We start from the raw sequence: 57,108 nt of genomic DNA, 5'->3' as shown, positions 1-57,108 counted from the left end.
CTGATTTCACATATCTCTTTCTGGCAAATCATGATGTACGCTACAATTGCACAATCATAACGATAGCTGCATCCCTTAACGATAACTTTCCCTCATTAATACAATCATATATCTTCTGTAACTCAGAATCAGTAAGAACTGGAATTATCTTTTTGATTTGAGGGGCATGTATCCCAGCAATAGCATTGTATAAATCAGCCCGTTCTAAGTAACGAAAAATCCCCCTAAGTTCACACAACATTTCACGCTGACGAGATGTTTTAGTTGATTTTATGTATTCCATAATTAATGACGATGACAACTGCTTGATATCAGCTATTCCTTTACCATTATATTCAGTGTAAATCCTTTGATGTTCCTCATTATCTGGAATAATTCGACCTTTTTTCATAAGAGAAAAGTCAAACGTTCCAGTAGAAAAATAGGAATCAATCAAGCGATAAAATCGACCTTGTGTGTGATATCGATTCTTACTAAATTTGCCAGTTTTCTTGCTGATTACATCATCTGCATAAGCTTTACCAATTTCACTGCTATACACAGCGATATCGTATTCTTTGCAGTATTGTTTGAATCGTCGTATCACACCTTCATAATTAAATATGGTTGATTCATTGTAGCCCTCTGCACGTAATGCATTTATACACGCAGAACAAATCTCATCAATTGTCATACTTGAAGTACCTCCTTTATTCTTTGTACTTCAAGTATAACATTTGCACTCTTTTGCAGTTACTCCGATTCTGGCGTGATTGGAGTAAAGGTAGTTTGTTGCAAACATGGAAGATATTCTCAATATCAATGAAATGCCGTACAATCCAGCTGGCTGAACATTGCTGAAATAGAGCTGAATGTAATGACAAGACAATGCCTTGCCAGAAGATTGGACTCTATTGTGGCATTTTACAACGTCACAAGCCCGCACAAAACTGCTCTCACTTTATCCTAAATTTGAATCATCTGGGGATTAAAATCCCCAGATATAATTACCATAATTATCAGTTGGTCAGCACACAAGTTGCCGTTCTTATTACTGTCTAGCCATTTTCAGGCTTATAAAGCTGTATCTGGAAGGAAATGCTGAAGGGAGATTCCTCATTCGGGGACTGGGATGCTATACTGTTACTGCAATAAGCATGGGCAACCCTTGACTGGCCCCTTGGGTGCAGGCTTATACTTTTACCAAGATGTGACGGTTTTGGGATGAAAGCTTGTGGAACTTTTTGTTTTAGGGCAGCTTTTGTTCCGGAGCAACCCTTTTATTCGGGAACAACTCTTAGCATCTTAGAAAGGAGGAAATAATATGTTGATGAATGAAATCAAAGAAAAAACCGGTCTGACCAAAAAGGCCATTGAATATTATACGGAAAAAGGCCTGGTTGTGCCGGAGATTCTGGAAAATGGCTATAGGAACTACAGCAGGGAAGATGCAGAAATTTTAAAGAAAACTGCAGTTCTTAGAAAGCTGGACCTTGGTGTGGAGGAAATCAGGCGGATTCTTTCCGGTTCGTCTGATGCTGCTTTGCAGGCTGCAGAAGTTAAAAAGGAGTTAACCATACAGAGAGAGCAGATAAAAAGGGAAATTCTCAACGAGCTGGGCAAGGGAAAAAGCTATGAAGAGATTCGGCAGAAGCTTTCCGTGCTGGAACAAAGCAAGACGATTGCGGAAAGGCTGCTGGAAGCATTTCCGGGATATTACGGAAGATATATCTGCCTGCATTTTGCTAATTTTTTAAATGAGCCAATTGAGACTGAAAGCCAGCAGAACGCCTATGAAAGGATACTGGCATTTCTGGATAATGCACCAATGCCGGAACTTCCGGAGGATTTGAAGGAATATGTAGCTGAGAGCACGAAAAACATTGGAGTGGAGCAGATAAACGGGATTATTGCCAACAACCGGAAGGCAGTGGAAAATCCCGATGCATTTTTGGCAGAAAACAAAGAATTCCTTGGCTGGTATCTGGAATATAAGCAGTCGGAGGAATATAAAAACTCCCCGGCATACAGACTGACGGAGCTTATGAAGGAATGGAATCAGGAAAGCGGATATTATGATATCTTTATTCCGGCATTAAAAGAGCTCAGCAGCTCTTATGCGGAGTATTGTAGGAAGCTGGAAAATGCCAATGAGGCATTTTCAGAGAAATATCCTGAAATTTAGACCAATTTTAAGGAACATTCACTTTTTGATCTTGAGCTTCACTGTTTGATGGAATGAGAGGAAAAAGTGGATGTTTTTTCTGTCGGCCAATGATGCTTCGAAGCTGCCGGGGTTCTAAAGAAAAGGTGAATATTATCATGGGCGGGAACGCTACTGGGGAAACATCTCTTGGAAAGATGCTGATGCTTTTTGCCAACTACTTCAAGGACGGAGAGTATAAGCAGTTTACGGAGGTGATAAATGACAGCGCCCGGACTTCCTCCTTAGCCGTGGATTTTGTGGCAGATGAAAATATTCTTTACCGTTTTACCATGTCCATACTGCCAAAGACAGAAGAGGGCTATACAAGGGAAAATATTGATACAAAAATCATCTATACAGAAATCGGAAAAAGAGACAGCTGCGAGACTTGTAAAAAGCGCTTAGAGGAATCGGATTGTGAACAAATAGCCTATGATAAGATAAATACCAACGGATGGCATTTCTCCTATCCGGCAGATGCTGGAAAAAGAAAGACTTATTATTCCATAGAAGACAATAAAAATTATCTGTACATATTAGAACATATACTGAAAACCTTAGATCCATCGATCAAAGAAGTCATTTAGATGAAACAAAACAGCTATTTTTTACTACACATAACACAGATGTCCTTGATATGCAGCTGCCAAAGCACTCCTTTACATTTCTGAAAAAAGATGTAAATGATGAGAAAATGCCAATAAAATGTATCAATGCAGGGGAATTTTTAAAACGCAATACCGATTCTTTGAAGCATGCGGTAGAAAACGACCTTTTTTGCACTACACCGGAGCTGGACAAGCTGTATGAGATAGCGGACATCTAATCTGCCTTGGGAGGGAGCATAGATGAGGAGAAAACCCAACTATCAATATTATGTCGAAGGTGAAGATGAGAAGAAATTGCTCAATACCCTGAAAACAGATTTGCAGTGCATTGTACCTGGAAGAGTTGACAGGCTTAATGTGATTCAGGAGAAATTTCCAATTGCAAGAATCCGAACGCTGACGCAGGAAACTACGGTGATTCTATTGTTTGATACAGATGTAGAGAAAACGGATATATTAAAAAATAATGTTGAGTTTTTAAGAAAACAGAGTGCAATAAAAGTGGCTTTTCTGTGGATAAGCTTTGGAGCAGACCGGTTTCTTGGGCGTTCCGGGATATCATAAATGGTGCTGAAAAGATTAAAGTTAGAAGGGATTTTTGACATTAGAAAGAGGCGAGAGGGTTACAGAAAAGCTGCCCAGATATGCAGGAATAGAACCAAAAGTATAGAAAATGGGAGGTGATGAGGGGAGGCTTTTACTGCTGTCTGTCATAAAGTTGACGAAATATTGTTTTTGGTTTAAAATTGAGGTATGATAATAGGGAAAGATTCAGCAGAAGGGGCAGATTATGAATAGTAAAGAAATTTTTGAGATGAATTTGAAAAAGAGCTGGAGAGAATATGAGGTTTTCCTCATTCTTATTGCAATTCTGGAAATTACAATGATGGTATATGGCTATATGTATTTTAATTTTCAGGATTTGAGGAGAAGGCTGTATTTTTCTTCTTATGTTTTTTTGTTTTGCTGTACCGTTGCAGCAATGTTTTTGAACCGTTTTTGTATGAAAAATGAGAAAAATGTGGATATTGCCATGAAAAATGCCGGTGCCTATAATGTGCTGCTGATTTTCTGGTCTGCTTTCGTTTCTGCGTTGGACATCAGTAATGGAGGATTTGCAGTGACCTATATGACAATACTGGCAGCAGTCGGGAGCATGATTGTGCTGCAGCCTATCATATACATAGGCGTGTCAATACTCTCGTCTGCCTGCATGATTGCAGGTGTCATGGCAATAGGAAATACGGAATTGCGGTTTCCGTTTTTTCTGAATCATATCATTTTCCTTTTAGTTGTGGCTGCGGTGGAATTTAGAAATTACCGTTCGACAGGTGAGCAGTATATGCTGAACAAAAAGTTAGAAGAATGGGCGGAAATCGATGCGCTGACACAAGTTGCCAACCGGAGGGCATTGGATATTTATATTGAGCAGCTAAAACAGAACGGCGGCTGTTTTACCTTTGTGCTGCTTGATGTGGATAATTTTAAGTCCATCAATGATACATTCGGGCATGAGGAAGGTGACAAGTGCCTTGTGAGCCTTGCAGATATTCTGACCCAGATTTTTGGGAAGAATGTGTTCCGGTATGGTGGTGATGAATTTGCTATTATTTCCTTCGAAAGCGCTGAAGTTGTAGCAGAGAAGATGAGGCTGGTAAATCGTCAGTTGAAAGACAAGCATTCCAAATATGTGATGCAGATTTGTGGCGGCGTGTACCATACGGAGGGCGACCTGGATGAGCGCAAAGTGTTCGAGCTTGCCGATTCTGCGCTCTATGAGGCGAAGCATCAGGGAAAAGCCCGCGTGGTCATAAAGGTGTGATGAAAATTTGTACCTTGAAAACTTAACACATTAGCTTCAAAAATAATCCGTTCACTCCCTGGAGAGTGTTTTCCCCATACGGATATGCTGATTTTTGGCCTGACCTTCAGGCTATTTCAGGATAGGGGGCGATTTCCGGAAGCAAGGTCGTAAGGGTTTTCGTTATACTTCGCCAATTTCCATAGCCGTTTGGGTTTATTAATGCTTTTCCTTTTGGCATAAGACCACTTCCTTTCTTAAAAATGGGTATAAAAAATACACCTATTGCCAGAACAGGTGCAGGAGTGGTATAATATTACTTGTCGAAGGTGATATTATACGTCTGGCCTGTCCGGTATAGTATCTATGTAAAAGCCGTTTCTGTTGGTAGCAGAGGCGGTTTTATTTTATATTAATTCCATAACTCCAAGAGAAGGTTCAAAATAGATAAGGTAATTATCTATCTCGGTACATACTCCATATTTCTTCCGGTAATATTCTAAAGCTTCTGAAAGAAATTCCTCAGATACTTCCAAATGTTCTGCCATTTCATTGAGAGTAAGGCAATTAGCTTTATTTTGGTTTTCAGTTGATTCTAAGTCGGTGATATTGCCAAAGGTGGTATAGTGGTGTCCAAGTTCTTCTGCCAGTATTCCGGATTTTTCGGAATTTGTTTGTATGTTTGAGTTTATAGCGATAACACCATTGCAATATAAAACCTTAAATCTCGTTTGAGAAAAATCAAACTTTTCTGTCACGACAATTCCGTCATTATTTGCTATGTCTAATAGCTTTTCGCAATTGTTCAAATAATCACCTCTGTATCTTATAACCCCAATTCTTTCATTGCTTCTTCTGATGAAACAAACTCATGACAGTCTGGATTTTCTTTTATTTCTTTTAGCATTTGCAAGTCAATTTCATCTGGGGCTTCTTCTCCAACATTATCCCAAGATGCATCTGTAAAGTGATTTAGTATAATTTTCCAAAAAATTTCTGCATCGTAATCGCTCATAACGGTAACAGCACCTAAAATTCTTTCTTTTACATTACTCATAACACTGCCTCCTATTTATAAACCTGTCCACGGTTATCAATCTTTTCAATAAACAATATATTTCCGTTTTTATCAAATAGTATTCTAAAATCACCAACTCTGAGTCGATAAGCAGATTGCCCCTGAAGTTTCTTAACATCTCCATCTGGAAGAAGATTAATGGCATTTATAATTCTCTCTCTTGTTGGTTTGTCTTGTTTCTTTAAGAATTTAATTGCTTGTTTGGAATAATTAATTGTCAATGATAAGCCACCTCTGCTTACTTTCTGCTTGCTTTTACGAAAGCTGCAAATTCTTTAATCTTGTTGAGTTCCTCTTCTGTATATTCATCACCATCAAAGTGGGCGGCGATAGTTGTTGTATTAGAAATTTCATCACTGCAAAAATATTCTGCTGTAACACCAGTAGCACGTGCAATCTTAATTAAAGAATCAATATCAACTTTAGAAGCATCTCTTCTTATGAGTGAATAAATAGTTTGTGCAGGTACACCAGATTTTTGAGCCAATTCGTTGGCATTTGTGTTTTGCTCTTTTATTAATTTTGTTAATTTAGAACCTATTCCCATTATTCTCACCTCGCTTGATTTACTTTTAAAATACCACGGTTTTATTCAAATGTAAATAAAAAATATTCAATCAAATAAAAAAGAAGGGAAACATTTTCCCGACATTGAAAATTGATTACCTATTCAGCACAGATTAGAAGGGAGTTGGCTGAACATTGCTGAAATAGAGCTGAATGTCATGACAAGACAATGCCTTGCCAGAAGATTGGACTCTATTTACAAGGTACAGCAGGAATTAGCCGCATGGGAAAGTATGAGACACTAGTATGTGCTATTTCATTTCATGGTTAATAAATTGATTTTATAAATATCGAAACAGACTTGTGTTTTTAATGATAGCATGATATAATCATTGGTAGATTGGATGTGAAATGATGAAAAGAGAAACAGTATCCAAGATTGTAAAAGCAAGTGGCGTTTCCGCCGGAGAGATGGAGTGCAAGCAGTTTACACAAATTCGAGTCCCGACAGAGGCCAATGCAGCGGAGTCAAATCTTGATCCGCAGGAGTATGTTCAGCGAATGAACAAGGCTTATGATATTGACTGTGAAATGGTTGGAACATTCCATATTGCCGTCGGCGCAAACAATATGTTCGGCGGCGAAAATAAGGCATCTGACCACATTGATTTTGTGGGATGCGGAAAAATTGAGGTTATCCTATGATTGAACAGAAAGTGTCGAAGCTGAATAGCTATTTCGAGGAGCAGATCGCCATGTGCAACCAGCGCAACAAAGAATTGCTTGACGATGAGCGTACAGATGAGGCCACTTTTGAAAAGGTGAAAGCAAATGTCTATGACATTTTCCGCACTATTCTTTCCGTTGCGGTTAAAACCAGTAAAGGAGATCCCGATGCGGTGCGGCACTTCTTTGTCCAGAAAACCGAGCAAATTCCCTCAAGCTGGGTGACTGCATACGACAAAGCCAAACAACATAATGATGCGGTCAAGATACGCCTTGAGCAAATCAAGCTCGACACAATCGGTGAGATCAAGGAAAATTTCGCAAAGATTTGGGAGGGAGCAGAATGACAGAGACTGAGGCAATTCGCCTTTTTAAGTGCCTATCTGATAAGTCCCGATTGCAGATTTTGAAATCACTCGCAATCGAAGATATGTATGTTGAGCGGTTGGCCGAAAGACTTGGTATTACTGCACCCACGGTTTCTTTTCACCTTAAAAAGCTGGCAGATGCCGGTGCAGTTTCATCCTATAAAAGCCAGTATTATATGATGTACTCGCTTAAAAAGGATATTTTTGAAACGAGCATTTTGGAAATTCTGCAAGAGAAGTCTGACGAGGCTGAAGTTCAGGCTCAACGGGACGCTGAATATCGTCAAAAAGTGATTGATACATTTTTTGAATATGGCAAGCTGAAAGCTATCCCTACCCAACGAAAGAAAGAGCGTATCGTTCTGGAAGTTATCGCCCAGGCATTTGAATATGACCGTATTTATACCGAGCGGGAAGTAAATATCATTATTGCAGATTTCCATGATGATTTTTGTATAATCCGCCGTGATATGGTTGGCGAACAGCTTTTGGATCGAGATGCCAAGGGTTATTGGCGTATTAAGCCATAAGGAGAAAAATGGTTATTGGAATTATTGGCGAAAGCTGCACAGGAAAATCCACCCTTGCAGACAAGCTGAAATCTCTGCTGGGCGCAGAGGTCTATACTGGCAAGGATTATTTGCGGCTTGCAAAAAACGAGGCCATAGCAAAGAAATTATTTCAGAAAAAGCTGGAGGATGCTACATCTGGCCCACACATTGTCTATGTGATTTCCGAAAAGGAGCATTTGACGCTGCTGCCGGATGGCGCATTTAGAGTCCTTGTTACCGCAGATTTGGATGCAATTAAGGAACGGTTTGCCCAGTGCATGAGCGGCAATCTTCCTGCTCCCGTCGCAACTATGCTTGAAAGAGAGCACGGCTGCTTCGATGTGGAGATATGTGATATTCATGTGGTGTCTGGCCGGGATGATTTGGATGAGGTTTGTATCTCTATCCAGAACAGAGTAGATTCCCTGTAAGCGCAATTTTACTTTGGGACAAGTTGTCCCACCAACTCAGAAAAAGATACTCCAAACAGAATCATTAAACCCTATAAGGACACTCCGCATGGTAAGAGTGGACGGGTTGTTTATAATGAAGAAAAGTTTAAAATTTTAATTTAAGAAGGAACTTAAATGAAAAAAATTGAGATTAGAAAATTTTCAAAGGTATACGATGTAAGAAAACTTAATATAAATGATGTGGAAATGATTTACACGTTTTGTAAGAGCAATACTCAGTATTATGAATACTGTGGGAAAGACATTTCCACTGAATTGATTGAAAGTGATATTAAAATAACCCCACCTGGGATTCCAATGGAGCAAAAATATTATATTGGTTTTTTTGAGAATAATTTGTTGGTGGCAATAATGGATTTAATTGACGGATATCCGGATGATAATACTGCATTTATTGGTTTTTTTATGATGAATAGTCAATTACAAGGGACTGGCATTGGTAGTAAGATTATTTCGGAAGTACTAAATTACTTAAAAGGTAAAGGGTTTGAAATGTGTCGATTAGGAATTGATAAAGACAATCCACAGTCTAATCATTTTTGGAGAAAGAATGGATTTAAAGTAGTTAGAGAAGTGGTGCAAGAAGAGGGAACTATTCTAATTGCAGAGAGGCAATTATAATTGACAGAAACTTTAAAAAGTGATAATACTGTAATTGCTTCTGTTGAATGCTTCTCGTCTGAAGGGCAAGAAGATGGGGAAAGGAAGGAAAATGTATTTTGATTAGAATAGTACAATTAGAGGAACAAGAAGAAAAAAAGAAGGTAACAAGAGAAGTATTGGAATCTCTTGAAGATTGGTTCGGAATTCCAGAAGCAAGAGAAGAGTATATTACTAAGAGCGTTAATCAATTATTCTGGTGTGCTTATGATGACGATAAAATCGTTGGATTTTTGTACTTGCATGAGACTGGAAAAGATACAGTCGAGTTATATGTTATGGGGGTTCGAAAAGAATATCATCGCAGGGGAATTGGAAGAACTTTATTTAATGCGGCTTATGAAGCTGCCAAGATAAATGGATATTCCTTTATTCAAGTTAAAACAGTGCAAATGGGCAAGTATGAAGACTATGACAATACTAATATGTTTTATTTGTCATTAGGATTCAAGGAGTTCGAAATATTTCCAACTTTATGGGATGAGTGGAATCCTTGTCAGGTGTATGTGATGTCAATAAAATAAATCTCAATTTAAGGGAACGACAACCACGAATGAGCATGACGTGAGTCATGAGAAGTGGAAAGAATGGCATCCTTTTAAGACAGAATTCCCACCCTTGACATTTCCCCCTGTAACTGTTATAGTTGTCTCTGTTAATAGCATATAGTATTTTTTTGCTAGGGGCGCCATGGCTGAGAAGATGCTTTGAAAAGGCATCTGTCCCTCATAACTTGAACCGGGTAATACCGGCGTAAGGAAGCAACTCAATTTTTGGCACCCTCCTAAGCAAAATCCGTTTTACGGAAGAAAAGGAGGATTTTTTTATGTTAAGTTTCTTTTTAACCAGAGTCGAGGATGAGTGGGGAGTGTCCTATACTCCTACTATACCAGGTTATATTTCATTGGCAGTTATTATTGCTGTTCTTTTAATTCTGGCGGTTTCTCTTACTAAAAAAGGAGAAAAGAAGAAAAGCTTTGATGCGAAGCAGTTGGTATTTTGTGCAATGGCGATTGCGATTGCGACGGTTACTTCGATGATAAAGCTTTATGAATTCCCCTTTGGAGGCTCAGTTACTCTGATTAGCATGTTTTTTATCTGTTTTGTAGGTTATTTGTATGGGCCGGCAGCGGGGATTATGACGGGGCTGGCTCATGGTGTTCTGCAGCTTCTGATTGATCCGTATATTTTGTTTCCAATGCAGGTATTGGTAGATTATATATTGGCCTTTGGCGCCTTGGGCTTGTCAGGACTGTTCTGGAAGTCAAGGAATGGTCTGTATAAGGGATATATTCTGGGCATTTTAGGAAGATATGCATTTGTAGTATTGTCCGGATGGCTGTTCTTTGGTGAATATGCATGGGAAGGATGGGATCCACTTCCCTATTCTTTAGCATATAACGGTGCCTATATTTTTGCGGAAGCAGCGATTACTTTGATTCTTTTGATTGCAGTAAAGCCGTTAAGAAATGGTCTGGATTATGTAAAACGGATGACACAAAATTAACAGACAAAAACGAATTGCAAAGGTATTATGAAAGTGGTATAATAGCTTAATTCGAGTTGGGGACTCGGATGATACTATTAGGAATTAATTGAGAGTAGGGGACGAATTATGGAGGAAATACAGGGAAAAAGTTGCTTTTTTGAATATGAAAGCAGCAACGACAGCATTCGGTTTGCAAAGGGTGGAGCTTGGAAACAGCTGGATGGTGTATGGTTAGAGGGTTGCATTGAAGAAGAAACACGACCGGTATTTATTTACCCGGAGGACTTGAAAATCTGGAAAGATTTTCTGAAAAAGGAGCAGGGTGGCGAATGCAACCTGCGGCTGCTTGAAGAAGGAGGAAAGCCGTGCTGGTGTTGCTTTAAGGCTTTTTCTATGCCCACAGAGAGCGGCTATAAGCTGCTTGGATGTGTTTTTGACATTGATGAACAGGTGAAGGAAAAGGAGTATGAGGAGTATTTAAGCCGTCTGGATTTACTGACAGGAGTCTTTGATGCTGCCAATGCCAGAATGGAAATTGATACCTATTTGAAAACAAGTGGCAAGACCGGAAGTCATGCAATGATAGTTGTAGATATTGATGATTTAAAGAGCATCAATACAAATTTGGGCTATCTTTTTGGGGATGCGGTGATTGCTAATATGGCAGAGGCCTTTCAGGAAAGTATACCAGAAGACTCTGTTATTGGAAGAATTGGTGGAGATGAATTCATTATTTTTTTGAAAAATATTTCTGGTATGGAACAGGTTATGGAGAGTACCGAACGGATTAGGTCAGCTCTGCAGGAGGTTTATGTAGGTGAATATAAGGAACTTAAGATTACCTGCTGCATGGGAATTGTACGATATCCAATTTATGGGAAAACTTATCAGGAGCTTTTTGAAAATGCGGATAAGGCATTGTTTCAGGCAAAAGAAAATGGGAAAAATAGGATACAAATGTATGACCAGACATTGCTCCATTGCCTGCCGGAAAAGGAAAGCGGATATTATAATCAATACCGGATGCATGACAGTCAGAGCTTATTTAGAGGGGAAGGACAGAAAATTATTCATTTTGCCTTTGATATCATGGCGAAAACGAAGGATGTTAGTAGTGCAGTTAAGCTATTGATGGAAAAGATAGGAAGAGAATATCATGTTGACAGTGTCGGTATTATTGAAACAGAAAAGGGAAGAACCCGTTTAAATGTGACCTATGAGTGGCATGCTAAAAAAAGCGATGTTTTTGATATAGAAATTGAGGAGACAGTATTGCTTCGAGGTGACTGCTTTGACAGCCAGGGGCTGTACATGAAGGAGGACGCAGGGGGCTCTGTGCTAATGGCAGCTTTTTATGAGGAAGGGAAATTCCGTGGCTGTGTTGGTTTGAAGGATGCTTCCGAACATAGATTGTGGAGCAATGATGAAAAAGAAAAATTGATTGAAATTTCCAAAATTGTCTCTTTTTATCTTCTGAAGCTTCGGGTGTCGGAAAAAATTTCAGAGCGACTAGAGCATATGAAAAATTATGATACTATGACGGGACTCTCGACACTATATAAGTTTAAGAAGGATATGGCACAGATGGTGGCAGAAAGGCCACAGAGATATGCTGTTGTTTATTGGGATATTTCTAATTTTAAGTTTATTAATGAAACCTATGGGTATCAGGCAGGAGACAGGGTTTTATATGATTTAGCTGTATTTTTAAAAGGATATTTGAATCAGGAAGACTGCCTTTTAGCCAGAGATTCAGCAGATAAATTTGTAGGTCTTTGTCCCGTTACAGATATAGAGGAATTCAGAAGATGGCTGAATAAAATTGGTCAGGAATTTCATGAGTTACAGAAAGAAAAGAATATTTCCGTAAATCTCACGGTAGTTTCCGGCACTTATCTGATTGAGGAAGGAAACCAGGATATCAGCACAGCTATTGACAATGCCAATGTAGCCAGAAAGGCAGCAAAAGGCGGTATATCCAGTGCTTGCAGATTCTATGATGAGGATATGGAGGAAAGTATCCGTAGAGAAATAGAAATCCTCAATAATATGGAGGAGGCCTTAAAAAATAAGGAATTTATTGTTTATCTGCAGCCAAAGATTGATCTGGATGGAGAAAAACCAGCTGGAGCAGAGGCTTTGGTTCGTTGGAGACGTTTTGATGGAAGTATGGTAGCTCCGAGTGAATTTATTCCGTTATTTGAGAAAAATGGTTTTATTCTGGATTTGGACTTTTATGTGTATGAAGAGGTGTGTCAGACTATTCGCAGATGGCTGAATAATAACATGAAAATAGTGCCAATATCGATGAATGTCTCAAGAGTACATTTAAATGATGGACAGTTTATTTTTAAGCTGAAGAAGCTGGTAGATTTTTATCAGGTACCGCCGGAGCTTGTGGAGCTAGAGCTTACGGAGAGTATGTTCTTAGATAATACAAAGGTAGCTCTTGCAACAATGCAGGAGCTTAGAAAAATGGGTTTCAGCGTTTCTATTGATGATTTTGGTGCGGGCTATTCTTCTCTCAGCTTGTTAAAGGATATGGCCACGGATGTCATTAAGCTGGACAAGGAGTTCTTTGTTCATGATGAGTTGCTGAATGAGGAAAAAATTGTGGTGTCCAGTATCATCAATATGGCAAAGCAGTTAAATATGAAGGTTCTTTCTGAGGGAATTGAAACAAAAAAACAGACAGAATTTTTAAAAGAAATGGACTGCGATATGGTACAGGGATATTTTTATGCAAAACCAATGCCGATTCGTGAGTTTGAACGGTTTTTGAACAGTAATTAAAAAAGAAGGGAAAGTGCTTTTTTATAAAACACTTTCTCTTCTTTTTATGCATAGTGATAAACGGCTTTCTTTTTCCAGAAGAGAAAGAAGGTGACGAAAAGACCGAGAAGTTCAGCCATTGGAATAGAAAACCATACGCCATCCATACCAATGAATTTTGGGAGCAGAATAACCGCCAGGATTACAAAGACCAGTGTTCGAAGCAGGGATAAAACAGCGGAGGTAATTCCATCGGACAATGCTGTAAACATAGCAGAGCCATAGATGTTAAAGCCCATAAAGAGAAAGCTGGTGGAAAAGAGCCGGAAGCCGTAAACTGCTATTTCGTAAACCCTGCTTTCATGGGAGGAAAAAATTGCGACCAATGGACTCGCAAAAATAAGGCTGGTTGTAAAGGTCATAATGGAGGCTATCGTAATGATAATAAGGCTTAAACGAAACAACTTTTTTAGCCGATTAGTATCTCTGCGACCATAATTATAGCTGATGATAGGAGCAATTCCAACGGCATAACCCAGGTAGACACAGGACATCAGATACTGGGAATACAAAATAATTGTAACAGAGGCAACCCCGTCAGAACCGGCAAATTCCATCATAATCAGGTTAAAAAGAAGGGTAACTACACTCATAGAAAGATTTGTTACCATTTCCGAAGCACCGTTTAGGCAAGCCTTTTGTATTACATTCCAATGAAACTTTGGGCGGCAGATATGAATCTGGTTCTTTTTACAGAAAGCAAAATAGGCAAAACCAGCAAGAGATGGAATCGTATAGCTGATACCTGTTGCGACGGCAGCTCCTTTAATACCCCAGCTGTACATATGAATCAGAACATAATCCAGTACTATATTAGACAACCCACCGGCAATGGAAAAGCTTAGTCCCAGACCCGCATGTCCTGCGGTGATAAAGAATACCTGAAAAATCATGGCAAATACACAGGCTGGAACAAAAAGCAGGGTATAGAGGGCATAGTCATAGCAGTAGGTGTAAAGACTCTGGTCAGAGCCTAAAAAGAATACCAGCGGATTGATAAAAATAAGCCCGGCAACGGTAAAAATTAAACCTACGATAGCTGCTGTAATAAGAATCAGGGAAAAGTTTTCCCGGGCAGTCTGTTCCCTGCCTTCACCAAGACGTTTTGCCACGATGGCATTGCCGCCAGTTCCAAACATAGTGCCTACTGCAATGGCGGCATTGGCAACGGGCATGATAATATTGACCGAGGAAAGGGCGTCCGTTCCAATCAGCTGGGAAACGAAAACACCATCAATCGTCGTGTAAATTCCCATAAAAATCATGGATATGATGGTTGGGAGAGAAAATCTCAGCAAAGAAGCAGCTGTTATCGGTCGTTCCAATGAATACTTCATAAAGTAAAACCTCCTTTTATATGCATATAATTGACAGAACCGAAACAGTCGTATATATTATAATAGAGTATACCATTATGGGAGAGTCAAGCAGAAAGGAGAAGAACTTGAAAAACGCAGAATTACTTTCGATTGGAACTGTATCCAGATTGTCTGGAGTGCATATCAAATCTCTTCGTTATTATGACAGACTGGGAATTTTACGGCCGGCCTACACAGACCCGGACACGGGATACCGCTACTATACCTTTCCACAGCTGAGCGTGATTGATGCGATAAAAATGTGTGTAGAGCTTGATATTCCGTTGAAGAACTTTACAAATTTTATAGATGAGGATGGACGTCGGATTCGTTATGCAGAGCTTTTTAATTATGGAAGGCAGATTGCAGAGGAAAAGCAGCGGAGAATTGAAGAAGGACTGGCTTTTATTGATGAGGCTCAAAAAGAAATTTCCCGGACGGCTGCCTATCTGGGAAAAAGCGAAACGATGGAATGTGTACTGCCAGAGCGGGAATGGTTTATTGATGGCTGTAAGGAGCCAAAGGGAAGGGAAGACTATGCACGTCAGCTTACAAAACTAATGCTGGAGGCTGAAAAACAGGGATTTTCCATTGGATATGAGTTAGGAATTTTCCATCTGTATCGGGGAGGAGAGAAGAAAGCGTATCTTTTTGTGGATGTGCAGGGAGGATGTCCTACAGAGTGTGAAAACTTTTTCCGGGTTCCGGAAAGCACTTATCTTTGCCGGCAAACCAGCCGGGGAAGTATTGAACAGTCAAAGGAAGCCTTTCTAGAAATAGGCTGGGAGAACTATACGGGAATTGTAGTTGAAACAGAGTTATTTACAGGAGAGTTTGATTTTGAACAACCGGTGTATGAGCTTCAGTGCCTGAAAAATCGGATGGATTACCCTTTCTGTCGCAGATAAGAAAGGAATTCAAAAAAATGAAAGAAAAATAAAAAAAGAGTTGACATTTAATAATAAAGATGTTAAACTATCATAGTCCGAATGAGATATGCGGGAATGCTGGAATTGGCAGACAGGCATGATTCAGGTTCATGTGTATGTACGTACGTGAGGGTTCAAGTCCCTTTTCCCGCATGAAAATAAGGCAATCAGTTAAAGCTGGTTGCCTTATTTTAGTATATCTAAAATATCAATCCGGTCAGGAAAACCGTGAGAATGGCTCCGATGGCAATGGGAAAGCCCTGCTTTACTCCATGGAAAAACTGGTTTTTCTTAGTTGATTGCATGATTTTTTGTATCTCCTAAAAGCATATTTAAAAATTCTTCGGCAGCTCCGAACAAAGAGAACTGGCCATTGTAGGCAGCTACCAGTTTGCGGCTTGGAAGTCCTTCGGAAAGCTGTAGTGTAAAAAGTCCTTTTTTTTGCTCCTGAATGCAAAAATCGGGAACAAAGGCAATGCCGAGACCAATTTTAGCTAAATCAATCAACAGGTCATTGCTGCTTAGCTCTACAGCAGGAGCCAGATCTAGGTGGTTTTTTAAAAACAGCCGGTGCAGAAACTGGCTGGTAGTAGAGTGCTGCTCCAGCATAAGAAGTGGATAGGTCTGTAGCTCCTCCAGAGTAATTATACGGTTTAAAAGCTCTGAAAAGGCCTCCTGGCTGGCAATAAAAATATCAGAAAATTCCGTAATCGGAACGACATCACTGATATTATTCAGTCGGACATTTGGAAAATTGGTGATGATTAAATCCACCTGATTATTTTCCAGTAAATCGACGCATTGCAAAGAGGTGCCGTTCGTCACCTTGATGTGGACAGCTGGATATTTTTTATGAAACTCTTTCAGATAAGGAACTAAAAAATAACGGCAGATCGTATCGCTTGCACCAATTCTAAGCTGTCCGCCCTTTAAGGAGCCAGCGTCTAAAATTTGTGATTCACCGCGAATAATCAGATTAACAGCAGGTTCAATATGCTTAAAAAGCAGTTCGCCCTCTTTTGTAAGGCGGACCTTTTTTGTACTTCGAATGAAAAGAGTCTGGTTTAGCCGTTTCTCCAGTGTTTTGATAGATTGGCTGACAGCAGACTGGGAGATAAACAGCTCTTTAGAAGCGTCGGAGAAGCTCAATGTTTTGGCCACATAGTAGAAGACCTTATATAATTCAAAATTAATATCCATGGATACTTCATCTCCAATAAAAAATTTTTGCAATTAATTATAAGCTGTACTTATTAAAATAACTGTAGCATAAAAAAATAAGAAAAACAAGAAAAAACATGAAATAACTGTGAAATTTTAGTGTAATTTCTTGACTTATGAGGAATTTAAGATAGAATAAAGTAGTACCCTTGTATGGGAAAAATGTGAAAAGAAATGAGGAAAAAATGAAGGCGTGGAAAAAACATCTGGGAGCAGCGACTCTTCTGGCTGTTATTTTTCTTTTTACCGGCTGTGGGACAAGTCCCGTAGTCAAGGTGGGAAAGGAAAAGCTGTATCTGCCGGAGCTTATGTATTATGTGTATCAGGCGGAGAAGGATGGCCAGATCTATGAGGAGATGTATCAGAATTTCTTTTCTGAAAGCTATTGGGACACGGAGTACAAGGATGGCAAGACCTTTCGCGAGGTGGCGAAGGAGGATGCCTATGAAAATGCGGTTATGTATAGTGTTTTTGCGAGGAAGGCAGAGGAGGCAGGCTACAGTCTAAGTGAAGAGGAAGCGGCTGCCTGTGAAAAAGAGGCTACAGAGGAATATGCCGGACTTGGAGAAAAGCAAAGAGAGGTAATCGGTCTTGAAAGGAAGGAGTTTATTTCTCTGAAGAAAAAAATAACTCTGGGAAATAAGTATTATGATGCCCTGATGGAGAGTCTGGAGGTCAATGAAGAAAAAGCGGTCTCTATGATTTTAGAAGAGGAATATGTCCAGTATGATGTAGAATATCTGTATGCTTCGAGGAAAGAAGCTTTAGAGCCATACCTGGAGCGGGCTTTTGCCGGAGAGGATTTTACCAAAATGGCAGAGGAGCAGCCTGATGTGCTGGAGGCAGGAAGGATTGGCTTTAGGGAAGGGGATTATTCTCTGGGAGAGAGCTTTGAAAAAGAGGCACTACAGCTTTCCAACGGTGAGGTCTGTAAACAGATAGTAGCAGAAGAGGACGGCTATTACATTATACGGATGATAGATGATAGCTCCAAAGAAAGCTATGAGGCTGCCTGTGAAGAGGCAATTTTAAATGCAAGAAATGAGGCCTTTAAAGCGGCTTATGAGAAAATCAAAAAGGAATTTAAAATTAAAAAATATGACTCGGGATGGGATTCTCTTGTGATTGGAGAATTGACAAAAGAGTAGAAAAGAGGAGATTATGAATTCAACAAAAAAGGTAGTAAAAGGAAATACAAAGGCAAAAAAGCAGCCGAAGAAGCAGGACGCGGGAAGCAAGAAGGGAGTTTTTCTGGTAGCCATTTTTGGTGCCTTACTTGTGCTTATGAGTGGATATATTGCCTGGGAGAATCTGCACCCTAAGCTGATCCTTACGGTAAACGGTGAAAAAACTTATTTAGAGGATATGACCTATCGGATTATGCAAAGTGAACAGATGCATAATTCTATTGCATCTCTTTACCAGCAGATGGGCTATACCCAGAGCTATTGGGATATGGAGAATAATGGTGTAACCACCCAGCAAAGCGTAAGAGAAGAAATTGTTAATAATGAAATTGAGCAGCAGCTTTTGTATGCAGAAGCAGTAAAGAATGGCTACGAAGCTACAGAGGAGGAAAGGGAGGCGGCTAAAACCTCCGCAAAGGAAACCCTGGAGAATATGTCTGATGCACAGAAAAAGAAAACAGGTTTTACAGAAGATGAGCTGACAGAAATTCTGACAAAGGAGGCCGTTGCCCTTCGTTATAAACAGGATATAATTGATAGCTTTGATATCAATGATGAAGAAATTCGTGCTGGCATCGATAAGGAACAATATAGAGAATATAAGACCCAGTGCTTCTATGTATCTACAAAGGCCGATGAAGAAGGTAATGAACTGACAAGTGCACAGAAGGAAGAGTTAAAAGCTGCTTTAATAAAGGAAGCAGAGGCTGCAAAGAATACAGAGGACTGGAGTAAGGCCTTGGACAGCGAGGATGAGGAACAGGTTGTATCCTATAGGGCGATTAATTTTATTAAAGAAGATGAAAGCTATGATGCAGCTGTTATGAAAAAAGCTATGACTATGGGAAATGGTGAGATTTCTGATGTGGTAGAAGGCGAAGACGGTTATTACATCGTTAAGATGATAGATAATAATTCTACTGACCGTTATGAAGAAGAGGTAGCCGATGCCATCGAAGAAGTAGAGAACCAGAGATTTGATGAGGAATACCTTTCTATCTATGAAACCTATGAGGTAAAGATTAACTCTAAGGAGTGGGATAAGGTAGAGCTTGGAAATCTGACAATGTAAAAAAGCAGAGAATGCTTATAATGATAAAAAAGCTCTGGAAACAGGGCTTTTTTGTTATTTATTATCCTCCCTAATATGATTTGTTAAATTCATTAATTTTATTTATAAAAAAATATATGGTATGATAGGCTTATACAAGAGGAAAGGAAATTGCAGGCAGATGCCGCAGAAATGAGGTAAGTATGAGCAAGGTTAGAAGAATTTATGTAGAAAAAAAGGCACCTTACGCTGTACGGGCAAAGGAGCTTTTGGAGGAGTTTAAAAGCTATCTGGGAATAGAAACCTTAAGTGCTGTCCGGGTATTGGTTCGTTATGATATCGAAAATGTAAGTGATGGGACCTATGAGCGTGCAAAGAGGATTGTATTTTCTGAGCCTCCGGTGGATAATTTATATGAAGAGAGCTTTGCAACAAATCCAGATGATAAGGTATTTTCAGTAGAATATCTGCCGGGACAGTTTGACCAGAGAGCCGATTCTGCAGAACAGTGTGTCAAGCTTTTAAAGGAGACAGAGGATTCGATTATCCGCTCTGCCATGACCTATGTACTGTGCGGCGGCATCAGTGATGCAGAGCTTGAAAAGGTGAAAAAGTATCTGGTAAATCCAGTGGATTCCCGTGTGACAGATGAGATAAAGCCAGAGACTCTGGAGACAGAATTCGAGGAGCCTTCTGATGTAGCAATTTTTGATGGTTTCCAGTCTATGCCAGAGGAAGAGTTAAAGAGCCTGTATGATTCTTTAAATCTGGCGATGACCCTTCAGGATTTTCTGCATATTCAGAAATATTTTGCCGGTGAGGAAAAGAGAGACCCATCTATGACCGAAATTCGTGTGCTGGATACCTATTGGTCTGACCATTGCCGTCATACTACCTTTTTAACAGAATTAAAGAATATAACCTTTGAGGACGGCTACTGCCATGAGCCGATGGTAGAGACCTACAAGGCCTATTTAGAGGCCAGAGGCGAGCTTTTTAAGAACCGTCCGGATAAATATGTATCCCTGATGGATATTGCTCTGATGGCGATGCGGAAGCTTAAAGCAGAAGGCAAGCTTGAGGACATGGAGGCTTCTGACGAAATTAATGCCTGCTCTATTGTGGCACCGGTAGAAATGATAAGAGAAGACGGTACGGTAGAGACAGAGGAGTGGCTGGTATTCTTTAAAAATGAGACCCATAACCATCCGACGGAAATAGAGCCTTTTGGTGGTGCTGCTACCTGCCTTGGCGGTGCGATTCGTGATCCCCTGTCTGGCCGTGGCTATGTATACCAGGCAATGCGTGTTACCGGTGCAGCTGACCCGACAAAGGGAGCAGAGGCTACCTTAGAGGGCAAGCTCCCACAGAAGAAGATTGTAAAGGGTGCTGCGGATGGCTACAGCTCTTATGGTAATCAGATTGGCCTGGCTACCGGGCTGGTAAATGAAATTTATCATCCGAATTATGTAGCAAAGAGAATGGAAATCGGTGCTGTTATGGGTGCCGCTCCTAGAAAAAATGTAATCCGTGAAAATTCAGACCCGGGTGACAGGATTATTCTGCTGGGCGGAAGAACCGGACGTGATGGCTGCGGTGGTGCTACAGGCTCCTCTAAATCCCATACAACAGAGTCTATCCATACCTGCGGTGCTGAGGTTCAGAAAGGAAACGCACCTACAGAGAGAAAGCTTCAGAGACTGTTCCGCAGAGGTGAGGTAAGCTCTATTATTAAGAAATGTAATGACTTTGGTGCCGGTGGAGTGTCTGTTGCCATTGGTGAGCTGGCAGATGGCCTTCACATTTATCTGGACAGGGTGCCGAAGAAGTACGCCGGACTGGATGGAACAGAGCTTGCGATTTCTGAGTCTCAGGAAAGAATGGCTGTTGTTGTAGATAAAAAAGATGTGAATAAAATGCTTGCCTTTGCAGCAGAGGAAAATCTGGAGGCTGTTGTTGTTGCAGAGGTTACCGTGGAGCCTCGCTTGGTAATGCTGTGGAAGGGCAAGGAAATTGTAAATATTTCCAGAGCCTTCTTAGATACCAATGGTGCCCATCAGGAGACCGATGTGTGTGTAACGATGCCATCCCGGGAAGAAAATTATTTGACAAAAGAAAGAAAAGCAGCTCATTTTAGAAATGCCTTTTTGGATAACCTAAAAGACTTAAATGTATGCTCCCAGAAGGGACTGGTAGAGATGTTTGACAGCTCTATCGGAGCCGGTACGGTAACAATGCCTTACGGTGGAGCCTATCAGCTGACACCGACTCAGACCATGATTGGAAAGCTGCCGGTGCTTTCGGGAAGCTGTGACACTGTAACTATGATGAGCTACGGCTTTGACCCGTATTTATCCAGCTGGAGTCCATACCACGGAGCTGAATATGCGATACTTTCCTCTGTGGCAAAAATTGTGGCTTCTGGTGGAGATTATAAAAAGATTCGTTTTACCTTCCAGGAGTATTTCCGGCGTCTTGGAAACGATCCGAAGCGTTGGGGAGAGCCTATGGCAGCTCTGCTGGGTGCTTATGATGCTCAGATGAAGCTGGGCCTGCCTTCTATCGGTGGTAAGGATAGTATGTCCGGAACCTTCAATGATATTGATGTTCCACCAACACTCTGCTCCTTTGCAGTAAACGTGGCACGGCTTTCTGATGTAGTAACACCGGAATTAAAGCAGGCGGGAAATGTGTTGGTGCTATTTGAGGCAAAGGCAGATTCCTATGATTTGCCGAATTATCCATATATGATGGATTTATATGAAAAGATAACAGCCCTGATTCACGAAAAGAAGCTCTTATCTGCTTATGCAGTAGGCTTTGGTGGTGTAGCAGAGGCAGCAGCTAAGATGGCCTTTGGAAATAAATTAGGTATTGATTTTAATATAGAAGAAACCCTGTCAGATTACTTCATGCCGCTGTATGGTGCGATTGTGGCTGAGGTTCCAGAAAATGAGCTGGCAGGCTTAGGAGTGCCTTACAAGGTAGTAGGTAAGGTTACAGATAAGGGATGCTTTACTTATGGTGAGGAAAAGGTTTCTATGAAGGAGGCTTTAGTCTCCTGGACGAGTACTCTGGAAAAGGTATTCCCTACTCGCTCCGGTGTAGAGATGAAGCCAGTAGAAACCAGGCTTTTTGACGCAAAGACTGTATATACTGCAAAGAATAAAATTGCAAAGCCAAAGGTATTTATTCCTGTATTCCCGGGGACGAACTGCGAATATGATACGATGAAGGCCTTTATGGCAGCAGGAGCCGAGGTAGAGACAATAGTATTCCGCAATCAGAACAGCCAGGATATCATCGAATCTGTAGATGCTTATACAAAGGCAATTAGGGAAGCTCAGCTGATTATGTTCCCAGGCGGCTTCAGTGCCGGTGATGAACCAGATGGTTCTGCAAAATTTATTGCTTCTGTATTCCGTAATGAAAAGATAAAGGAAGCGGTAAATACCTTATTAAAGGAAAGGGATGGTCTTGTTCTTGGAATTTGTAATGGTTTTCAGGCTCTGATTAAGCTGGGACTGGTGCCTTATGGTGAAATTTGCGATGTGACAGAGGATACACCAACTCTGACCAGAAACAGCATCGGACGCCACATTTCCAAGTCTGTATATACAAAGGTTGTTACCAATAAATCTCCTTGGCTTGCAAAGGCAGAGCTTGGCGGTGTTTACAGCATTCCGGCTTCCCATGGTGAGGGACGCTTTGTTGCAAATGCTGAGTGGCTTGCAAAGCTGTTTGCGAACGGTCAGGTAGCGACCCAGTATGTAGATGTAGAGGGCAATCCTACAATGGATGAGGATTTCAATCCAAACGGTTCCTATTGTGCCATTGAAGGTATCCTAAGCCCGGATGGACGTGTGCTTGGTAAGATGGCACATTCCGAAAGAAGGGGAAAGGGTGTTGCCTTAAATATCGTGGGAGACCAGAACCAGCATATTTTTGAAGCCGGTGTAGAATATTACCGCTAGGGCAGGATAGACATTCTTACCAAAAACTGCTGTAAAAATTTTTAAAAATTGTGAAGTAAAATCGGGATATTTGTGATACACTAAACAGTAGGGTAGGTGGGTAATAAATGAACCTGTATGAAGGGATTTTTGAGCGGCAGTCCATTCGTCATTACCGGATGGAAGCATTAGATACAAAGATTATAAATAATATATTGAATTATGCCAGTCATCTGGAAAATCTGTCTGACGGTGTACGGACAGGTTTCCGGGTGCTGACCTGGCAGAATGTAAAAAAGCATCTGATGGGGACCTTACATATAAAGGCACCTTATTATCTGGTGCTTTTTTCTGATGTGGTAGAGGAAAGCATGCTGAATGCAGGTTATCTTTTAGGACAGATTGACCTCTATATGGTGAGCCGTGGGCTTGGCACCTGCTTTTTTAATGGAGCAAGGCTTTTGTGTGATGGTGAAAATGGACTGGTGCCTATTATGGCGATTGGCTTTGGCAGGCCGGAACGTCAGTATTATAGAAGCTCCAAAAGAACAAAGCGTCTTCCCCTTTCAGAAATATGCACAATTAAGGAAGAAGTAAGCGAAGAGGAGCGGTGTATTGTAGAAGCAGCAAGGCTGGCCCCTTCTTCCATGAATAACCAGCCGTGGCGTTTTGTATTATATAATGGAAGAATTCACCTGTTCTGTAAGAAAAACAGGCTGCCGGTACCAGGCATACAAAGGCTTCATTTTCTGGATACAGGAATAGCTCTGGCTTATCTGGCGGTCGGAGCAGAAGAATTCTGGTTTAACCCTGAGCTTATCAAAGTGGAAAATATTTCGGAGAAGCAGTTTAAAAGAAACGAATATGTAATAACAATGCGATGGAAATAGGATGTTTTTTAGGGGATTGAATTGACTTTAGCAGGAAGTCAGACTATAATCAAAACAGCTGGAGAAGACATTTTGATTTATTTGGAGGATTATGAGATATATTACAATTGATAAAGCAGAGGCAGGTATGACTCTTGCTAAAGCTCTTTATGATAACGATGACCGCGTGCTTGTTGAACGTGGAATCATGTTGACCACAGATTATATAGAAAAACTGACAGAACGGGGCTATGGAGGTTTCTATATTGAAGATGAGCTTTCCAAGGATATTCATATAGAAGAGACCATTTCCGTGGAGCTTAGGAGCAGGGCAGTAAAATGCTTAAAGGAAGTGGATATTGATGCTACGATAGACATTGCGAAAGCCATTGTGGCACAGCTTCAGGAGGCAGCCACCCTATCTCTGGATATGATAGATTTACGGAATTTTGATGATTATACCTATAAGCATTCGGTAAATGTAGCTGTTCTTTCTACAGTTATAGGTATGGGACTGGATTTAAAGGAAGCAGAGCTGGTGGACTTGTGTGCCGGAGCGATGCTTCATGATCTGGGGAAGCTGAGTATTGATCCGGAAATCATCAATAAACCAGGTTTTTTGACTGCAGAGGAATATGAGTTGGTAAAGCTTCATTCTAGGCTGTCCTATGATTTGATTAAGGAAAAATGGAATGTCGCTGCAACAACTAAGGCGGCAGTTTTGGAGCATCATGAAAATGAGGACGGAAGTGGCTACCCGTTAGGACTTCAGGGTGAAGATATTCACCGTTATGCCAAAATTATCCATGTAGCCGATGTTTATGATGCATTAACAACAAGACGGCCTTATAAAAAGCCATACAGTATACCAGAGGCGATGGAATATTTGATGGGAAGCTGCGGAAGGCTTTTTGAGAAGCAGATGGTAGAAGCTTTTATGAGCTATGTACCTATCTATCCTAAGGGAGTTTCTCTTCGTCTGTCAGATGGAAAAGAAGGTATCGTGATTGAAAACAGTAGGTTCCGGACTCTTCGGCCGATGGTAAGGCTGTTCGATGGTACGACCTATGATTTATTTGAGGACAGCAGTCTTAGAAATGTAACAATCCTGGCTACTGGAGATGGCGGAACAGCTAACAGGGAGGAAGTCCAGGAAAACGAAAAACATAGAGAATATATGAAGATAAAGTTTTAAAAAAGAGGCGTATGGCAGGAAATGCGATACGCCTTAAAATTTTTTAAAAATTCTCTTGACAAACAGATAGTCAAGTGGTATTTTATGTTTAAAGATGTTAGCACTCTACAAGAATGAGTGCTAACAAAAAAGAAAGGAAGTGGTAAAGGTGCAGCTGGATGATAGAAAGCTGAAGATATTACAGGCTATTATCCGTAACTATCTGGAGACCGGAGAGCCGGTAGGCTCCAGAACCATTTCCAAGTACACTGACCTGAATTTGAGCTCTGCGACGATTCGAAATGAAATGTCGGATCTGGAGGAGATGGGCTACATTGTACAGCCGCATACCTCGGCAGGACGTATTCCTTCCGATAAGGGCTATCGGCTTTATGTTGATACGATGCTTGAGGAGAGAGTACAGGAGATAGATGACATGAAGGAGCAGCTGGAGGCTAAGGCTGACCGGATTGAGATTCTTTTACAGCATGTGGCGAAGCTTCTGGCAGTGAATACAAATTATGCAACAATGGTTACCAAGCCTCACTATAAGCATAAGAAAGTAAAATTTATACAGCTTTCGGAAGTAGATGAGGCACAGCTTTTAGCCGTTATTGTTATTGAGGGTAATATTGTAAAAAATAAGATTATTACAGTAAATGAGCTCTTGGATAAGGAAACGGTATTAAAGCTTAACATCCTGATGAATACCTTCCTGAATGGATTGGATTTAACTGAGATTAATATGGCTGTGATTCAGAAAATGAAGGAGCAGGCAGGTGAATACGCAGGACTGATTGGTGATATATTAAATGCTATCGGTGAGGCGGTTGCCGAGGAGGATGATTTAGAGATTTATACCAGCGGTGCTACGAACATTTTAAAATATCCGGAATTAAGTGACCGGGAAAAAGCTAGTGAGCTTCTTTATACCTTTGAGGAAAAGAAGCAGCTGACTCGGTTGATTAATGATACGGCAGATGACGAGAATGAACGGGGAATACAGGTATATATCGGTGCGGAAACGCCGGTAGATTCCATGAAGGACTGCTCTTTAGTTACTGCCACTTACGAGATTGAGGAAGGGGTCTATGGAAAGATAGGTATTGTCGGACCAAAGCGAATGGACTATGAAAAGGTGGTTAGCACCCTTCAGTCCCTGATGGTTGAGCTAGATGGGATATTTAAAAGGAAAACATAAGAAAGGTGGTTTCAGACGTGGAGGAAAACAAGAATAAAGAAGCGGCTGTTGAGGAAAAAATAAAAGAAGAGACAGTGGAGGCTTCAGAAGATTCCAAGGCTTCTGAGGAATCAAAGGCTCCGGAGGATAAGGAGACATCGAAAAAAGCAGAGGAAAAGAAGCTTTTTAAGAAAAAGGATAAGAAGGAGAATAAAAAGGAAGCAGATAAAAAGGATGAACAGATTGAGGAATTAAAGGATCGGCTGATGCGGAGCATGGCAGAGTTTGATAATTACCGCAAGCGTTCAGAAAAGGAAAAGACCCAGATGTTTGAGGTGGGAGCAAGAGATGTTGTAGAAAAGATACTCCCAGTCATTGACAACTTTGAACGTGGCTTGGCGGCAATTCCTGAGGATTTGAAGGAGAATCCTTTCACCCTTGGAATGGAACAGATTTACAAGCAGTTTTTAACTGTATTAGAAACTGCGGGTGTTACTCCGATAGATGCAGTAGGTAAAGAATTTGATCCGAATTTCCATAATGCAGTGATGCATGATGAGGATGAAACGATGGGAGAAAACATTGTAGCTGAAGAGCTTCAGAAGGGCTACATGTACCGGGATACCGTAGTGCGTCATAGTATGGTAAAGGTAGTAAACTAAGAAAACAAGAAAATATGCTATATTTGAAATTAGGAGGAATTTATCATGGGAAAGATTATAGGTATTGACTTAGGAACAACAAACTCTTGTGTAGCTGTTATGGAAGGTGGACAGCCGGTAGTTATCGCTAATACAGAGGGTGCAAGAACTACACCATCTGTTGTTGCTTTCACAAAGACAGGGGAGCGTTTAGTTGGTGAACCGGCAAAGCGTCAGGCTGTTACCAATGCAGACAAGACCATCTCTTCTATTAAGAGACATATGGGTACTGATTTTAGGGTAACTATCGACGATAAGAAATACACTCCACAGGAGATTTCTGCAATGGTACTTCAGAAGCTGAAAGCAGATGCAGAGGGATATCTTGGTGAGAAGGTAACAGAGGCTGTTATTACAGTACCTGCTTACTTTAACGATGCTCAGAGACAGGCTACCAAGGATGCCGGCAAGATTGCAGGACTTGATGTAAAGCGTATTATCAACGAGCCTACAGCAGCAGCCCTGGCATATGGTCTTGATAATGAGCATGAGCAGAAAATCATGGTATACGACTTAGGTGGAGGTACCTTCGATGTTTCTATTATTGAAATCGGTGACGGCGTTATTGAAGTATTAGCTACCTCTGGTGATAACCGCCTGGGTGGTGATGATTTTGACGAGAAGATTACCAGATATATGGTAGAGGAATTTAAGAAGGCTGAAGGCGTTGACCTGTCTACCGATAAGATGGCAATGCAGAGATTAAGAGAAGCTGCTGAGAAGGCTAAAAAAGAACTCTCTTCTGCTACTACGACAAATATCAATCTGCCATTCATTACTGCAACCGCAGAAGGACCAAAGCATTTTGATATGAACTTAACCAGAGCTAAATTTGATGAATTGACCCATGATCTGGTAGAGAGAACAGCTACTCCTGTACAGAATGCCTTGAGAGATGCTGGTATTACAGCTTCTGAGCTGGGTCAGGTACTGTTAGTAGGTGGTTCTACCCGTATCCCGGCAGTACAGGATAAGGTTCGTCAGTTAACAGGGAAAGAGCCTTCCAAGAACTTAAACCCAGATGAGTGTGTAGCTTTGGGTGCTTCTATTCAGGGAGGTAAGCTGGCTGGTGATGCCGGTGCAGGCGATATTCTTCTTCTGGATGTTACTCCACTGTCCCTATCCATCGAGACTATGGGTGGTATCGCAACCAGACTGATTGAGCGTAATACAACCATTCCTACCAGAAAGAGTCAGATTTTCTCAACTGCTGCTGATAACCAGACGGCTGTTGATATCAACGTAGTGCAGGGTGAAAGACAATTTGCAAAGGATAACAAGTCTCTTGGACAGTTCCGTCTGGATGGTATTCCTCCAGCAAGAAGAGGTGTTCCACAGATTGAGGTTACCTTTGATATTGATGCGAATGGTATCGTAAATGTTTCCGCTAAGGATTTAGGAACAGGCAAGGAGCAGCATATTACAATTACTGCTGGTTCTAACATGTCTGATGCAGATATTGAAAAGGCAGTTAAGGAAGCTGCTGAATTTGAAGCACAGGATAAGAAGAGAAAAGAAGCTATCGATACCAGAAATGATGCAGATGCTATGGTATTCCAGACAGAGAAAGCTCTCCAGGAGGTTGGTGACAAACTGGATGCCAATGATAAAGCTGGTGTAGAGGCTGACCTGGCACACTTAAAGGAGCTGATTGAGAAGTCTAATCCAGAGGTTATGTCTGATGGAGAGGTTGAGGATATCAAGGCTGCTAAGGAGAAGCTTATGAACTCCGCACAGGCTCTTTTCCAGAAGGTTTATGAACAGACTCAGGGTGCTCAGGGAGCGGCTGGTGCAGGTCCTGATATGGGTCAGGCTACGAATGAGACCTATGATGGAGATGTCGTAGACGGAGATTACAGAGAGGTATAATCCCTGCAGTTCTCGTATGATTGAAGGAAATGAAAAGGAAAGGGTTACCCCCCGCTTTCAGAAGCGGGGGTAGCTGTTTATACTAGGAGGATATTATGGCTGAGAGTAAGAGAGACTACTATGAGGTTCTGGGTGTGTCGAAAACTGCCACCGATGATGAACTGAAAAAAGCATACCGGGTATTGGCAAAGAAGTACCATCCTGATATGAACCCAGGGGACAAGGAAGCTGAGGTAAAATTTAAGGAAGCTTCCGAGGCCTATGCCGTGTTAAGTGACCCGGATAAGAGAAGACAATATGACCAGTTTGGTCATGCTGCCTTTGACCAGGGAGCAGGCGGCGGAGCAGGCGGTTTTGACTTCTCAGGTATGGATATGGGTGATATTTTTGGTGACCTTTTTGGGGACTTCTTTGGTGGTGGCGGACGCAGCCGCCGTGCCAATAATGGCCCAATGAAGGGTGCTAATATCCGGACTTCTGTAAGAATTACCTTTGAGGAGGCATGCTTCGGTACAGAAAAAGAGCTGGAACTGACCTTAAAGGATGAATGTACAACCTGCCATGGTACTGGTGCAAAGCCGGGTACAACACCGGAGACTTGTCCGAAATGTGGTGGTAAGGGCCAGGTGGTATATACCCAGCAGTCCTTATTCGGCATGGTAAGAAATGTGCAGAGCTGTCCGGATTGCCATGGTACGGGTAAGATTGTGAAAGAAAAATGTTCCAGCTGTTATGGCAGCGGATATGTAAGCAGTAAAAAGAAGATTAAGGTATCGATTCCTGCCGGTATTGATAACGGACAGAGTGTCCGCATCCGGGAAAAGGGTGAACCGGGTGTCAATGGAGGCCCAAGAGGTGATTTACTGGTAGAGGTAGTGGTAAGCCGTCATCCTATTTTCCAGCGTGCAGATATGGATATTTATTCTACAGCACCGATTACCTTTGTCCAGGCTGCCCTGGGCGGTGATGTCCGTATCAGCACGGTAGATGGCGATGTTATCTATACTGTCAAGCCTGGTACACAGACGGATACCAAGGTGCGTCTGCGTGGCAAGGGTGTTCCATCCTTGCGTAACAAGTCCGTCCGCGGTGACCACTATGTAACCTTAGTGGTTCAGGTGCCTACAAAGCTCAACAGCGAGCAGAAGGCTTGTCTGGAGGCCTTTGACCGTGCTATGAATGGTGATACGGCTTCTTCTGGAAGTAAAGCTTCTAATGGAGCAGATAGCGGTAATGATAGTAAAGCTTCTGGTGAGACTGAAGGTAAGGCAGGCAGTGGACATAAGAAAAAGGGATTTAAAGAGAAGCTAAATGATTTGTTTGATTGATGGGAATTTTGGTTTGTAGGTTTATTTTAATTTTCAAGGGACGAAAAGAGTGTTGGCATTATAGCTCTTAAGCTAAGACTACAAAGGGCGATAATTCTAGAAAAATGCACATAATTTACTACAAGTGACGAGTACGCGGACATTCGACCTCCTGTCTCAAGTCCGCTCAAAAAACCTCCGTGTTTTTTGCCTCTGTAGGCTATGCATTTTTAAGAATTATCAGCCCTTCTTCGTATAGCTTATTCGCTATAATAACAACACTCTTTTTGTCTCCTGAAATTCAAAAAATCTACAAACATTCTCGTTATCCATTGCTGTCCCGACTAGAAGAATTAAGGAATTGTCGAGAGGCAGATAGGTTAATAGCCTGGTAAAGGAGGTTGGATAATCTCCGGAAGTACCATTGACTGTCATAGAGAACTTTATGGCAGGGCCTAAAGGTGTCGGAATCTCTTCTGGAAGTATGGTAGTTGTTTTTGATTCGGTAGAGGCCGCCTCATTTGAGAAAGGATTTGATTTGGCATATCGAAGCATGATAACGAGAAAGAATGCAACAATAATTATCGGTAATGCTACTACAGCATACAGAAACTTTTCCATGGTGTGCTGCAGGCTTTCCATTGACATTCTTTTGTATAATAATATAATGAAAATAGGTTCAGAAATTTTAAAGCACGGGAATTGTGCAGAAAGAGGAAAAAATGAAGTGGATTAAGATTTCTTTAAAAACAACAACGGAGGCAGTTGATTTTATCAGCAGCCTGTTTGATGAGCTGGGGCTGGAGGGCATCCAGATAGAGGACAATGTACCCTTATCCCAGGAGGACAAGGAAGCGATGTATATTGACATTCTTCCAGAGCTTCCGGAGGATGAGGGCGAGGCTACCGTAACCTCCTATGTTTCCCCGGAAAAGGATATTGAGGAGCTGAAAAGGGAGATAACTGAGGGATTGGAGGAAATCTCTTTCTTTGTAAATGTAGGTGAGGGCACGATTACTACAGAAGAGACAGACGATGGGGATTGGATTAATAACTGGAAAGCATTTTTTAAGCCTTTTAGGGTAGCAGAAGATATTGTGATTAAGCCGACCTGGGAGACCTTGGAGGACAAAAAAGAGGATGATTTAGTGATTGAAATAGACCCGGGAACTGCCTTTGGTACGGGAGCTCATGAGACGACAAGACTTTGTATTACCGGACTTCGCAAATATATTACAAAAGAGACGAAGCTTTTGGATGTCGGCTGCGGAAGCGGTATCCTTTCTATCATTGGCTTGAAGCTGGGAGCAAGGGCAGCAGTCGGCACAGATATTGACCCGGCAGCACTTACGGCAACCTATGAAAATATGGAGGTTAATCATATTTCCAAGGAGCAGTTTACCGCATATTCCGGCAATATTATCGAAGACAAGGAGCTTCAGGAAAAGGTGGGCTTTGAAAAATATGATATTGTAGTGGCGAATATTTTAGCTGATGTGATTATTCCGCTTTCCGGAGAAATCCGGCAGCATATGAAAAAAGATGGACTATTTATTTCTTCAGGCATCATTGATATGAAAAAAGAAGAGGTAGAAGCGGCTCTTTTAAAAAATGGTTTTCAAATCGTAGAAATTAATACCATGGGTGACTGGGTTTCCTTCGTGGCAAAATAGATAAAGGAGAGAAAAGGAATGGCATTGGAGAAAATTAAGAGATGGGGTCTGCTTGGTATTTGTCTGGGTACAATACTATTTAGAGCTTATGTGGCAGAAGCAGCAGAAAATAAATATCCAAATCTTTCTATTGAGGTCTTTGGAGATGAAAAGGAAACTACAATTCATTGGGGTGTAGAGAAAAAGCATACAACTGCGTCAGGCTCTTTTACTATATTGGATAATCCGGATAGCTCTGATTATCCGGAGGGAGCGATGGTAGGGTATGAGGTAGAAATATCTCCAAAAACTGATTTTAAAGAGGTCGAGAAGTATACTGCAGAAGGGAACAATTGCCTGATAAAAGTTGCGAAAAAACAGTTTGGAGCAGATGGAGGCAGATTGTATACTCGTGTGCGTAGCGTAGCTACTTTAGAAAGCAGTGAAGTGGAATACGGAGAGTGGAGTAAGACAAAGGAGCTTGTATTTGTAAAAATTAGTAAGACAAATTTTCCGGGAATGTATACAACCTTGAAAAAGGGGGATGGAGAGTACTATACGTTTTCAGATGCTGATATGGAAAAACTGAAAAATGGAGAGCCGACGAGCGGAGACATGGTGAAAAAGAAATATTTGTATGACCAGAATAAAGACGGCTGGCTTGACCAGGGAGAGATAAATGACATAAGAACGTTGATGACAAAGGATACGAAAATTTCCAGCTTAAAGGGAGTGGAATATCTCACCAATCTGGAAAGCATCAATTTGGCACAATACAGTGGAACGAAGCTGGATTTATCAAAAAATAAAATACGCAATGTACAGGTTAGGGGGATTTTGTCAAAGGAGATTACGGTGATTGCACCGGAGGCAGAAAAGATTTTTGTAGAAGCAGATATGAAACAGCAAAAGCTGTCTAAAATAGATGTTTCTGCCTGTGCTAGTGTAGTGGATTTAAATATTGGTAACTGGAAATCGGTGGTAAAAACAGTAAGGCTGCCAAAGGAAAAGAAAAAATTAGTAAGCTTATCTATCAGAGGCTTTAGTGGCAGTACCTTGGATGTAAATGCCTATACAAAGCTAAAAGAATTAGATGTTCTGATGTGTAATATATCAAAAGTAAAGCTGGAAAAATGCAAGGAATTGAGATATTTGTATTTTTATCGCTGCAATAATATAAAAAGTATGGACCTTTCCAAAAATACAAAGCTGAAATATTTGGATTTTTATGATTGCCGCAGTATTTCTCTAAAAGCGGTAAAAAGGCCAAAGGCTACGAAAGCGACAACAGGAAAGGGCTGCTATTGGTGGGAAACCAAGGACTATCAAACGGATATGAGAAGCAGGTAATACTGCCGGTTTGACTTTTTTTAGAAAAAATGATATAGTATTGCTTTGGCGATAGAGAACGTGAGGAAAGAAATGCATTGCTTTTATACAGAAAAGGAAAACATCAGTGATACACAGGTACGGCTTACAGGTACGGATGTAAATCACATTAAAAATGCTCTTAGGATGGCAGAGGGCGAGAAAATTACCGTCTGTGACGGGGAAGGGCTCTTTTATGACTGCGTAATCAGCGGGGTTTCAGCTGAAAGGATTACAGCAGCTATTTCAGAGCGTAAAGAAGCCCAGACTGAGCTTGGAGTGCGGATGACGCTGTTTCAGGGACTTCCCAAGAAGGACAAGATGGAGCTGATTATACAAAAGGCGGTGGAGCTGGGAGTCGATGAAGTGATTCCGGTGGCGACCCGTTTTTGTGTTGCGAAAATCGAGGATGGAAAAAAGGAAAAGAAAAAGCTGGAGCGGTGGCAGGCGATTAGTGAAGCTGCAGCAAAGCAGTCTGGCCGGGGAAGGATACCAAGGATTAAGCCGGTTATGACCTATAAAGAGGCATTGAAGCTGGGCAGCCAGATGGAAAAAAGTATGATTCCTTATGAGCGGGCAGAGGGAATGAAAGCCTTTCAGAAAACGATAAGGGATTGCAGTCAGCTTATGCCAGGCAGCAGGATTGGTATTTTTATTGGGCCGGAGGGTGGCTTTGACGAAAAAGAAATTGAGGCAGCTCTGGCAGCCGGGGTACAGCCGGTGAGTCTGGGAAAGAGAATCCTGCGGACAGAGACAGCAGGTCTTTGCGTTCTTTCAGCACTGATGCTGGAGCTTGAGGCAGCCAGTGAGCAGTGAAAATAAAGTAAGAAAAAGGATAAAAATAGGAAAAGCAAGACGAGGAAAGGAGAACGCAGATGATTGCGTATCTGGATAATGGGGCGACGACCCAGCCCTTTGCGTCTGTACGGGAGGTAATGCTTAAGACATTAGAGGAGGATTTTGGGAATCCATCTTCCCTGCATACCAAGGGTGTAGAAGCAGAAAAATATGTAAAAGAGGCAAAAGAGCAGATTGCGAAGAGTCTGAAGGCAGATCCTAAGGAGATTGTTTTTACTTCTGGCGGTACGGAGTCCAATAATATGGCACTGATTGGTGGGGCACTTGCGAATCAGAGAGCTGGAAAGCATATTATTACGACAGGAATCGAGCATGCATCGGTTCATAATCCATTGATTTTTCTGGAGGCTATGGGCTTTGAGGTGACCTATCTTCCGGTAGATGCAAAGGGACATATAAGGCTTCCTGAGCTTTTGGAGACTATACGGGAGGATACGATACTGGTATCTATTATGTATGTGAATAATGAAATTGGTGCTGTCATGGATATTGAAGCTATCGGAAAGGCAATTAAGGAAAAAAAGCCGGATATAGTATTTCATGTAGACGCGATTCAGGCCTATGGAAAGTACCGGATTTATCCGAAGCGGCTGAATATCGACCTTTTAAGTGTTAGCGGACATAAGATTCATGGACCAAAGGGAATTGGTTTTCTCTATATCCGGGATAAGGTAAAGATAAAGCCGATTATTTACGGAGGCGAGCAGCAGAAGGGAATGCGTTCCGGTACAGAAAATGTACCGGGAATTGCAGGACTTTCCCAGGCGGTAAAGGAAATTTATGACAACCATGAGGAAAAGATAAAGGGACTTTACGAGCTGAAAAAGTATTTTATTGAGGAGATAGAAAAGCTTCCGGGGACTACGGTAAACGGCATCCAGGGGCTTTCCATAGAGCAGACGGCACCCCATATCATCAGCGTAAGCTTTGAGGGAGTACGAAGCGAGGTACTGTTACATGCACTGGCGGACAAGGCTATCTATGTGTCCTCCGGCTCGGCCTGTTCCTCTAGCCATCCGGCAATCAGCGGAACGCTTAGGGGAATCGGTGTAAAAAAGGAGCTTTTGGACAGTACTCTGCGTTTTAGCTTATCGGTGCTGACGACAAAGGAAGAGCTTGACCTTGCCTTGGAGGCATTGGAAGAGCTGTTGCCTATCCTTCGCCGATATACACGGCATTAAAAGAAACTGTGAGGATTAAAATACACAGAAAGGGAAAGAATTATGTTTAGAGCATTTTTAGTAAAATATGCCGAAATCGGTATCAAGGGAAAAAACCGCTATATTTTTGAAAATGCCCTGCGGGATCAGATTAAATTTGCCTTAAATGGTGTAGAAGGCGAATTTGAGGTTGTTAAGGAGCAGGGAAGAATCTATATAGAGGCATTGGCAGACTTTGATTATGATGAGACAGTGGAGGCACTGAAGCGTGTTTTTGGTGTAGCAGCTATCTGTCCTACCGTACTGGTAGATTCTAATGACTGGGAGACCTTGAAAAGGGCTACCGGTGATTATGTAGAAAAGGTCTATGGTGACAGAGCCTTTACCTTTAAGGTACAGGCGAAGCGTGCGGACAAGCACTATTTTATGACTTCACCGGAGATTTGTATGGAAATGGGAGCGTATTTGTTAGAACGCTTCCCGCAGCTTAAGGTTGATGTCCATGAGCCAGAGATATTTATTCATGTAGAGGTTCGTGGAAAGTCCTATATCTATTCCCAGGTGATTCCGGGACCAGGCGGTATGCCGGTTGGAACCAACGGAAAGGCTATGCTCTTGCTGTCTGGTGGTATTGACAGCCCGGTAGCAGGCTACATGATTGCCAAACGTGGCGTACGGATTGAAGCTGTATACTTCCATGCACCACCATATACCAGTGAGCGGGCAAAGCAGAAGGTTGTGGATCTGGCAAAGCTGGTAGCCCGGTATGCAGGACCGATTAAGCTTCATATTGTTAATTTTACAGATATTCAGCTTTATATCTATGAGCAGTGTCCTCATGAAGAGCTGACGATTATTATGCGTCGTTATATGATGCGGATTGCAGAGAAATTGGCGGAGGAGAACCGCTGTCTGGGACTGATTACCGGAGAGAGCATTGGCCAGGTAGCCAGCCAGACGATGCAGAGCCTTGCTGCGACCAATGAAGTCTGCACGATGCCGGTATATCGTCCGGTTATTGGCTTTGATAAGCAGGATATTGTAGATATCGCTGAAAAAATCAATACCTATGAGACATCTATTCTGCCATATGAGGACTGCTGTACGATTTTCGTAGCAAAGCATCCGGTAACAAAGCCAAACATCAATGTAATCAGAAAATCAGAGAAACGGCTGGAGGAAAAAATTGACGAGCTGTTTGAGGCTGCTATGAATAGCGTTGAGACAATTATTGTAGAATAAATAAGACGAACTTTTCTATCAAATGAAAAAAAGAAAAACAGCTGTCGGACTGCCGACAGCTGTTAAAATCAATTTTATGGATTACTGAACGATGTATGGAGCGAGAACCTCAAGAATTTTATCTGCGTTTTCGCTGTGGATACTTAAATCAATCGGCTTGGATAAATCCAGGCTGAAGATACCCATAATAGATTTAGCATCGATTACATATCTGCCGGATACTAAATCAAAATCGGTATCAAACTTAGTCACATCGTTTACGAATGCCTTTACCTTATCGATTGAGTTGAGAGAAATTTTTACAGTCTTCATATAGTAGCTCCTCCTTATTATGAAACCTTTTGGTTTGCCTCTTATTCTTACAGTTATTATAGTACCGTTTCAAAAATTAAAAGTCAATATACAAAGTAAATAAAAAGGAAAGAAAATGAATATGCAAATAGAACAAGAAAGAAGTGTTGCCTTTCTGACTCTTGGCTGTAAAGTGAACTCTTATGAGACAGAGGCAATGAAAAAGCTGTTTTCAGAGGCAGGATATGAGATAAAAAGCTTTTCAGAGAAGGCTTCTATCTATATTATTAATACCTGTACAGTCACGAATATGGCAGATAGGAAATCACGGCAGATGCTGCACCGTGCCAGAAAAAAGAACCCTGAGGCGGTGATAGCAGCAGTTGGCTGCTATGTACAGGCTTCACCGGAGGAAGCAAAAAAAGATATGGCAGTGGACTTGCTGATAGGAAACAATCAGAAGTCCCATATTGTTGAAGTAATTGAGGAATATCTTGGGCATCAGGGAAAACCAGTGCTGATTTCGGAACGGGCAGAAATGAAATGCTATGAGGAAATGAATATTGAGGATGCCGGCGAAAAAACCAGAGCTTATTTAAAGGTACAGGATGGCTGTAACCAGTTTTGTTCTTACTGTATCATTCCTTATGTCAGAGGGCAGATACGAAGCCGGGCAAAGGAAGAGGTGCTTAAGGAGGCAAAGCATCTGGTAGAAAAAGGTTATCGGGAGATAGTACTGACAGGAATTCATCTATCCTCTTATGGTGTAGACCTGTTGGGAGAGCAGAATTTTATTAAGCTAAAGGGAGAACCATTACTTTCTCTGATTGAAGCTGTAGCAGAGCTTAAGGGACTGGAACGGATGAGGCTGGGCTCCTTAGAGCCGCGAATTATCACGGAGGATTTTGTAAGAGAGCTATCCGGCATAGATAAGGTATGTCCACATTTTCACCTGTCTTTGCAAAGTGGCAGTGATACGATTTTAAAGCAGATGAACCGGAAATATACAAAAGAAGAATATCTGGAGGGCGTAAGGCTTTTAAGAAAGTACTATGACCGTCCGGCGATTACTACAGATGTTATCTGTGGTTTCCCAGGAGAGACAGAGGAGCTGTTTTTAGAGACAGAAGAATTTTTAAAGACGGTTGGTTTTTCTGACGTGCATATTTTCCCATATTCCCGAAGAAAAGGAACAAAAGCTGACCAAATGGAAGACCAGGTGGTGGAAGTGGTAAAGCATGAGAGGAGCCAGCGGCTGATTCTGCTTGGAAAGGAAATGACAAAGGCTTACCGGGAAAGCTTTTTATCTGAGGAGCAGAAGATCCTTTTAGAGGAAGAGCTTATATGGGAAGGAAGAGCATACTTTACCGGACATAATGAACGCTATATAAAGCTTTTGGTACCGAAGACAGAAAAAATGGGGAGCGGACAGCTGTTAAGCTGCCGGGCCGAAGGACTTTTGGAGATAAATGGTGAGGAAGTGCTGCTTGCTATTTGAGACAGTTTGTATTAATATAGATAATAAGGTGAAGGAGTGAAAAAATGCAGGAAATTAATAATACCCAGTATTTTAAAGTGCAGAAGGAACAGGAAGTTGAGGCAAAGGATATTATTGCTTCTGTATATAAAGCACTGACAGAAAAGGGTTACAATCCGATTAATCAGATTGTAGGTTATGTTATGAGTGGTGATCCGACCTATATTACCAGTCATAACGGAGCCAGAAGCCTGATTATGAAGGTAGAGCGTGACGAGATTCTGGAGGAACTGCTAGAGGATTATATCAAGAACAATTTACGATAGGAGCTATGATTTGCGAATAATGGGACTGGATTATGGTTCTGTGACTGTCGGTGTGGCGATTAGTGACGCCCTGAGGCTGACAGCTCAGGGAATAGAGATAATCCGAAGAAAAGAGGAAAATAAGCTGCGGCCGACCCTACGACGGATTGAAGAGCTGGCGGCAGAGTATGAAGTAGATACGATTGTGGTAGGCTATCCGAAAAATATGAATAATACGGAAGGTATACGGGCGGAAAAGTCAAAGGAGTTTGCAAAGATGCTTCACAGACGGCTGGGACTGCCTGTGGTTATGTGGGATGAAAGACTGACGACAGTGGCGGCAAATAATGCTATGCTGGAAGCGGATTTGAGCCGGAAGAAGCGGTATGAAGCTGTAGATATGGTGGCAGCGGTGCTGATTCTTCAGGGATATCTGGATTGCCTTAGAAAGGAAGGTTAGGAAGCTGTTATGGAACAGGAAAAAATTGTTTTTACAACAGAGGACGGAGAAGAGGCTGCTTTTTATGTATTAGAGGAGACTCGCTTAAATGGAGCCAATTATCTGCTGGTGGCAGATTCTGAGGATGATGAGGCGAATGCCTTGATTTTAAAGGAATTGCCGGGAAGTACCCCGGAGGAGACCGTATATGATGCGGTAGAGGATGAAAATGAACTGAATGCCTTATCCAAGGTATTTGAGGAACTGCTAGAAGATATAGATATTGAAATGGAATAGTATAAGTGTACCCATTGTACATTTTGAAAATATACTTGCGAGGGTGATTAGATGCCTGAGAATCAAGAATACTTTAAAGAGCTTTTAAAGAAGAACGGATTAAAAGTAACAACACAAAGAATTGCTATATTAGAGGTATTACAGGACAGACCGGGAAACCACCTGACAGCAGAGGAGATATATGACTGCGTGAAGGAGGAGCATCCGGATATCGGGCTGGCGACCGTGTACCGTACGGTACAGCTTTTGTCAGAATTAAATGTAATTGACCGTTTCCGCCTGGATGACGGTTATGTGCGTTACGAGATTGGAACGATGGAGGAAAATACTCACCACCATCATCACTTAGTGTGCCTGAATTGCCAGACGGTATTTGCCTTTGAGGATGATATGCTGGAGTCCCTGGAGAAAAAAATAGAAGAATCCATGGGCTTTAGTGTGGTGGATCATGAGGTAAAGCTGTTTGGCTATTGTAAGGACTGCCAGAAAAAGCTGGCAGAGGAGAAAAAAGAAGAATAACGTATATTTTCAGAACTGTCAATGGCTGCACTCATTACATAAAAACAATGGAGGTGCAAGCTTTTGAAAAAGCAGGATACAACAAAAAAAGAAACTATAAAAATTATTCCCCTTGGAGGTCTGGAACAGATTGGTATGAATATTACCGCCTTTGAATATGGCGAAAGTATTATCGTGGTAGACTGTGGTCTGTCCTTCCCAGAGGATGAAATGCTGGGAATTGACCTGGTTATTCCGGATATTACCTATCTGAAGGAAAATGCGTCCAAGGTAAAGGGCTTTGTTATTACCCATGGCCATGAGGATCATATTGGTGCCCTGCCTTACGTTATGAAGGAATTAAATGTACCGATTTATGCGACAAAGCTGACAATGGGTATTATTGAAAATAAATTTAAGGAGCATGGACTGATAAAATCTACCAAGCGAAAGGTAATTAAATATGGACAGTCCATTAATTTAGGTGAATTCCGCATTGAATTTATCCGTACCAACCACAGCATATCCGATGCTGCGGCACTGGCAATTTATTCTCCGGCAGGCATTATCGTCCATACAGGAGATTTTAAGGTAGATTATACACCGGTTCGTGGTGAGACCATAGATTTGGCCCGTTTTGGTGAATTGGGAAAGAAGGGCGTGCTGGCCCTGATGTGTGACAGCACGAACGTTATGAAGCCTGGGTTTACCATGTCTGAGAAGACAGTAGGTAAGACCTTTGACAATATATTTGCAGATAATGTTAAGAATCGTATCATTGTAGCAACCTTTGCTTCTAATGTAGACCGGGTGCAGCAGATTATCAATTCTGCGGCCAAGTATGGAAGAAAGGTTGTTATTGAAGGCCGGAGTATGGTAAATATTATTACCACGGCGATGGAGCTTGGCTATATTAATATGCCGGATAATCTGTTGATTGATATTGAGCAGATGAAGAATTATCCGGATGAGCAGCTGGTAGTGATTACAACAGGAAGCCAGGGAGAGGCAATGGCAGCTCTTTCCCGTATTGCAGCTTCCATTCACCGTAAGATTTCTATTAAGCCTGGAGATACGGTTATTTTCAGTTCAACACCGATTCCGGGCAATGAAAAGTCAGTATCTAAGGTAATCAATGAGCTTTCCATGAAGGGAGCCAAGGTTATTTTCCAGGATACCCATGTATCCGGGCATGCCTGTCAGGAGGAGATTAAGCTTATTTATGCCCTGACCCGTCCGAGATATGCAGTGCCGGTGCATGGTGAATACCGTCACTTAAAGACCCATGCAGAGCTGGCAGAGGGGATGGGAATTGATAAGGATAACATTTTCCTCTTGTCCTCCGGCGATGTATTAGAGCTTTCAGAGGAAAAGGCCGGAGTTGTAGGTAAGGTGCCTGCTCATGGTATTTTAGTAGATGGACTTGGTGTTGGTGATGTTGGCAATATTGTTTTAAGAGACCGTCAGCATCTGTCTGAGAATGGACTGATTATTGTTGTACTTACTCTGGAAAAATATTCCAATCAGCTTCTTGCAGGACCGGATTTGGTATCCAGAGGCTTTGTCTATGTCCGTGAGGCAGAAAATTTAATGGATGAAGCAAAGCTGGTTGTAGAAGAGGCACTGGATAAGTGCTATGATAAGAATATCACAGACTGGGGTAAGATTAAGAATGAAATAAAGGACTCTCTGGGTGATTTTATCTGGAAAAAGACCAAGAGAAATCCAATGATTCTGCCGATTATCATGGAGGTTTAGGATGCATCGCGTAGAAGAAGAAACCTATGAGTTGGTAGCAGCGATAAAGGATAGCAGAGAGTACAGCCAGTATCACTGGCTGTACTCTGAGATAAAAAAGGATGAGAAGCTGTTGAAGAGACTCAATACCTTTAGAAGACGCCGCTTTGAACTGGAGATGACAGAGATAGAGGAAGGGCTGGAGGCTCAGCGTGGGCTGGCAGCAGAGTTTAATGAGCTTTTGATTGACCCGTTGGTAGCACAGTTTTTAAGTGCAGAATATAAGTACTGTAAGATGGTACGGCAGGCAGTTTACCGGATTACTGAATGTCTGGATATGGAAATTGATTTTTTGGAGGAGTAGCCTATGATGGAGATGTCCCAAAGTGCAAAATCGGCAATGAAGGGAATCAGTATTGTGATTCAGCTATTTTTGAACATTTTATTTTATGTGGTTCTGATTATGGCAGTGGTTAAGCTGAGTGGCTGGACCTATAATTTCGCATATCAGGTGTTTGGAAATGTAACTGTGGCTTCTGCTCCTGGTAAGCTGGCAACGATAGAGATAGAAGAAGGGGAAGGGACTCGTTCGGTGGCAGATGAACTGGAGAAAAATGGTTTGATTATCAATGCTGATTCCTTTTATGTTCGTGCGAAGCTTACGACAGGTAATAAAAAGCCGATATTGCCAGGAACCTATACCCTGAATTCTTCCATGACCTACGATGAAATTCTTGCTGTATTGACAGCGACAGCAGGAGAAGAACTGACTTATACGGAGTAGACTATGATTACAAAGGAACGTATTGGAGCCTATATTGATTCTCTGGATGCAGAGCTTCCTGCATATCTTAGGGCTATTGAAAAAGAGGCTCTTTCTAACCATGTACCGATTGTCAAGAGGCCGACCCGCGGCCTTCTTCGATTTCTGCTTCATTCTCACCGCCCGGCAAGGGTATTGGAGATTGGAGCAGCCGTTGGCTTTTCGGCTCTTTTGATGAGTGAGTATCTGATGGAGGGCAGCAGGATAACGACGATTGAAAAGGTGCCAAAGCGCATCAGCGAGGCGAAGAAAAATATTAAAGAAGCCGGAAAGGAGTCTGTAATTACTCTTTTGGAGGGAGATGCGGCAGATATTTTAGAGGAGCTTTCAAAAAAGGGTGAAACCTTTGATATGATATTTATGGATGCAGCTAAGGGGCAGTATCTGAACTTTCTGCCGCCGGTGATGGAAATCCTTAAGAAGGGCGGTCTTTTAGTATCGGATAACGTATTGCAGGATGGTGATATTGTGGAGTCCCGGTATGCTGTTACCAGAAGAAACCGGACGATTCATTTCCGGATGCGGGAGTATCTGTATACCCTGACCCATACAGAAGGGTTGGATACGGTGGTTCTGCCGCTGGGAGATGGTGTAACGCTGAGTACAAAAATGAAATGAGGATAAAATATGCGAAAGAAACCGGAATTGTTAATTCCCTCCAGCAGTCTGGAGGTTTTAAAGGTGGCTGTAAGCTATGGAGCAGATGCTGTCTATATTGGCGGTGATATGTATGGTCTACGGGCCAAGGCAAAGAATTTTTCCCTGGAGGATATGAAGGAGGGCATAGGATTTGCCCATGAGCATGGAACTAAGGTGTATGTAACAGCTAATATTACGGCCCATAACCGTGATTTAAAGGGAATCCGAGGCTATTTTGAGGAATTAAAGGAAATTGGACCGGATGCGTTAATTATTTCTGACCCGGGCGTTTTTGACATTGCAAAAGAGGTATGCCCGGAGATAGATGTACACATCAGTACCCAGGCAAATAATGTGAATTACGGAACCTACCGCTTTTGGCACCGCATGGGTGCTACCCGGGTGGTATCGGCAAGAGAGCTTTCCTTAGCAGAGATTAAGGAAATCCGCGAAAACATCCCGGAGGAGCTGGAAATCGAGACCTTTATCCATGGTGCCATGTGCATTTCCTATTCCGGACGCTGTCTTTTGAGCAACTATTTTACCGGCAGAGATGCAAATCTGGGAGCCTGCACCCACCCATGCCGCTGGAAGTATTATATTGTGGAAGAGAACCGTCCGGGAGAATATATGCCAATCGAGGAAAATGAAAGGGGAACCTATATTTTCAATTCCAGGGATTTGTGTATGATTGAGCATATTCCGGATATTGTAGCTGCTGGTATCGACAGCTTAAAGATCGAGGGCCGGATGAAGACTGCCCTGTATGTAGCGGCAGTTACCAGAACCTACCGCCAGGCCATCGATGATTATTATAAGGATCCGGCCTTGTATGAGAAGAATATGGAGCATTACCGGAAGGAAATTGCCAAGTGTACCTACCGCCAGTTCACCACCGGATTTTTCTATGGACCGACAACCCATGAGACACAGATTTATGATAGCAATACCTATGTGAAGGAGTATACCTATCTGGGGATTGTAAGAGCTGTGGATAAAAATAATCTGTGTGAGCTGGAGCAGAGAAATAAGTTCTGCGTTGGAGAAGAGGTTGAGGTTATGAAACCAGATGGAAGAAATCTTTCTCTTACCGTAAGACGGATTCTGGATGAGAACGGAGAAGAGATGGAAAGCTGTCCGCATCCAAAGCAGAAAATTTTTGTTGATTTTGGTGAACCGCTGGAGGTTTTTGACCTATTACGGCGTAAGGAAGAATAGACAGATAAATAGGAAAGGCACGAAAAGAAACATCTTAACATAAACTGTTAGAAAGCAGAAATGTTGAGGTGCTTCTGTTTTGAAATCATTTCCAAAACCGCTTGGCGCAAAGGAAGAAAAGGAATATTTGAGGCAGTGCCGGGAAGGGAGCCGGGAGGCCAGAGACATTTTAATCGAAAGAAATTTGCGTCTGGTGGCCCACATTGCGAAAAAATATGCAAATACAGATTATGATATGGAGGATTTAATTTCCATTGGCTCGATTGGGCTGATAAAGGCGATAGATTCCTTTGATATAGAAAAAGAAATACGTTTGGCAACCTATGCCTCCCGTTGTATTGACAATGAGCTTTTGATGCTGATGCGCAGCAGTAAAAAGCAGTCCCGGGAGGTGTATTTATATGATCCGATTGGAACGGATAAGGATGGGAGTACGATAGACCTTTTGGATATCCTGGAGGCGGAAGAAAAGGATGTTGTAGAGCAGGTTGATTTAAAGGAGAGGGTACAGCTTTTATATAAGCTTTTGGAGTCTCAGCTAACGGAACGGGAGAGGCAAATCCTCTATCTTCGCTATGGACTTAAAAAGGGAGAGGAGATAACCCAGAAGGAAATCGGGGAGAGGCTGGGGATATCCAGAAGCTACGTTTCCCGAATTGAGAAAAAGGCACTGAAAAAGCTACGGGAGGAATTTGAAATAGAGGAAGCCTTATGAGCTTAGATAAAGGAAAAAGAAAATGATGGATAAAATTAACTGGAAAAAATGGACACCAAAATTAGGGGAGCTATTATTAGCTCTGGCGACACCGTTTTTGATGTTTTTACAGGTTGAGCTTTTAGAGGAAAATCAGCTCTATAATATCAGAGAGCCTTTTTATTTTATAAATTATCTCTGGTACGCTCTGATTTTAGGACTTTTGCTGCTGGCGCTGCGAAGACTTCGGTATGCTTTGATGACAGCCGGGGTTATCAGTTATGTGATTGGACTCGCTAATCATTATGTTTTAGAATTTCGGGGGATCCCAATTCTTCCTTGGGATTTTAAGTCCTTTGGAACAGCCATGGATGTGGCAGGAAATTATGATTACAGTTTTGACAGCTATACATGGGCAGTTACGTTAGTAACTGCCTGCTATTTACTGCTGGTTCATTTTTCGGTTTCCAAGGACAGGATAGAGGTTAAAAGTAAAAAATATGTAGCAATATTTTCTACATATCTGGTCTTTGCCGGGGCGGTCTGGTATCTTCACAGCAACTTTGGGCTTCTGGGGATGCATAACTGGACAGTTTTTGCCTGGAATCAGAAAATCCAATACCAGTGCTGTGGTGTAGCAGCAAGCTTTATGGAAAACTTAAGATTTATGGATGTAGGAAAACCGGCAGACTATGACCCGGAAAAAATAAGGCAGCTAGCTTTAGAATATGCCGGAGAACAGCAGGAAAAGGAAGATATAGGAGCTACAAAAAAGCCGAATATTATTGCTATCATGGATGAATCCTTTGCAGATATATCCATGATAAAGGATTTGGGTGAGGATGCAGAGTATATGCCATTTTTTGACAATCTGACAGAGAATACGATACGGGGAAACTTAAATGTATCCGCCTTTGGTGGCAATACCTGTAATACCGAGTTTGAGTTTTTGACCTCCCTAAGTATGGCCTTTCTACCTTCGGGAAGTGTGCCTTATCAGCAGTATGTAGACCGGGATTTAAGCTCCTTGTGCCGGATTCTGAAAAAACAGGGCTATTCGGCGACGGCGATACACCCCTGTAAAGCTTCTAATTGGAACCGGGACAAGGTGTACCCTTATCTTGGTTTTGACGAGTTTATCAGTGAAAACGATTTTTCTCCAGAAAATACCTCTTATTTGCGGGGATATATGTCAGACCAGGCAGATTTTGACCAGCTGATAGAGGAGTATGAAAAAAGAAGGGTAGAGGGGCCGGCTTTTTTATTTAATGTAACGATGCAGAATCATGGAGGCTATGATGGCGGAACTCAAATGTACATCAATCTGATTCGGGAAACGGATAAGGAATTAAAACGGTTGATAGAATATTTTGAGGAGCAGCCGGAGCCAATTTTGCTTTTATTCTTTGGAGACCATCAGCCGAATCTTCAGGATGGCACCTACGATGGGATTAATGAAGAAACAGATATGTCGGTTTACCGGAATAAGTATCTGGTGCCTTTTGTAATCTGGGCGAATTATGATATCGAAGAAAGCACAGTGGGGGATACAAGCCCTGGATTTTTGGCACCGTTACTTTTGCAAACAGCCGGACTTTCTATGCCGCCTTATTATCATCTGCTGCTGGATAATAGGAAGGATGTGCCAGCGATAAGCATTAATGGACATATGGATGCCGCTAGTGTATGGATAGACCCGCGGGAGAATGGAAAGGATGAGATAACGGCTCTTTATGAGCAGCTACAGTATAATAAATTGTTTGATAAAAAGAATTATGTTGCAGAAATGTTTGAATTTATGCAAAAAAACCTTGCGTTAAAATATTAACAGAGTTATAATAGCATCATAAAATAAAGCTTAAAGCAATAGGGAGGATGAATATTATGATGCGTTTTACATTACCAAGAGATATGTACTATGGAAAGGGTGCTTTGGAGCAGTTAAAGAATCTGGAAGGAAAAAAAGCAGTTTTAGTTCTGGGTGGCGGCTCCATGAAGCGGTTCGGATTTGTAGATAAGGCATTATCCTACTTAAAGGAAGCTGGTATTGAAACACAGTTGTTTGAAAATGTTGAGCCAGATCCATCCGTAGAGACTGTCATGAAGGGTGCTGCAATGATGCGTGAATTTGAGCCGGACTGGATTATTTCCATGGGTGGTGGCTCACCAATTGATGCAGCAAAGGCAATGTGGGTATTTTATGAATATCCGGATACTACCTTTGAAGAGATTATAAAGCCATTCTCTTTCCCAGCCTTACGTCAGAAGGCAAAGTTTGTTGCTATCCCATCTACCTCCGGTACTGCAACTGAGGTAACTGCATTCTCTGTAATTACTGATTATGCAAAAGGAATTAAATATCCGTTAGCAGATTTTAATATTACACCGGATATTGCGATTGTAGACCCGGAGCTGGCAGAGACCATGCCTCCTAAGCTGACAGCACATACTGGTATGGATGCATTGACCCATGCGATTGAGGCTTATGTATCTACTATGAACAGTCCATTTACTGATCCGCTGGCAATTAAGGCAATCCAGATGGTAATGGACTATCTGCCAGACTCCTATCGTGGCTGTCTGGTGGCAAGAGAGCAGATGCACTATGCACAATGTCTGGCAGGTCAGGCATTCTCCAATGCTCTTCTTGGTATTGTACATTCTATGGCACATAAGACGGGAGCTGCCTTCTCTACAGGACATATTCCTCATGGCTGTGCAAATGCAATTTATCTCCCATACGTTATTCAGTACAATGCAAAGGACAAGACAGCGGAGGGAAGATATGCAGCAATTGCAAGAAGTATTGGCTTAGTAGGAACAGATGCAGAGTGTGTAAAAAAGCTTTGCAAAAAGATTGATGAGTACAATGTGAAGTTAAATATTCCTAAGACCTTAAAAGAATTTGGTATTAATGAGGAAGAGTTTAAGGAGAAGGTTGCTAAGATTGCAGAATTGGCTGTAGGTGATGCCTGCACAGGCTCCAATCCAAGACCAATTACTCCGGCTGAGATGGAGAAGCTACTTACCTGTACCTACTACGGAACAGAGGTTGATTTTTAAATAAAATGAAGTAAAAAATAGCCCCGGAGAGTAAAACTAGTTTTTGTTTTCTCTACCGGGGTAAAAAATGTACAAAAAAGTCTATACAAATGAGAAAAAAAACGTTACAATGAGGTCAATAAATATTTTGGGAGGAATGATCATGTTCAAAATTGTAAGAAAGCAGAAGCTGGCAGAGAAAATTTATCTCATGGATGTGGAAGCGCCGAGAGTTGCCAAATCCTGCTATCCTGGACAGTTCGTCATTGTAAAGATGGATGAAAAGGGTGAAAGAATCCCTCTTACCATCTGCGATTATGACAGAGAAAAGGGGTATGTAACTATTGTATTTCAAACGGTAGGAGCCTCTACAGAGCGGATGGCACTGTATGAGGAGGGAGATTCCTTCCTTGATTTTGCAGGACCTTTGGGCTGTAAGTCCGAGCTGATTGATGAAGGCTTAGAGGAGCTTAAGAAAAAACATATTCTGTTTGTAGCAGGCGGTGTGGGTACTGCACCGGTATACCCTCAGGTAAAATGGTTAAAGCAGCAGGGAATTGAAACAGATGTTATTATCGGAGCCAGAAACAAAGAGCTTATTATTCTGGAAGAGGAGATGAAACAATGGTCTGACCATGTTTATATTGCAACGGATGACGGCTCCTACGGCTTTAAGGGAAATGTAAATGACAAGATTAAGGACCTGGTAAATAATCAGGGCGAAAAGTATGATCTTGTAATTGCTATCGGACCCGTTATCATGATGAAGTTTGTAAGTCTTCTTACCAAGGAACTGGGGATTAAAACGGTTGTCAGCATGAATCCTATTATGGTAGATGGTACCGGCATGTGTGGTGCCTGCCGTCTAACTGTTGGCGGTGAGGTGAAGTTTGCCTGTGTAGACGGTCCTGAGTTTGACGGACATCTGGTGGATTTTGACGAAAGCATAAAGCGTCAGCAGATGTATAAGACGGAAGAAGGACGGGCACTGTTAAAGCAGCGTGAGGGTGCAACCCATCATGGTGGTGGCTGTGGCTGCCAGGGCTAAGGGATGTTAATGCCGCAAAAAATATATTAGCGGAAGGATTAAGACAGAGAGTATAAAGAAAGAAAAGAGGATAACATGAGTATACAGGTAGATGTGTTAAAAAAGGTGCCGGTCAGAGAACAGGAGCCGGCGGTGCGTGCAAAGAATTTTGAAGAGGTATGCCTGGGTTATAATGAAGAAGAAGCAAGGGCAGAGGCAAGCCGCTGCTTAAAATGTAAAAATCCAAGATGTGTACAGGGATGTCCTGTATCCATTGATATTCCGGGCTTTATCAAGCAGGTAGAAGCAGGTAATACAAAAGAGGCCTATAAGGTCATCAGTCTGTATTCTGCTCTTCCGGCAGTATGTGGCCGTGTATGTCCACAGGAGAGCCAGTGTGAGCAGCAGTGTATCAGAGGCATTAAGGGTGAGGCAGTTTCTATCGGTAAACTGGAGCGGTATGTAGCTGACTGGGCAAGAGAGAATAATGTAAAGCCACAGGTAACAGCAGAAAAGAAGAATAAAAAGGTAGCAGTTATTGGCTCTGGACCGGCAGGACTTACCTGTGCAGGTGACTTGGCTAGGATGGGTTATGATGTGACTATTTTTGAGGCACTTCATGAGGCTGGAGGAGTATTATCCTATGGTATTCCGGAATTCCGTCTTCCAAAGAGCACAGTGGTACGGTCTGAGATTGAAAATGTAAAGAATCTTGGTGTTAAAATCGAGACAAATGTAGTAATCGGTAAGTCAACAACCATTGATGAGCTGATTTCCGAGGAAGGCTTTGATGCTGTATTTATCGGTTCTGGAGCAGGACTTCCAAAATTTATGGGTATTCCGGGAGAAAATGCAAATGGTGTATTTTCTGCTAACGAGTATCTGACCCGTTCTAACCTGATGAAGGCTTTCCAGGAAGACTATGATACTCCAATTGCAGGTGGTAAAAAGGTGGCTGTTGTCGGTGGTGGAAATGTAGCCATGGATGCAGCCAGAACAGCCCTTCGTCTGGGAGCAGAGGTGCATATTGTGTACCGCCGTAGTGAAGCAGAGCTTCCGGCCCGTGTGGAAGAGGTTCACCATGCCAAAGAAGAAGGCATTATCTTTGACCTTCTTACAAATCCAAAAGAAATTCTGGTAGATGAGAATGGCTGGGTAAAGGGTATGACCTGCGTGAAGATGGAATTAGGAGAGCCGGATGCTTCCGGAAGAAGAAGGCCGGTAGAGGTTCCAGGCTCTGAGTTTACTCTTGAACTGGATACAGTCATTATGTCTCTTGGTACCAGTCCAAATCCATTGATTTCTTCTACGACAGAGGGTCTGGAGATTAACGGACATAAGTGTATTATTGCAAAAGAAGAGGATGGGCAGACAACTAAGGAGAGTGTGTATGCCGGTGGAGATGCTGTGACCGGGGCCGCGACAGTAATTCTGGCAATGGGTGCCGGAAAGGCTGCAGCAAAGGGCATAGATGAATACTTATCCAAATAGTGTGAATACTATAGACAAAAAAATTAGGTGGGCTAATTTTTTTTGTGGAGACATAAGGAGAGAAAATTTATGGAAATGATTATCTATGCAGCACCTGTGCTTGCGGTGCTGGCCCTTCTTTTTGCCATGTATCTTGCAGGAAAGATTGGCAGAGAAAGTGAAGGAAATGACAGAATGAAGGAAATTGCTGGTGCAATCAGCGAGGGAGCAAAGGCTTTCCTTCAGGCAGAATACCGTATTCTTATTATATTTGTTGCGGTATTATTCGTACTCATTGGTGTGGGTATTGGTAACTGGATTACAGCAGTATGCTTCCTGCTGGGTTCCGGTGCATCTGTTCTGGCAGGCTACTTTGGAATGAATGTAGCAACTAAGGCAAACGTAAGAACTGCACAGGCAGCGAAGGGAGGCGGCATGAACAAGGCTTTATCCATTGCCTTTTCCGGTGGTGCTGTTATGGGACTTTGTGTAGTAGGTCTTGGACTTTTGGGTGCCAGCGTAATTTATATGATTACCAATGACCCAAGCGTATTGTCTGGATTCAGTTTGGGAGCATCCTCTATTGCTCTGTTTGCCCGTGTAGGTGGTGGTATCTATACCAAGGCAGCAGATGTAGGAGCCGACCTGGTAGGTAAGGTAGAGGCTGGTATTCCAGAGGATGACCCTAGAAATCCTGCTGTTATTGCTGACAATGTAGGTGATAACGTAGGTGATGTAGCTGGTATGGGTGCAGACCTGTTTGAATCCTATGTAGGTGCTATCGTATCTGCCATTACGCTGGGAGCTGTTTACTTCTCTTCTGAAGGAGCTTTATTCCCGTTGGTATTAGCAGCCCTTGGTATTTTAGCTTCTATTGTTGGAACCTTCTTTGTAAAGGGTAAGGAGGGTGGAAATCCTCATACTGCATTAAAGGCAGGTACCTATACAGCAAGTGCACTGGTTGTTATCGGTTCTATTGCAATGAGCCAGTATTTCTTTGGAAATTTAAAGGCGGCTTTTGCGATTATTGCAGGCTTGATTGTAGGTCTTTTAATTGGTCAGGTAACTGAGATTTATACCTCTGGGGATTATAAATCTGTAAAGAAAATTGCAGAGCAGTCTGAGACGGGCTCCGCAACTACTGTTATCAGTGGTATTGCTGTAGGTATGATGTCTACAGCACTTCCGATTCTGTTTATTGCTGTTGGCATTTTTGCAGCCTTTAAGTTCTGTGGACTTTACGGCATCGCTTTAGCAGCTGTTGGTATGCTTTCTACTACTGGTATCACAGTAGCAGTAGATGCTTATGGCCCGATTGCTGATAATGCGGGTGGTATTGCAGAGATGTCCAATCTTGAGCCGGAAGTTCGTGAGATTACAGATAAGCTGGATGCCGTTGGAAATACGACAGCAGCTATGGGTAAGGGCTTTGCTATTGGTTCTGCAGCTCTGACAGCACTGGCACTGTTTGTATCCTATGCAGAGGCAGTTAAGCTAAATGCCATTGATATTCTGGATACGAATGTAATTATTGGTTTATTTGTTGGTGGTATGCTTCCGTTCCTCTTCTCAGCCTTTACGATGGAATCTGTATCTAAGGCAGCCTTTAAGATGATTGAAGAGGTAAGAAGACAGTTCCGTGAGAAGCCTGGCATCCTGGAAGGTAAGGATAAGCCGGATTATACCTCCTGTGTAAGTATTTCTACAACTGCAGCATTAAAGGAAATGCTGGTACCTGGTGTAATGGCAGTAGCAGCTCCAATCCTGATGGGACTTTTCCTGGGAACTGCAGCTTTAGGTGGAATGATTGCAGGTGCTTTGGTTACCGGTGTTTTACTGGCAATTTTCATGTCCAATTCCGGTGGTGCATGGGATAATGCAAAGAAATACATTGAAGAGGGAAATCATGGTGGAAAGGGAAGCGAGGCCCACAAGGCAGCCGTTGTAGGAGATACCGTAGGGGACCCATTCAAGGATACCTCAGGACCATCCATCAATATCCTGATTAAGCTGATGACTGTTGTATCTTTAGTATTTGCACCATTTTTCCTTGCATTTGGAGGAATTTTGTTGTAATCTAATTTTGAAAATTAAACTCAAAAAAGGTGCCTGGAGACTTTGTCTGTCCAGGACAATAGGGAAATGGGTGAAAGTCCCATACGGTCCCGCCGCTGTAAGGAAGGAGCTTATTGCCCGCATGCCACTGACTTTTTGTTGGGAAGGCAGGGCTTTAGGTGAGAATGTCCAAGTCAGAAGACCTGCCTTTTTGGGTGGAATTACAGGACGCTACGAGGATAGCAGATGTAGTAGATACCCCTTTGGGAAAAGGAGTTTGATTTATTATGCTGTCTGAGATGGTGTTTGCTGTTTCAGACAGCGTTTTTTAATTCGATAGTCAGAAATAAGGAGGAAAAAGATGGAAGCGAACAAAAAGAAAAAAACAGGGCTTTTGGTCGGAGGCGTTGCACTTCTGGCGGTTATTCTGGTGGCAGTGTATATGATGTTTGGGCCAAAGGCTGTAAAGGGAAGTAAGACTATTACCTTTGAGGTAATCAATGCAGAGGCTCAGAGTGAGGAATTTACCCTTCGTACAGATGCTGAGTATCTTGGAGATGCTCTTTTGGAAGAGGAGCTGGTGAAAGGAGAAAAGGGTGAATATGGTCTGTTTGTAACTGAGGTAAATGGAATTGCTGCTAATGCAGATAACCAGGAATGGTGGTGCTTTACCAAGGGTGGAGAAATGGTAAATACCGGTGTAGATACAACTCCGATTGCAGATGGAGACCATTTTGAAGCAACCTTAACGGCAGGTTATTAAAAAAGGAGGCAGGAAAATGAAGGCAAGGGATATTGTGACTATTGGTGCATTAAGTGCAGTACTTTTTTTAAGTCAGATAGCCTTTGCCTTTCTGCCTAATATTGAGCTTGTTTCTATACTGGTGATAGCCTTTACGTTGGTATTGGGTAGAAAAACCCTTTATATCATCTATGTATTTGCCTTGTGCGAGGGTATTTATTATGGCTTTGGCGTCTGGTGGATTATGTATCTGTATGTCTGGACTATTTTATATTTTATGGTGAGGCTGTTCCGGAAACAGACGGGAAAATTATTCTGGGCAGCTCTGTCCGGAGGTTATGGCTTGATTTTTGGAGCCTTGTGCTCCATTCCTTATTTTTTTATATCGGGTATCGGTGGAGGTCTGGCATATTGGGTCAGCGGTATTCCCTTCGATTTAATTCATGGGGCAGGCAATTTTGTTGTAGCCTTGGTTACTTTGGAACCGATACTTTGGATTTTACGACAGATGGCAGGTACAGACATTGACAAGAAGGGAGATTTTTAACCTTGATTAAACGGGAGGCAGCTGCATACCTGGTGGTAGGTGTGGTCACAACTGTGATTAATATGGCGGTCTATTACATATGCTATAATATGGCAGATATTTCCAATCTGTTTTCTAATGGAATGGCCTGGGTTCTGGCAGTCGTTTTTGCCTATTTCGCCAATGACCGCCTGGTGTTTACTGCGACAAAGGGTGGCGGTTTCCGAGCAGAGCTAAAGAAAATGAAACGCTTTTTCGTAGCCCGTATTTTTTCTTTTTTTGTAGATGAAGCAGGTATGTATCTGCTGGTAGACCTTCTTTTTGTAAATAATATGTTTTCAAAAGTAGCGATGAATGTTATAATAATTCTGTTGAACTATATTTTGAGTAAGTTTTTTATATTCAAAGAGTAAGAAAGCAGAGGAAAGAATGGAGATAGAAAAGAAGTTTAAAGTCATAAGACTTCCAGAGAACTACAAGGCTTATACGAAAAGAGAGATAGAACAGTGCTATCTTTGTACCAGTCCTGTCATACGAATTCGTAAAAGTAATGAGGATTATATCCTTACCTACAAGTCAAAGGCCGGAGTGGGAGAAGGTAAGACTGTAAGAATATGTAATGAGCTGGAGGTACCATTGACGGAGGAAAGCTATCTGCATCTAAAGGAAAAGGCAGATGGTATGGTTATTGTAAAGACCCGTTATTTATTGCCACTTTCCGATGGGCATAGGGCGGAGCTGGATGTATTTCATAAGGCTCATGAGGGACTTGTTATTGTTGAGGTTGAATTTGGCAGCGAGGAAGAGGCAGGTTCTTTTGTGCCACCAGAGTGGTTTGGTGAGGATGTAAGCTGTGATAACCGATATACGAATCAATGGCTTGCATTCCACCAGGATTGGAGATGAGAGTATGGGAGAACAAATCATTTGGATTTTTTCAGGAGTGACTTTGTTTCTGCTGCTTTGCTGCCTTTATGCTTTGCATGATGCACGGCGGCTTTCCGGGATAGTAAAGGAAAAGGAGGAAAAGGAGGCTAAGGCAGTAGAGCAGTTGGAGGAGCTTACTAAAGATAAGGAGCTTTTAGAAATTCAACTGGAGGAAACGAAAAAAAGCAGTGAGAAAAATCACAGACTGGCATTCTATGATTATAAGACAGGGCTCCCCAATAATCTGGCTTTGACAGAGCTTCTGGATGGTACTATGAAGACCTTTCGGAAGGACGAAAAGCTGGTACTCATTTATATTGATTTGGAAGAGCTGGAGCGTCTGGACCGACAGGTTAGTTACGCCTATAAGGATGAACTTTTGGTGGATGTGGCAGACCGACTTCGTCAGGCACTGGAGGAAAATGATATGCTGACCTGTGTAGATGGTGGTCGTTTTATTATTTTGGCACAGAATCTGGATTCGGCAGAAGCGATAGAGGAGAAGCTGAAGCGGATAAGGAAGCTATTCTCTTATCCTTTTGTGCTGGCGGCGACAGAAATCTTTTTGAATATTAATATAGGAATTTGTGTAGCACCACAGGATGGAAAGACAGCACAGACGCTGCTTAAAAATCTGAATACAGCATTGTTTGCGGCAAAGCGAAAGGGTAGAAACCAGTACTGCTATTTTGAAGAAGAGCTTTCTAAAGCAATGATGAGCCGTATTGAGCTCCAGTCACAGCTGAGAAATGGCATTGAGAAGGAGGAATTTGAGGTATACTATCAGCCGCAGGTGGATATAAAAACAGAAAGAGTAAAGGGCTTTGAGGCCCTGGTACGCTGGAACCACCCGACCAAAGGAGTGCTTTTGCCAGAGGCATTTTTGCCTCTGGCAGAGGATACAGGGCTTATCGTCACGATTGGGAAATGGGTCGTTCTTGAGGCCTGTAGGCAGCTGAAGCTTTGGAATGAGGCTGGATACCGTGATTTGATGATTGGCATGAATCTTTCCTTAAGACAGCTTCGGGAAAAGAATCTGGCAGAGGAGATTCAGTGGATTCTTAAGGAAACTGGAGTAAAACCGGATAACATCTTATTTGATATACCAGAGCAGGCGGCAGTAGAGGAGCCAGACCTTACTGTAAAACGGATACAGGAGCTGGAGTCTTTGGGGGTGAAGATTTCTCTGGAGCATTTTGGCCTCGGACTTTGTTATCTGGAGCATCTGGCAGATATTCCGATACATTCCTTTAAGATAGACCATTCCTTTGTCGAGAAGGAGGATGAGCGTTCTTTACCGGTACTTATGGCTCTGGCAAAGGCTTATGGTGCTAACCTGGTGGCTGGCGGTGTGGAAAATGAGGCACAGAAGAGGCTGCTGCTTGGTACCGGCTGTGATCTGGTACAGGGCTTTTTGTACAGTGAGCCTGTTGACTCTAAGGAAGCAGAAGAATTTTTAAAATGGTAAAAGCCAATGCAAGAACTAAAGAAGCCTTGACATATTTTGCAGCTTTACGTATAATACTACTAAAGGGTAGTAATACCTCAAATGTATCTCCGCTTACCGATAGCGGAGGAAACAAATAATCGGGTTCAAATGTATCTCCGCTTACCGATAGCGGAGCCGAAACAAATAATCGGGTTCAAATGCTCCGTTAAGTCTCTGTTTTTTGACAGAGACTTAACTTATTTTACAAGAGAGGTACAATATCAAATGAAACAGGGAACTTTTTTCTTTATTACAGATGACTTTTTCAAAAAGCATGATATGGATGGACGTTTGATGAAAAATAAAGATGGTATCCATAATCGGCCTTGTTTTTATGCCTTTCCAGATAAAAAAGAGCCGAATATTTTTTGGTGTGTTCCTATTTCTTCTCAAATTGAAAAATTTGAAAGAATTGTTCATAACAAAATCTCAAAACAGATGGAAAAAGGGTACAAAACTCCAAAATGCAATACAATTCGGTTTGGTGAAGTCTTAGGTCAAAAAAGAGCTTTTCTTATTCAAAATATGTTTCCTGTTACAGCTGCATATGTTTTTGCTACTTACATAGATAAAAACACGAAGAATCCGGTTACAATCGCCCCGGACACGGAAAAAGACATTGTTACAAATGCCAGAGAGATATTAAAGCTTGTGTTTCGGGGGTATAACAATCTTGTTTTCACTGATATTCAGAAAACTTATGCCGACTTAATCGCAGAGCTGCACCCCGGACACTGAAAAAGGGCTGTAAAAATTTTTTACAGCCCTTTTTATGCATCCGACAGGATTCGAACCTGCGACCTTTGGCGTCGGAAGCCAATGCACTATCCAGCTATGCAACGGATGCACAATCAAAATATTTATCTTTTGTATTATATCGAATCAAAGTGAATTTGTCAAGGAGAATATCAAAGGGATTATAAGTTTTGTTACAAAAAAAATACAACAAATTACCTCTATTTTACAACAATGCTATTGAAAAAAAGGAGGTGGTAAGTTATATTTAGTGTCTGCTGATTAAACTAAAACACTTAATTTTACTGACTTTTACCTCG

59 protein-coding genes, 2 tRNA genes, 1 pseudogene and 2 riboswitches are annotated in these 57,108 nt (G+C 41.9%); of the genes and pseudogenes, 53 read left to right on the top strand and 9 right to left on the bottom strand.

Annotation, left to right across the window (positions count from 1 at the left end; all coding sequences use genetic code 11):
• Window positions 1-40: 40 nt before the first annotated feature.
• Window positions 41-673, bottom strand: coding sequence for a site-specific integrase (locus ASU35_RS05275; protein WP_058352008.1), 633 nt, complete (start codon window positions 671-673; stop codon window positions 41-43).
• Between the two features lie 630 nt (window positions 674-1,303).
• Between ASU35_RS05275 and ASU35_RS05270 the strand changes: the two genes are divergently transcribed.
• The 5 genes from ASU35_RS05270 (at window position 1,304) to ASU35_RS05250 (ending at window position 4,615) form a co-directional block, all read left to right on the top strand.
• The gene (locus ASU35_RS05270; protein WP_058352007.1) at window positions 1,304-2,164 is read left to right on the top strand and encodes a MerR family transcriptional regulator; all 861 of its coding nucleotides are present in this window, start codon (window positions 1,304-1,306) and stop codon (window positions 2,162-2,164) included.
• Window positions 2,165-2,217: 53 nt separating this feature from the next.
• Window positions 2,218-2,772, top strand: a complete 555-nt coding sequence (locus ASU35_RS05265) for a hypothetical protein (protein ID WP_147525383.1) — start codon at window positions 2,218-2,220, stop codon at window positions 2,770-2,772.
• Window positions 2,773-2,822: 50 nt separating this feature from the next.
• Window positions 2,823-3,011, top strand: coding sequence for a hypothetical protein (locus ASU35_RS05260; protein ID WP_058352005.1), 189 nt, complete (start codon window positions 2,823-2,825; stop codon window positions 3,009-3,011).
• Between the two features lie 22 nt (window positions 3,012-3,033).
• Window positions 3,034-3,357: a hypothetical protein gene (locus tag ASU35_RS05255; protein WP_058352004.1), complete on the top strand. Its 324-nt coding sequence runs from the start codon at window positions 3,034-3,036 to the stop codon at window positions 3,355-3,357.
• Between the two features lie 226 nt (window positions 3,358-3,583).
• On the top strand, window positions 3,584-4,615 hold the full coding sequence (locus ASU35_RS05250; protein WP_058352003.1) for a GGDEF domain-containing protein: 1,032 nt from the start codon (window positions 3,584-3,586) through the stop codon (window positions 4,613-4,615).
• Between the two features lie 386 nt (window positions 4,616-5,001).
• Here the strand turns inward: ASU35_RS05250 and ASU35_RS05245 are convergent, their stop codons facing one another.
• From ASU35_RS05245 to ASU35_RS05230, 4 genes are read right to left on the bottom strand one after another with little or no spacing between them, the layout of a single operon-like run.
• Window positions 5,002-5,403 carry a hypothetical protein gene (locus ASU35_RS05245; protein ID WP_058352002.1) on the bottom strand — a complete coding sequence of 134 codons (402 nt, stop codon included), beginning with the start codon at window positions 5,401-5,403 and terminating at the stop codon, window positions 5,002-5,004.
• 17 nt (window positions 5,404-5,420) lie between these two features.
• The gene (locus tag ASU35_RS05240; protein ID WP_058352001.1) at window positions 5,421-5,651 is read right to left on the bottom strand and encodes a hypothetical protein; all 231 of its coding nucleotides are present in this window, start codon (window positions 5,649-5,651) and stop codon (window positions 5,421-5,423) included.
• 11 nt (window positions 5,652-5,662) lie between these two features.
• Window positions 5,663-5,893: a type II toxin-antitoxin system RelE family toxin gene (locus tag ASU35_RS05235; protein WP_058352000.1), complete on the bottom strand. Its 231-nt coding sequence runs from the start codon at window positions 5,891-5,893 to the stop codon at window positions 5,663-5,665.
• A gap of 17 nt (window positions 5,894-5,910) precedes the next feature.
• Window positions 5,911-6,219 (bottom strand): helix-turn-helix domain-containing protein, encoded by a 309-nt coding sequence (locus tag ASU35_RS05230; RefSeq protein WP_058351999.1) that lies wholly within the window; start codon window positions 6,217-6,219, stop codon window positions 5,911-5,913.
• A gap of 139 nt (window positions 6,220-6,358) precedes the next feature.
• On the opposite strand from ASU35_RS05230, the pseudogene ASU35_RS18545 reads away from it, so the two are divergent.
• The 9 genes and pseudogenes from ASU35_RS18545 to ASU35_RS05190 form a co-directional block, all read left to right on the top strand.
• Window positions 6,359-6,481: pseudogene (locus tag ASU35_RS18545) on the top strand (IS630 family transposase); the annotation flags it as partial.
• 109 nt (window positions 6,482-6,590) lie between these two features.
• Entirely contained in the window at window positions 6,591-6,884 is a 294-nt protein-coding gene (locus tag ASU35_RS05225) for a hypothetical protein (RefSeq protein ID WP_147525382.1), read from the top strand.
• Complete coding sequence (locus ASU35_RS05220) at window positions 6,881-7,252, top strand: hypothetical protein (RefSeq protein ID WP_058351997.1); 372 nt, start codon at window positions 6,881-6,883, stop codon at window positions 7,250-7,252. Before ASU35_RS05225 ends, ASU35_RS05220 begins: the two co-directional genes overlap by 4 nt.
• Complete coding sequence (locus ASU35_RS05215) at window positions 7,249-7,803, top strand: DUF2087 domain-containing protein (protein WP_058351996.1); 555 nt, start codon at window positions 7,249-7,251, stop codon at window positions 7,801-7,803. The genes ASU35_RS05220 and ASU35_RS05215 overlap by 4 nt, the downstream gene beginning before the upstream one ends.
• Before the next feature lie 8 nt (window positions 7,804-7,811).
• On the top strand, window positions 7,812-8,255 hold the full coding sequence (locus tag ASU35_RS05210; RefSeq protein ID WP_058351995.1) for a hypothetical protein: 444 nt from the start codon (window positions 7,812-7,814) through the stop codon (window positions 8,253-8,255).
• Window positions 8,256-8,411: 156 nt separating this feature from the next.
• Window positions 8,412-8,918: a GNAT family N-acetyltransferase gene (locus ASU35_RS05205; protein WP_058351994.1), complete on the top strand. Its 507-nt coding sequence runs from the start codon at window positions 8,412-8,414 to the stop codon at window positions 8,916-8,918.
• Between the two features lie 95 nt (window positions 8,919-9,013).
• Window positions 9,014-9,481: a GNAT family N-acetyltransferase gene (locus ASU35_RS05200; protein WP_058351993.1), complete on the top strand. Its 468-nt coding sequence runs from the start codon at window positions 9,014-9,016 to the stop codon at window positions 9,479-9,481.
• Between the two features lie 147 nt (window positions 9,482-9,628).
• A riboswitch (TPP riboswitch) is annotated at window positions 9,629-9,734 on the top strand.
• Window positions 9,735-9,783: 49 nt separating this feature from the next.
• A complete protein-coding gene (locus ASU35_RS05195) occupies window positions 9,784-10,464 on the top strand; it encodes an energy-coupled thiamine transporter ThiT (protein WP_058351992.1) in 681 nt (226 codons plus the stop codon).
• Window positions 10,465-10,572: 108 nt separating this feature from the next.
• Window positions 10,573-13,239: a bifunctional diguanylate cyclase/phosphodiesterase gene (locus tag ASU35_RS05190; RefSeq protein WP_058351991.1), complete on the top strand. Its 2,667-nt coding sequence runs from the start codon at window positions 10,573-10,575 to the stop codon at window positions 13,237-13,239.
• 44 nt (window positions 13,240-13,283) lie between these two features.
• Here ASU35_RS05190 and ASU35_RS05185 read toward each other — a convergent pair whose 3' ends face one another.
• Window positions 13,284-14,615, bottom strand: a complete 1,332-nt coding sequence (locus ASU35_RS05185; RefSeq protein WP_058351990.1) for an MATE family efflux transporter — start codon at window positions 14,613-14,615, stop codon at window positions 13,284-13,286.
• Window positions 14,616-14,722: 107 nt separating this feature from the next.
• Here ASU35_RS05185 and ASU35_RS05180 point away from each other — a divergent pair, with 107 nt between their 5' ends.
• Together ASU35_RS05180 and ASU35_RS05175 are read left to right on the top strand one after the other, a co-directional pair.
• Window positions 14,723-15,544, top strand: coding sequence for a MerR family transcriptional regulator (locus ASU35_RS05180; RefSeq protein WP_172794599.1), 822 nt, complete (start codon window positions 14,723-14,725; stop codon window positions 15,542-15,544).
• A gap of 90 nt (window positions 15,545-15,634) precedes the next feature.
• A tRNA-Leu gene (locus tag ASU35_RS05175) sits at window positions 15,635-15,718 on the top strand.
• 138 nt (window positions 15,719-15,856) lie between these two features.
• On the opposite strand, the gene ASU35_RS05170 is transcribed toward ASU35_RS05175, so the two are convergent.
• Complete coding sequence (locus ASU35_RS05170) at window positions 15,857-16,765, bottom strand: LysR family transcriptional regulator (protein WP_058351988.1); 909 nt, start codon at window positions 16,763-16,765, stop codon at window positions 15,857-15,859.
• Between the two features lie 206 nt (window positions 16,766-16,971).
• On the opposite strand from ASU35_RS05170, the gene ASU35_RS05165 reads away from it, so the two are divergent.
• The 15 genes from ASU35_RS05165 (at window position 16,972) to thiI (ending at window position 36,357) form a co-directional block, all read left to right on the top strand.
• Complete coding sequence (locus tag ASU35_RS05165) at window positions 16,972-17,934, top strand: peptidylprolyl isomerase (protein ID WP_147525381.1); 963 nt, start codon at window positions 16,972-16,974, stop codon at window positions 17,932-17,934.
• Between the two features lie 13 nt (window positions 17,935-17,947).
• On the top strand, window positions 17,948-19,045 hold the full coding sequence (locus tag ASU35_RS05160; protein WP_058351986.1) for a peptidylprolyl isomerase: 1,098 nt from the start codon (window positions 17,948-17,950) through the stop codon (window positions 19,043-19,045).
• A 182-nt stretch (window positions 19,046-19,227) separates the two neighbouring features.
• Window positions 19,228-22,998: a phosphoribosylformylglycinamidine synthase gene (locus tag ASU35_RS05155; RefSeq protein ID WP_058351985.1), complete on the top strand. Its 3,771-nt coding sequence runs from the start codon at window positions 19,228-19,230 to the stop codon at window positions 22,996-22,998.
• 107 nt (window positions 22,999-23,105) lie between these two features.
• Window positions 23,106-23,867, top strand: coding sequence for a nitroreductase family protein (locus ASU35_RS05150; protein WP_058351984.1), 762 nt, complete (start codon window positions 23,106-23,108; stop codon window positions 23,865-23,867).
• A gap of 91 nt (window positions 23,868-23,958) precedes the next feature.
• Window positions 23,959-25,041 (top strand): HD-GYP domain-containing protein, encoded by a 1,083-nt coding sequence (locus ASU35_RS05145; protein ID WP_058351983.1) that lies wholly within the window; start codon window positions 23,959-23,961, stop codon window positions 25,039-25,041.
• A gap of 148 nt (window positions 25,042-25,189) precedes the next feature.
• Window positions 25,190-26,221: a heat-inducible transcriptional repressor HrcA gene (hrcA, locus tag ASU35_RS05140; protein WP_083504147.1), complete on the top strand. Its 1,032-nt coding sequence runs from the start codon at window positions 25,190-25,192 to the stop codon at window positions 26,219-26,221.
• Window positions 26,222-26,238: 17 nt separating this feature from the next.
• Window positions 26,239-26,862: a nucleotide exchange factor GrpE gene (grpE, locus tag ASU35_RS05135; protein ID WP_242861207.1), complete on the top strand. Its 624-nt coding sequence runs from the start codon at window positions 26,239-26,241 to the stop codon at window positions 26,860-26,862.
• 45 nt (window positions 26,863-26,907) lie between these two features.
• The gene (gene dnaK / locus ASU35_RS05130) at window positions 26,908-28,770 is read left to right on the top strand and encodes a molecular chaperone DnaK (protein ID WP_058351980.1); all 1,863 of its coding nucleotides are present in this window, start codon (window positions 26,908-26,910) and stop codon (window positions 28,768-28,770) included.
• 95 nt (window positions 28,771-28,865) lie between these two features.
• A complete protein-coding gene (gene dnaJ, locus ASU35_RS05125; protein ID WP_058351979.1) occupies window positions 28,866-30,098 on the top strand; it encodes a molecular chaperone DnaJ in 1,233 nt (410 codons plus the stop codon).
• Between the two features lie 424 nt (window positions 30,099-30,522).
• On the top strand, window positions 30,523-30,813 hold the full coding sequence (locus ASU35_RS05120; protein WP_147525380.1) for a hypothetical protein: 291 nt from the start codon (window positions 30,523-30,525) through the stop codon (window positions 30,811-30,813).
• On the top strand, window positions 30,800-31,750 hold the full coding sequence (gene prmA / locus ASU35_RS05115; protein ID WP_058351977.1) for a 50S ribosomal protein L11 methyltransferase: 951 nt from the start codon (window positions 30,800-30,802) through the stop codon (window positions 31,748-31,750). The genes ASU35_RS05120 and prmA overlap by 14 nt, the downstream gene beginning before the upstream one ends.
• An 18-nt stretch (window positions 31,751-31,768) precedes the next feature.
• Window positions 31,769-33,079, top strand: a complete 1,311-nt coding sequence (locus tag ASU35_RS05110; protein WP_058351976.1) for a leucine-rich repeat domain-containing protein — start codon at window positions 31,769-31,771, stop codon at window positions 33,077-33,079.
• Between the two features lie 72 nt (window positions 33,080-33,151).
• Entirely contained in the window at window positions 33,152-33,913 is a 762-nt protein-coding gene (locus ASU35_RS05105; protein WP_058351975.1) for a 16S rRNA (uracil(1498)-N(3))-methyltransferase, read from the top strand.
• 59 nt (window positions 33,914-33,972) lie between these two features.
• On the top strand, window positions 33,973-35,136 hold the full coding sequence (locus ASU35_RS05100; RefSeq protein WP_058351974.1) for a cysteine desulfurase family protein: 1,164 nt from the start codon (window positions 33,973-33,975) through the stop codon (window positions 35,134-35,136).
• Window positions 35,137-35,175: 39 nt separating this feature from the next.
• Window positions 35,176-36,357 (top strand): tRNA uracil 4-sulfurtransferase ThiI, encoded by a 1,182-nt coding sequence (gene thiI, locus ASU35_RS05095; RefSeq protein ID WP_058351973.1) that lies wholly within the window; start codon window positions 35,176-35,178, stop codon window positions 36,355-36,357.
• Window positions 36,358-36,438: 81 nt separating this feature from the next.
• Here the strand turns inward: thiI and ASU35_RS05090 are convergent, their stop codons facing one another.
• A complete protein-coding gene (locus tag ASU35_RS05090; protein WP_058351972.1) occupies window positions 36,439-36,669 on the bottom strand; it encodes an HPr family phosphocarrier protein in 231 nt (76 codons plus the stop codon).
• A gap of 121 nt (window positions 36,670-36,790) precedes the next feature.
• On the opposite strand from ASU35_RS05090, the gene mtaB reads away from it, so the two are divergent.
• The 22 genes from mtaB (at window position 36,791) to cptIN (ending at window position 56,791) form a co-directional block, all read left to right on the top strand.
• Complete coding sequence (mtaB, locus tag ASU35_RS05085; RefSeq protein WP_058352009.1) at window positions 36,791-38,146, top strand: tRNA (N(6)-L-threonylcarbamoyladenosine(37)-C(2))-methylthiotransferase MtaB; 1,356 nt, start codon at window positions 36,791-36,793, stop codon at window positions 38,144-38,146.
• A 44-nt stretch (window positions 38,147-38,190) separates the two neighbouring features.
• Window positions 38,191-38,451 carry an IreB family regulatory phosphoprotein gene (locus ASU35_RS05080; RefSeq protein ID WP_058351971.1) on the top strand — a complete coding sequence of 87 codons (261 nt, stop codon included), beginning with the start codon at window positions 38,191-38,193 and terminating at the stop codon, window positions 38,449-38,451.
• A gap of 10 nt (window positions 38,452-38,461) precedes the next feature.
• Window positions 38,462-38,890: a Holliday junction resolvase RuvX gene (ruvX, locus tag ASU35_RS05075; RefSeq protein WP_058351970.1), complete on the top strand. Its 429-nt coding sequence runs from the start codon at window positions 38,462-38,464 to the stop codon at window positions 38,888-38,890.
• Window positions 38,891-38,899: 9 nt separating this feature from the next.
• Window positions 38,900-39,166 carry a DUF1292 domain-containing protein gene (locus ASU35_RS05070; RefSeq protein WP_058351969.1) on the top strand — a complete coding sequence of 89 codons (267 nt, stop codon included), beginning with the start codon at window positions 38,900-38,902 and terminating at the stop codon, window positions 39,164-39,166.
• Window positions 39,167-39,217: 51 nt separating this feature from the next.
• On the top strand, window positions 39,218-39,685 hold the full coding sequence (locus ASU35_RS05065; protein WP_058351968.1) for a Fur family transcriptional regulator: 468 nt from the start codon (window positions 39,218-39,220) through the stop codon (window positions 39,683-39,685).
• Between the two features lie 63 nt (window positions 39,686-39,748).
• A complete protein-coding gene (locus tag ASU35_RS05060) occupies window positions 39,749-41,422 on the top strand; it encodes a ribonuclease J (RefSeq protein WP_058351967.1) in 1,674 nt (557 codons plus the stop codon).
• A gap of 1 nt (window position 41,423) precedes the next feature.
• Window positions 41,424-41,765: a YlbF/YmcA family competence regulator gene (locus ASU35_RS05055; RefSeq protein ID WP_058351966.1), complete on the top strand. Its 342-nt coding sequence runs from the start codon at window positions 41,424-41,426 to the stop codon at window positions 41,763-41,765.
• A gap of 3 nt (window positions 41,766-41,768) precedes the next feature.
• Window positions 41,769-42,185, top strand: a complete 417-nt coding sequence (locus ASU35_RS05050; protein ID WP_058351965.1) for an endolytic transglycosylase MltG — start codon at window positions 41,769-41,771, stop codon at window positions 42,183-42,185.
• A gap of 3 nt (window positions 42,186-42,188) precedes the next feature.
• On the top strand, window positions 42,189-42,842 hold the full coding sequence (locus tag ASU35_RS05045) for an O-methyltransferase (protein ID WP_058351964.1): 654 nt from the start codon (window positions 42,189-42,191) through the stop codon (window positions 42,840-42,842).
• 9 nt (window positions 42,843-42,851) lie between these two features.
• Window positions 42,852-44,081, top strand: coding sequence for a peptidase U32 family protein (locus tag ASU35_RS05040; RefSeq protein WP_058351963.1), 1,230 nt, complete (start codon window positions 42,852-42,854; stop codon window positions 44,079-44,081).
• A gap of 79 nt (window positions 44,082-44,160) precedes the next feature.
• Entirely contained in the window at window positions 44,161-44,796 is a 636-nt protein-coding gene (sigK, locus tag ASU35_RS05035; RefSeq protein WP_058351962.1) for an RNA polymerase sporulation sigma factor SigK, read from the top strand.
• Between the two features lie 22 nt (window positions 44,797-44,818).
• Window positions 44,819-46,603 carry an LTA synthase family protein gene (locus ASU35_RS05030; protein ID WP_058351961.1) on the top strand — a complete coding sequence of 595 codons (1,785 nt, stop codon included), beginning with the start codon at window positions 44,819-44,821 and terminating at the stop codon, window positions 46,601-46,603.
• A gap of 56 nt (window positions 46,604-46,659) precedes the next feature.
• On the top strand, window positions 46,660-47,838 hold the full coding sequence (locus ASU35_RS05025) for an iron-containing alcohol dehydrogenase (RefSeq protein ID WP_058351960.1): 1,179 nt from the start codon (window positions 46,660-46,662) through the stop codon (window positions 47,836-47,838).
• Between the two features lie 142 nt (window positions 47,839-47,980).
• Window positions 47,981-48,865 carry a sulfide/dihydroorotate dehydrogenase-like FAD/NAD-binding protein gene (locus ASU35_RS05020; RefSeq protein ID WP_058351959.1) on the top strand — a complete coding sequence of 295 codons (885 nt, stop codon included), beginning with the start codon at window positions 47,981-47,983 and terminating at the stop codon, window positions 48,863-48,865.
• A 75-nt stretch (window positions 48,866-48,940) separates the two neighbouring features.
• Window positions 48,941-50,335: an NADPH-dependent glutamate synthase gene (gltA, locus tag ASU35_RS05015; RefSeq protein WP_058351958.1), complete on the top strand. Its 1,395-nt coding sequence runs from the start codon at window positions 48,941-48,943 to the stop codon at window positions 50,333-50,335.
• A gap of 69 nt (window positions 50,336-50,404) precedes the next feature.
• Window positions 50,405-52,390: a sodium-translocating pyrophosphatase gene (locus tag ASU35_RS05010; RefSeq protein WP_058351957.1), complete on the top strand. Its 1,986-nt coding sequence runs from the start codon at window positions 50,405-50,407 to the stop codon at window positions 52,388-52,390.
• Between the two features lie 10 nt (window positions 52,391-52,400).
• A riboswitch (cobalamin riboswitch) is annotated at window positions 52,401-52,594 on the top strand.
• Between the two features lie 136 nt (window positions 52,595-52,730).
• A complete protein-coding gene (locus ASU35_RS05000) occupies window positions 52,731-53,132 on the top strand; it encodes a DUF4430 domain-containing protein (protein ID WP_058351955.1) in 402 nt (133 codons plus the stop codon).
• Between the two features lie 16 nt (window positions 53,133-53,148).
• Window positions 53,149-53,658, top strand: a complete 510-nt coding sequence (locus ASU35_RS04995; protein ID WP_058351954.1) for a hypothetical protein — start codon at window positions 53,149-53,151, stop codon at window positions 53,656-53,658.
• A gap of 2 nt (window positions 53,659-53,660) precedes the next feature.
• A complete protein-coding gene (locus tag ASU35_RS04990; protein ID WP_058351953.1) occupies window positions 53,661-54,050 on the top strand; it encodes a GtrA family protein in 390 nt (129 codons plus the stop codon).
• A 16-nt stretch (window positions 54,051-54,066) separates the two neighbouring features.
• On the top strand, window positions 54,067-54,543 hold the full coding sequence (locus tag ASU35_RS04985) for a CYTH domain-containing protein (RefSeq protein WP_058351952.1): 477 nt from the start codon (window positions 54,067-54,069) through the stop codon (window positions 54,541-54,543).
• A 4-nt stretch (window positions 54,544-54,547) separates the two neighbouring features.
• Entirely contained in the window at window positions 54,548-56,032 is a 1,485-nt protein-coding gene (locus ASU35_RS04980) for a putative bifunctional diguanylate cyclase/phosphodiesterase (RefSeq protein ID WP_058351951.1), read from the top strand.
• Between the two features lie 81 nt (window positions 56,033-56,113).
• Window positions 56,114-56,791, top strand: coding sequence for a type III toxin-antitoxin system CptIN family toxin (cptIN, locus tag ASU35_RS04975; protein ID WP_423229969.1), 678 nt, complete (start codon window positions 56,114-56,116; stop codon window positions 56,789-56,791).
• A gap of 35 nt (window positions 56,792-56,826) precedes the next feature.
• On the opposite strand, the gene ASU35_RS04970 is transcribed toward cptIN, so the two are convergent.
• A tRNA-Arg gene (locus ASU35_RS04970) sits at window positions 56,827-56,900 on the bottom strand.
• Window positions 56,901-57,108 lie beyond the last annotated feature (208 nt).

Source organism: Acetivibrio ethanolgignens, from assembly GCF_001461035.1.
GTDB lineage: Bacteria > Bacillota > Clostridia > Lachnospirales > Lachnospiraceae > Velocimicrobium > Velocimicrobium ethanolgignens.
The sequence above is the reverse complement of the archived record's forward strand: the minus strand, read 5'-3'. Positions and strand labels throughout refer to the sequence as shown.

Excerpts from the sequence above, each read along its gene's own strand:
- ASU35_RS05275 (WP_058352008.1), bottom strand. The coding sequence starts at position 673 with ATGACAATTGATGAGATTTGTTCTGCGTGTATAAATGCATTACGTGCA.
- ASU35_RS05270 (WP_058352007.1), top strand. The coding sequence starts at position 1,304 with ATGTTGATGAATGAAATCAAAGAAAAAACCGGTCTGACCAAAAAGGCC.
- ASU35_RS05265 (WP_147525383.1), top strand. The coding sequence starts at position 2,218 with ATGAGAGGAAAAAGTGGATGTTTTTTCTGTCGGCCAATGATGCTTCGA.
- ASU35_RS05260 (WP_058352005.1), top strand. The coding sequence starts at position 2,823 with ATGCAGCTGCCAAAGCACTCCTTTACATTTCTGAAAAAAGATGTAAAT.
- ASU35_RS05255 (WP_058352004.1), top strand. The coding sequence starts at position 3,034 with ATGAGGAGAAAACCCAACTATCAATATTATGTCGAAGGTGAAGATGAG.
- ASU35_RS05250 (WP_058352003.1), top strand. The coding sequence starts at position 3,584 with ATGAATAGTAAAGAAATTTTTGAGATGAATTTGAAAAAGAGCTGGAGA.
- ASU35_RS05240 (WP_058352001.1), bottom strand. The coding sequence starts at position 5,651 with ATGAGTAATGTAAAAGAAAGAATTTTAGGTGCTGTTACCGTTATGAGC.
- ASU35_RS05230 (WP_058351999.1), bottom strand. The coding sequence starts at position 6,219 with ATGGGAATAGGTTCTAAATTAACAAAATTAATAAAAGAGCAAAACACA.
- ASU35_RS05225 (WP_147525382.1), top strand. The coding sequence starts at position 6,591 with ATGATGAAAAGAGAAACAGTATCCAAGATTGTAAAAGCAAGTGGCGTT.
- ASU35_RS05220 (WP_058351997.1), top strand. The coding sequence starts at position 6,881 with ATGATTGAACAGAAAGTGTCGAAGCTGAATAGCTATTTCGAGGAGCAG.
- ASU35_RS05215 (WP_058351996.1), top strand. The coding sequence starts at position 7,249 with ATGACAGAGACTGAGGCAATTCGCCTTTTTAAGTGCCTATCTGATAAG.
- ASU35_RS05210 (WP_058351995.1), top strand. The coding sequence starts at position 7,812 with ATGGTTATTGGAATTATTGGCGAAAGCTGCACAGGAAAATCCACCCTT.
- ASU35_RS05205 (WP_058351994.1), top strand. The coding sequence starts at position 8,412 with ATGAAAAAAATTGAGATTAGAAAATTTTCAAAGGTATACGATGTAAGA.
- ASU35_RS05195 (WP_058351992.1), top strand. The coding sequence starts at position 9,784 with ATGTTAAGTTTCTTTTTAACCAGAGTCGAGGATGAGTGGGGAGTGTCC.
- ASU35_RS05190 (WP_058351991.1), top strand. The coding sequence starts at position 10,573 with ATGGAGGAAATACAGGGAAAAAGTTGCTTTTTTGAATATGAAAGCAGC.
- ASU35_RS05185 (WP_058351990.1), bottom strand. The coding sequence starts at position 14,615 with ATGAAGTATTCATTGGAACGACCGATAACAGCTGCTTCTTTGCTGAGA.
- ASU35_RS05170 (WP_058351988.1), bottom strand. The coding sequence starts at position 16,765 with ATGGATATTAATTTTGAATTATATAAGGTCTTCTACTATGTGGCCAAA.
- ASU35_RS05165 (WP_147525381.1), top strand. The coding sequence starts at position 16,972 with ATGAAGGCGTGGAAAAAACATCTGGGAGCAGCGACTCTTCTGGCTGTT.
- ASU35_RS05160 (WP_058351986.1), top strand. The coding sequence starts at position 17,948 with ATGAATTCAACAAAAAAGGTAGTAAAAGGAAATACAAAGGCAAAAAAG.
- ASU35_RS05155 (WP_058351985.1), top strand. The coding sequence starts at position 19,228 with ATGAGCAAGGTTAGAAGAATTTATGTAGAAAAAAAGGCACCTTACGCT.
- ASU35_RS05150 (WP_058351984.1), top strand. The coding sequence starts at position 23,106 with ATGAACCTGTATGAAGGGATTTTTGAGCGGCAGTCCATTCGTCATTAC.
- ASU35_RS05145 (WP_058351983.1), top strand. The coding sequence starts at position 23,959 with ATGAGATATATTACAATTGATAAAGCAGAGGCAGGTATGACTCTTGCT.
- dnaK (WP_058351980.1), top strand. The coding sequence starts at position 26,908 with ATGGGAAAGATTATAGGTATTGACTTAGGAACAACAAACTCTTGTGTA.
- dnaJ (WP_058351979.1), top strand. The coding sequence starts at position 28,866 with ATGGCTGAGAGTAAGAGAGACTACTATGAGGTTCTGGGTGTGTCGAAA.
- ASU35_RS05120 (WP_147525380.1), top strand. The coding sequence starts at position 30,523 with ATGGCAGGGCCTAAAGGTGTCGGAATCTCTTCTGGAAGTATGGTAGTT.
- prmA (WP_058351977.1), top strand. The coding sequence starts at position 30,800 with ATGAAGTGGATTAAGATTTCTTTAAAAACAACAACGGAGGCAGTTGAT.
- ASU35_RS05110 (WP_058351976.1), top strand. The coding sequence starts at position 31,769 with ATGGCATTGGAGAAAATTAAGAGATGGGGTCTGCTTGGTATTTGTCTG.
- ASU35_RS05105 (WP_058351975.1), top strand. The coding sequence starts at position 33,152 with ATGCATTGCTTTTATACAGAAAAGGAAAACATCAGTGATACACAGGTA.
- ASU35_RS05100 (WP_058351974.1), top strand. The coding sequence starts at position 33,973 with ATGATTGCGTATCTGGATAATGGGGCGACGACCCAGCCCTTTGCGTCT.
- ASU35_RS05090 (WP_058351972.1), bottom strand. The coding sequence starts at position 36,669 with ATGAAGACTGTAAAAATTTCTCTCAACTCAATCGATAAGGTAAAGGCA.
- mtaB (WP_058352009.1), top strand. The coding sequence starts at position 36,791 with ATGCAAATAGAACAAGAAAGAAGTGTTGCCTTTCTGACTCTTGGCTGT.
- ASU35_RS05080 (WP_058351971.1), top strand. The coding sequence starts at position 38,191 with ATGCAGGAAATTAATAATACCCAGTATTTTAAAGTGCAGAAGGAACAG.
- ASU35_RS05070 (WP_058351969.1), top strand. The coding sequence starts at position 38,900 with ATGGAACAGGAAAAAATTGTTTTTACAACAGAGGACGGAGAAGAGGCT.
- ASU35_RS05065 (WP_058351968.1), top strand. The coding sequence starts at position 39,218 with ATGCCTGAGAATCAAGAATACTTTAAAGAGCTTTTAAAGAAGAACGGA.
- ASU35_RS05055 (WP_058351966.1), top strand. The coding sequence starts at position 41,424 with ATGCATCGCGTAGAAGAAGAAACCTATGAGTTGGTAGCAGCGATAAAG.
- ASU35_RS05050 (WP_058351965.1), top strand. The coding sequence starts at position 41,769 with ATGATGGAGATGTCCCAAAGTGCAAAATCGGCAATGAAGGGAATCAGT.
- ASU35_RS05045 (WP_058351964.1), top strand. The coding sequence starts at position 42,189 with ATGATTACAAAGGAACGTATTGGAGCCTATATTGATTCTCTGGATGCA.
- ASU35_RS05040 (WP_058351963.1), top strand. The coding sequence starts at position 42,852 with ATGCGAAAGAAACCGGAATTGTTAATTCCCTCCAGCAGTCTGGAGGTT.
- ASU35_RS05030 (WP_058351961.1), top strand. The coding sequence starts at position 44,819 with ATGATGGATAAAATTAACTGGAAAAAATGGACACCAAAATTAGGGGAG.
- ASU35_RS05025 (WP_058351960.1), top strand. The coding sequence starts at position 46,660 with ATGATGCGTTTTACATTACCAAGAGATATGTACTATGGAAAGGGTGCT.
- ASU35_RS05020 (WP_058351959.1), top strand. The coding sequence starts at position 47,981 with ATGTTCAAAATTGTAAGAAAGCAGAAGCTGGCAGAGAAAATTTATCTC.
- gltA (WP_058351958.1), top strand. The coding sequence starts at position 48,941 with ATGAGTATACAGGTAGATGTGTTAAAAAAGGTGCCGGTCAGAGAACAG.
- ASU35_RS05010 (WP_058351957.1), top strand. The coding sequence starts at position 50,405 with ATGGAAATGATTATCTATGCAGCACCTGTGCTTGCGGTGCTGGCCCTT.
- ASU35_RS05000 (WP_058351955.1), top strand. The coding sequence starts at position 52,731 with ATGGAAGCGAACAAAAAGAAAAAAACAGGGCTTTTGGTCGGAGGCGTT.
- ASU35_RS04995 (WP_058351954.1), top strand. The coding sequence starts at position 53,149 with ATGAAGGCAAGGGATATTGTGACTATTGGTGCATTAAGTGCAGTACTT.
- ASU35_RS04985 (WP_058351952.1), top strand. The coding sequence starts at position 54,067 with ATGGAGATAGAAAAGAAGTTTAAAGTCATAAGACTTCCAGAGAACTAC.
- ASU35_RS04980 (WP_058351951.1), top strand. The coding sequence starts at position 54,548 with ATGGGAGAACAAATCATTTGGATTTTTTCAGGAGTGACTTTGTTTCTG.
- cptIN (WP_423229969.1), top strand. The coding sequence starts at position 56,114 with ATGTATCTCCGCTTACCGATAGCGGAGGAAACAAATAATCGGGTTCAA.